Consider the following 56,658-nt stretch of genomic DNA (forward strand, 5'->3'; position numbering starts at 1 on the left):
AATTACATAGTCCGAAAGTATTTTGATTTTCCTCCTGCTATTAGAGATTTGATTTGAAGCTTTGTCACTTGTACTTGAGATCGATGATCTTCTGCCTCGGTGATGGCCGAAGGCCGGTCGGAGACCATCGCGACAGAGAGCAAATGACAATTATCAATAAAACCACCATCAATAGAGATGCTTTCGAGTAAGCATCTCTATTGATGGTGGGGTAAAGGAGGTTTATTCTCGCTTGGGATTAGCTAGAAGTCTTTGGAGAATTGGCCGCGTTTTTAGCAGCTGCTTGTTTTCGAAAACTCTCAGCCTGCATCTCGAAAATGGTGGCATGGTGAATTAAGCGATCAATAGCAGCCACTGTCATCATCGAGTTGGGGAAGATCTTATCCCATTGGCTGAAAGGCTGATTAGCCGTGATGAGTAGGCTCTTTCGCTCATAGCGATGAGCAATCAGTTCGAATAGGACCGAGGTTTCAACATCAGACTTTTGAATATAGCCGAGGTCATCAATGATGAGCAGATCGTACCGGTCGAGCTTAGACAACAGGCTCTGCAATTCCAGTTGGAGTTTTGCCAGTTCCAGCTGTTGCACCAACGCTGTGGCCGTGACAAACTTCACCCGTTTCCCCAACTCAACAATAGAAGTCCCTAATGCAGAGCTGACATGTGTTTTCCCTGTTCCGCTTGGCCCAAATATCAAAATATTACTGCCCGACTCTAGCCAGTGAGTTGTTTGGGAAAACTCCATGATGGCTGCTGGATTGAGACTGGGAATATGGTCAAACTCAAAATTGGTCCAGGACTTGCCGTAGGGCAGCTGCGCTTCGGTTAGCGCGCGGGAGATCCGATTCTGTTCTCGACGGCTGGCTTCCCCTTGGGCTAAAGCCAATAGAAACTGGGCGTAGGACCAATTCTCCTGAGTCGCTTGATGCTCGATGCTCTGCCACTCGTCGAGGAAATGTCTTAACCGGAGCTGCTTGAGCGTCATCATCAAATTGTCGTATGGATTGTCCGGTGCTGCATTGGAGGAGTTGGTCATAGTCGGAGAGAGCGTGCTGTTGTGAAATGATGTCAGGATATTGCTCAGTCGAGAGCTTGAACTCAAAGGCTTGTTTTAATCTACTCAAGGTCAGGGTGGACTGTTCCAGTTGGGTTTGTAGATAGTCAGCTACCTGGGATTCTTGATCCTGAGTTGCAGCAATGTAGAGGGCTTCTGTCATCAAACGGGCAGCCTGGTCCCGCTCAAAGTCAGCTTTGAGGGATTCCCATAGCTGATGCCATTGAAGATTGGGCAGTAAGTCTGCTTGCCATTGGCAGTAGAGAAACGCATGGGGCTTTCTCCTGAGACTTTCTGCCACATGCTTGTAATCGATACTACGAGCCCGTCTCTTCTTCCCAGAGCCATGGACATGGACCCGCGCCAATTCCACTACGGGAGTGGTGCCTAAGAAACCGACAAGGCGGTCATGGTATAGGTGCAGTTTCAACCGATGACCAATTAAGCGAGAGGGGACTGTGTACAGGACACAGCGGACGGCAATCGTGCTGTTGCAGCTGACTTTAGCGCTGCGGATTTCATAATCAGGGGTGCGATATTTGGGCAAAGGTTGTAATGTGGGGGAGCTCCAGTGCAAACTTCTTTTGACACTTGGCATTCAGCTTAGCGATGACTTGCTCGATGAACTGTTGATACTCAGCTACGGATTCGAAGTCAAAGCTGCCTCGACGATACAGGGCCTGGCATAATCGCCGCTTGAAATAGCCATGGGAGGCTCTCGATGCCGCCATTCTCATGAGAGACGCCCAGATTGTTGCGGGTCGGCTCCATCCGGTAATGGTCACACAGAGTGGAATACAACTGAGTCAGCTGGGGGGTTACGACCGCCGGTATTGCGATAGGCGGCACTCAGACTATCGGTACGGTGGGTCTTAGGCACACCACCACAGGCAGATAAGGCATTTTGTAGTCCTTGAGATAAGCCGATAAAACTCTCTCCGCCTTGAATCACCTGCACGTACTGCCAGCCGCTATAACTCAGTCGATAGTGATACAAGATATGGTGAAAGGTTTCACCCTGAACCGTCACACTGAAACCTTTGAGCTGGGTGAAGTCTGACTGTCCCATCTCTCCAGGATGATGTTGAATTTTGAACATCACTTCTTTGGGCTTGCCATGAGCTGCCTTCCATTTAGCGGTTCGGCGTTGCACGGTTCTGATCTTGTCATCATATTGCCCAGGATGGTCCTCTTGTAAGGTCTCAAATAGAGTAGTCGCTTCTAATCGAGGCTCACGCTCTAACATCGGCTCAAGTTCTAATTCCCATAATCCATCCAGCGGATCTTCACGGGTTTTCCAGTCATGAGGGCGGCCTCGTTGGGGACGATGGGTGCCACTATCAATACGACGGGCAGTGCGGGTTGAGATCCCTGCTTTGGCAGCTGCAGTGTCTTGGGAAGAGCCGGATTGTTTTGTTTTCATATAAAGCTGTACCTGTTGAGGTTTAATAGGAGCTGGCACTAGAGGTCCCTAATCGTCTTAGGTGTACAAACCCTAGTGTCTTTCCTGTATGGAGTTATAAAAAAGTGAAAAGGTATAGATGCTCTCTGAACTGATTTGAGATCTCTTGTGTTTTGAGAATGAGATCCTGATTTCTAGAGAGGTCTACGTAATTGTCAGGCGGTCATGTATTCGGTCTATGCAATTGTCGCCTATCAATAGGGCACACACTTAAACTCTTTATTAGTGAGGAGTTCTAGTGTGCTCAACGGACGAGAACAAAATCCCATCTCCATTGCTGGTGTGGTCTGCTTACTGAGTCCCCAATGGAGTCTAACCCAGTTTTGAATCAGGCGTTGTACGTCTAGCTCTCTCTGTAACCCTGACTGCTTCTTTGCGTATAGATTCTGCCGCCTCCGATAAGCACTACATCGTCTCCTCAAGGCAGCATTGTGAGCCTCGTTGTGATTGGCATGGATCTCAGACCCTGGACTGATAGTGGTAAAGGGATGCTCTGCTTTCACCCACTCCACTCGACGATTCCCCTGAGATCCTTTAACTTTCATCGCGACTTCTAATCCTTCTCGCCAAACCTTGCGATGCCCATAGTCAGGGTGATACTCTTCTGCTTTGAGATAGACACTGGCAAGTTTCCAAAGCTCATTTCCATAGCGCCTTTCACCTAAGCCTTCGGCACGCTACGCGAACAGTAAACCATCGAATCCCATCACAGGCTTTCACCCACTCTCTAGCCGAGTAAACGCCATTTGCAAAAAGTTGTGCATCCTTGAGGCCAGCTTGTACTGTCAACCAATAGCGGCTTTCGCGTTCAAGGACGTGGATGTTCCAGCCCTGGAACTGACTGGTGGGGGGAAGATTTTTGCCTACACGAGTGTATACTTCATCCCCTCCTACCGTCACATTAGGGCCTGCTGACGCGGGGCGTGACCCGGTCTGTGCTTGATCTGCTAGACGTTTTTCTCAACGCATAATGGTGGTGTGAGATTTACCGAAAGTCCCACCTACAGCACGAACTCCCATTCTTCCGGTGCGGGCATTGATGGCACAGCTCACCACTGAACTAGAAGTGCGAAAGCAAGCCATTGGGGCACCTGTGCGTTCATTGAAACACCAATTGCAATCCTGACACGGAAATTAATCGATTTTCATGACAAACAAGCAACTTATGTCTGAAAAACTAGTTACTCTAAATCAAATTATCAATCATTATTTAGAGAAATATTTATCTTCCAAATTATAGATAGCCCATCTATAAATTAAAATTTCAAGGATAAGAATAGAAATTTTTTACCCAGAAATCTACAGAGTTCAAGAAATGTGAAGTAGATTGCAACATAATTACCTCTAAAAAAATTAAAATTGAGTAGATTAAGACTAGGTGATTTGAATAGCTCTCTATAGTTTTAATTTAAAAAAATCTATCTGTGAATAATGTGAGTGCAATTAAGTAAAGTAATTAATACTCATTTCAGTCTAGATATAAATCCTTTACTAAATTTGAATAATATATTTAATGTCATGGTCTAGATTCACTCCTAATAAAGCTACATAGGACTGATCCATTGATTAAAATAATAGGATTTCTTGCGACTAGGAAGACTTTATTTCTTTCAAGTTTTTTATCTTTTAGATTTAAGGTTGTAAGTATTCCTTCACAAGTTACTCATCCTGTTTGGCTATAGTAAGAATGAGTTGATCATCCTTTACATTAAGAATGCGATGAATAAAATTTAATCACTTAGTGATTTTTATTTAGTCACAAAGGTATCTCTGGATAAGCCTTATTAGTGTATTGCATTTGATTTAGCAGGGTGATTTTCAATACAACCCATCTGCTATGCGTCTGGAGGCTAATATGATTAAGAAGATTTTGGTCGCCATGGATCACTCAATAAATGCTATTCAATCTTTTGAAGTTGCAATGGAAATAGCAGAATATTGCCATGCTCGACTTATGCTACTACATGTCCTATCCATCGAAGGAGAAGGCTATCAAGCACATCCTGTTTTTCCTGGAACCTATCTCTATCCAGCTTTTTCTGACATACCGTTGAATCGTTTTCAACAAGAATGGAAAAAAGTATAAAGAAAAAAGAGTTACATCGATTAGTAATACTGGCTGAGCAAGCAAAGTTAGTTGGAATTACTACTGAGATCACACAAAAAATTTGGTAATCCTCGACAAGAGATCTGCGATTTTGCTAAGGAATGGAACGCTGATTTAATTTTAATGGGAAGTCGAGGTCATTCTGGGGTAAAAGAATTAGTGTTAGGTAGTATTAGCAACTATGTTGTTCATCATGCCCTATGTTCAGTCATGGTTGTACGCACACCGAATCAATTAGCAGTACAGCCCTCCACCAATTCATCGGCAGAACAGCTTCGTTCTATGATTTCAACATGATCACATGATCAACTTAATGAATTAGCCATTTATCGTTGGAATAATAGACCTCTTGGAATATTCGTTTCTTGATGTGTTAGTAACTCAGTTGATGCTGCAATATGACTTAGATTTTTAGGCCACTGCTATGTCGTTAGCTGAATAGAATGCAAGAGGTCTAATGACATTGCATTCTATTCAGTGTGTTGGTAATCATTAAGAATATATTTATCCTCAATAATTACAGAGAGTTACTTACCAAAGTTTCAATAGATTTGTACTAGGTGAAGACACAGATGATTGTTCTTACGAGCTTCTCCTCCACTCCCATCCGAAGCTATGGACTACATCTAAAGAAAATAAATAGTCTACTATATTGAGTGAATATTTAATATTTTATTCTTTATATGAGGTGGAGAAAATCATAAATTTCATCTTCAAACTTAGAGAGATCTTTACTAGTGATATGATAGCGGGAAATAGTATTGACTTCCTCTCTATACTCTGATGGAAAGAGTTCGCAAACTTTTAATTCAGAGACAGCTTTTGGTGGATATCCAGTGAGATCTGTAAGTTGATTAGTAATTCTTTCTTTTTGTCCAGGGCGGTCGAAACCACAGAATGATATGAAAGAATAATTATTCAAAGAATTCTTCTCACTCCTGATCAATGTTTTCAAGGGATTAGCTACCTTAGAATCCCAGATTGGCGCAACCAAGATGGTGTGATCGTAATTTGCGATCGGGGCTTCAATAGCCTCAATTTTTGGATATCTTTTGAACATCATGTCTAAAATGATCGTTACCATTGTCCGCCTCTTTTTTTCAATAATGGGGCAGATATCGCACTGAATTTCTTTGACTAGATACTCAGCAAGTCGCCGATTATTACCTGAAAAGGAAAAATAGATAATCAAGATTCTCACAGACGTGCTCCTTATGCAAGAGTACAAAAAGGGAGACTCATTCAGCAGTATAGTTATGGAGACAAAGGCTGCAAAACTGCAAAGCTATTGTTCTCCTCTATGGCATGGATTTGATAGATTTCCCTATGACTTAATTAATTCCGATTGGCTGATGTGAATTTAAGGAAGTTTGGATCAGCTCTTTTCCTTGAGGAAACTTACCCGTCCGTAGCCATTCATCCATTTCAGGTGGAAACTGAGGTTGACTTAGCAGCGAATGCAATTCTTGCCTTTCTAAAAACTCTTTCTCTAAAAGATGACTCGCAGTTAATTGGAGCATATCTTGATTAATGGATAGAATACTCAATGCCATATGGTGAGCCCCATCAACCACTTCCTTTACCGCTTGATCAATTGCTTCAACAACATGGGGACCAACGGTACGGCGCGGATTAGGCATTCCTTCTAGAAACTGTTGTTGTGCCTTTTCATACGCAATAGGACCAAGTTCATCACTCATACCGTAGAGGGTGACATACCGTTCAGCTAAATCGGTTGCTTTCTGGATATCATCACTGGCTCCTGTAGAAACAACTCCAAAAATTAACTCTTCAGCTGAACGTCCTCCTAACAAAGTCGCTATCCTGCCTCGCAATTCACTGGCTGTGATCAAGAAGCGGTCTTCCTCTGGAAGTTGCAGAGTATAGCCTAGTGCGCCAATGCCACGGGGAATTACCGAAATTTTCTCAACCGTCCCTGCACCTGGCATCAAACTGCCCACAATAGCATGCCCCACTTCGTGATAAGCGACAGTCTTTTTCTCTAAATCATTGAGAACGCGCGACTTTTTCTCCAAACCTGCAACAACTCGTTCAATCGCTTCATTGAAATCAGCCATGACTACTGCATCGCGGTTCTGGCGAGCTGCTAGCAAGGCTGATTCATTCACTAAATTAGCCAAATCTGCCCCTGAAAACCCAGGTGTCCGTGCTGCTAACTTGGTCAAGTCAACATCTTCAGCCAGCTTCACTCCTCTGATATGAACCTTCAAAATTGCCTCTCGACCCATCTTGTCAGGGCGATCTACGACCACTTGCCGATCAAACCGGCCTGGACGTAGCAATGCCGAATCAAGTACCTCTGGACGGTTGGTAGCTGCTAGCAGAAGAACCCCAACATTAGGATCAAATCCATCCATCTCCGAGAGAAGTTGATTCAGTGTTTGTTCCCGTTCATCATTTCCTCCCGTGAATCCGCCAGGTCCTCCCCGTGCCTTACCTAGAGCATCTAATTCATCGATAAACACAATACAAGGAGCTTGTTGCTTGGCTTGTTCAAACAAATCGCGAACCCGAGCTGCACCTATCCCAACAAATAGCTCGATAAACTCCGATCCTGAAATACTGAAGAACGGCACCTTAGCTTCTCCGGCGATTGCTTTAGCGAGTAATGTTTTACCTGTTCCCGGTGGGCCAACTAACAAGATACCTTTGGGTATTTTGGCTCCCAAGCGAGTGTATTTGTCGGCATGAGCTAGAAAATCTACAATCTCTAGCAATTCCGTTTTTGCCTCTTCAACTCCAGCAACATCATCAAATGTTACACCTGTGCTCCCTTCTGAGTAAATACGGGCCTTGCTTTGACCCACCGTTAGGGCAGCAGGGCCTGCCCCTTGATTTCGGTTGATCAACCAACTCCAAATACCAAAGAAAATTAACGGTGGTACAACCCACCCTAAAAGAGTCGGCAACCAGCTTAAGGAGCTTGGAGGTGGAGCAAAGTACTGAACATCATGCTCTCGTAGAAATTTGGGTAATTCTAAATCAATCCCAACAGGCACCGTATCGAATACGGGAGCAGGCTCTGTCCCCTCATCAAATCCATACTGGTCACTTTTCAAGATATATCGAATACGATCCGAACGAACCTCCACCCGTTCAACCTGACCCGCCTCTACTTGAGTAACAAAATCACTGTAGGCAGTTATCGGAAACCGTGGTCCTCGCAACACAAATAGGTTTAGAAATAATAATAATGTAAACAGAATGAATAAACTGCCACCAAACCGCTTGGGTTCAATATTTTTTCGAGTGCGATTAGGCTCTGTTTCAATAGGCATAGTTGTTTCTCCTGAATATGTTGATTTTGTCTGTTACTCATTCAGAGCTGCATCGTTTAAGCGGAAAAGACATAGCATTTGAGAATTTGAATAACAAACGTTTCAATACCCTCCCTCAGACAAATAATGAATTTGATTTCACTTCCTCCTGAAATTAGAGGAAGAGTTTGAGTAATTTGTGAGGCGTATCAGTGAAGTGGTTCTCAAAACTTGGACATCTCTGAATGACAGCAACAATATACAAACTTTGTTCCCCCATATTTCATGCCTGCTTATATCTCTTGGTAGTATTCCTACCATTGAAATTGGGATTCACCACTAAATCTTTTTTGTGGTTTCACAAGATTCTCAATTTATCTTTCTAGACTTAAGGTAGTTATTTTTTTGAATAGTGCGACTAGAAAAATCAGCAACTCTTTATAGAACAAAACGCTGATATCTCACTATCCAACAGATAAATACGATTGGTTGAGCGATTTCCAGAGCTTGATTGATCAGTGAGCTACTTGAGTTAAACAGCAAAATTATTGCGGGAGATCAAGTATGAGTAAAAAACGGAAAAAAGTATTGGTAGCAGGAGCCACAGGATATATTGGTGGTGGTGTGTTAGAGGTTTTACATGGACAAGGTTTTTGGGTCCGTACCTTATGTCGTGATAAAAACCGCCTGAGGAATACCAATTGGTGCGACGACATTTTCATGGGCCATGCTACTCAACCAGACACGTTGAAAGGTCTTTGTGAGGATATAGACGTTGTTTTCTCATCCATCGGCATTCATTCATTCAACCGTCACCCCACTTTTTGGGACGTGGACTATCAAGCCAACCTGAATATTTTTGAGGCGGCTAAGGCTTCAGGTGTCAAACATTTCATCTTTGTTTCCGTGTTACATGCATCTGAAATGGCACGTCTATCGCCTCTGGCAAAAGCGAGAGATCAGGTCGCTCAAACGATCATGCACTCAGGGATGGATTACAACATCTTTGCTCCCACTGGATTCTTTAATGATGCACAAGAGTTCCTAGACGCAGCGAAAAAGAAGGGTGTAATTCGTCTATTCGGAGATGGTTCTAGTATTTATAACCCCTTGAGTGCGCTCGATTTTGGTGAAGAAGTGGCTAGGGTGATTAAGGAGCCATTACTGAGAAACACAGTTCGGCCAGTTGGAGGATGTGAGAAGTTTAGCAATCAACAAATGGCCGAATTAGTCTTTAAAATTCTTGGTCAAGAACCTCACATCAAATCTATCCCTATTTGGATCTTAACCTTATGGGCATTAGCTCTTCGTCCTTTTAACTACAATGCCTATGCATTGGTCAAATTCTTCGAGTTCACTGCCCGTACACCAGATATGACAGGCGAGGCAATTGGTCACAGACATGTTGAGGCTTTTTTGAGAAATCTAGCCAACGGCATGTCTTTGGTAGAGGCAGATAGGGCTTTGGGCTCATGGAATGAGTCCCGATTGCCTATAGATGCCAAGGGGTAAGACTATATCACCGTTAACCGATAAAACTGTTGACCTAGTTTTCAATAACATCCCTTTGATGTAGAACTATGTTTTCCAATATCTCCTTGGACGACCTTCTGTTTGAGGTTAGATTTGGTGAAATCGAGCGTTTATGCAGTTGAATTTATCTAATATCTTGCTGCTCTTTTTCGGAGTTTGTTCATGAGTACTATTCATAATCAGCCTCACCACTCTGCTCATGAAGTTGAACTATCCTCAACGGCTGAACAATCCCATGGGCAATGGCTATTGCCGGGTGGAGAAGATCTCTCACAATTCACATGGCAAGAAACTTGGCATCCCATTGCCTATGTGAATGATTTAGAACCATCACAATTGTCAACGTTCACGCTGTTAGAACAAGATTTGGTCATTTGGTGGGATCAATCACCAGAAGCTTGGAGGGTCTTTGCTGATCAATGCCCCCATTGGCTGGCTCCCTTATCTGAAGGTCGCCTTACTCCAGATGATTTGCTGGAATGTCCGTATCACGGTTGGACGTTCTCCGGTTTAGGTCAATGCAGTCGGATTCCTCAGCAAGTTGGTGGCCACTCAGTGGCGGATTCCCGCCGGACTTGTGTTCAATCTTTGCCAACAGCAGTGAGACAGGGGATGTTGTTTGTTTATCCAGGGCAATCCGAACAAGCAGCTCACACCCCTATCCCGTTAGTAACACCGTTAGAAGAAGCACCCAATGAATGGATTGTCTTAGATGGGGTACGCGATCTACCTTTCGATGTACTCACACTGTTGGAAAATGTCTTGGACCCGAGTCATTTACCCTTTGCCCATCATCGTTCTGTTGGAGATCGCAGTGTTGCTGGCCCTATGGACCTAGAGATTAACCACGCGGACAGACAGGGCTTTCATGAGATTTGGGAAACCGCTGTTGGTCCTAAAAAAGGCCAATTTTGAACACAATTGACCACCTTCATCGCCCCTAATCTGATGTGGCATGATTTAACCACTCAGGAAAAGAACCGTACCCTTACCGTTGCTTACTGCACACCTATTCGTAAGGGAGAATGTCGTTTATTTGCTCAATTCCCCTTTCAATTTGCCTCTCTCTGGCCAGCAGGATTGACGCGCTATACCCCCAGTTGGGCCTTTCACTTGCTGCAAAATTCTATTCTCGAGGATGACCAAATTTTCTTGTACCTTCAGGAACGTCATCTTGCCCAGCAGGAAGAGGGTAAGCCTATTGCGCAAGCCTTCTATAGCAAGCGCCATTTTATTCAGGACATAATAAACTAGAGATACTGTTATGTCTTTCAATGGATGCCTAAAATCTACAGCTACGATTTACGTTGCAAAGTGATCGATGCTATTGAACTTGATGGCATGCCTCCCTCAGAAGCGAGTGACACCTTTCATATCAGTCGTAACACCATTAATCTATGGCAACGTCTCAAAGCAGAAACAGGTGATCTTCATCCCATCCCTAGACAACACCTTGGCCATAGCCACAAAATCACAGACTGGGACAAGTTTCGAGCTTTTGCTCAAGAACATCGCTATAAAACCCAAGCTCAGATGGCCGAGTTGTGGGAGGGGCAAATCAGTGAGCGTACTATTTCGAGAGCGCTGAAGAATATTGGATTTACTCGAAAAAAAAGACCTATGGCTACCGCCAACGCGATGAGCACAAACGGGCTGAGAAAAGTTAACAACAGTAGACCCAGACGATATCGTCTATGCTGACGAGTCAGGGATGGACAATCGAGATGAGTATGACTATGGCTATGGTCCCAAAGGTGAGCGGGTCTATGCTTTAAAGTCTGGTAGCAGAAGTGGACGAGTCAATATGATTGCAGCTTTGAGAGGAAAGCAGCTCATGGCCCCGTTCACGATTGAAGGGGCTTGCAATCGCACCGTATTTGAAATTTGGCTTGAGACTTGTTTGATACCGATGCTCAAACCGGGGCAGAAGTTAGTCATTGATAATGCCACCTTCCATAAGGGAGGGCGAATTGAGCAACTGGTAGAAGCCGCAGGATGTGAAGTGTGGTACTTGCCACCCTATTCTCCTGATTTGAATAAGATTGAACGGTCGTGGGCTTGGATTAAAAGTCGAATTAGACACCAATTAGAGAGCTTCGGTTCACTTAGAGAAGCAATGGAACATGTGTTGTACCTAGCGTCCTAATTAGAGTGGCGACTGCTATATATGCCAACCCGAGCTGACCGTTTTGTCATGGCATTACACCAATGGTTGCAGCACTACAATGCCGATCCCTTCCCCAATAAGCCATTGCCCCCAGCGATAGGGCGAGAGCAAGTGATCGAACGCTATCACTCTCATACTGTTCACTGTGCCAGTTGTCGGACTGCACTGAGCCGACTCAGGAGAGGAAGGCAAGGAATGGTTATGGGGGCACTTGTGGTTTGGATAACGGCGCAACTTTATCTCTTAGATTGGGGAAGAACCGTTGAGTTAGCCCGAGTTGCTAGTATTAGCTTCATCGTTTGCATCATAATCTGGTTGAGTTTAGGGTGGCTTGAGCGCAAATTTTACGAGGGCCGCCCCATCCCACTCCGCACTGTCTCAGAGAAATAAGGCTTTTCACCCAAAGACTTTTGGGTAAAATACCAAAAATTCAACTGTGTAATGATCAAAAAAATTATTGGTAGGAATGAGATAAACGTACAACCTTGCTCAAAATCGAAGAGGACGCCATATGTACAATCAATTACTGGCTTGGGGAATGGCAAGGGCCAATACCGTTTCAGAAGAAACCATCAAGCTGAAAGAGTGCAAGCAGTTTACAACTATGGCTCAACTCAAACGCTGGCTATTCGCTGACCTCCACGGTACTGTCTTGGAACTGGGTCCAGGGGCCGGGATTAATTTGTCCTACTATCCCCCAGACATTGATTGGATTGGCATTGAACTGAATCCATGCCTGCATCCGTATATTAGGCAAGAGGCTGACCGTCAGGGACTGACATCGATCAACGTGTTTAAGGGAACTGCTGAGCAATTGCCCGTAGCTGACAATAGTATTGATGTAGTTGTGAGTACCTATGTTTTATGTTCAGTTACACATCTGGAGACTTGCTTGAGTGAAGTCAAACGTGTTCTGAAACCTGGTGGTCTGTTTATTTTTCTAGAACATGTTGCAGCGGAACCGAGGACTTGGGAGCGTAGAATCCAAGAAGCTGTTACGCCTTTATGGAAAACGCTTTTGCATAATTGTCATCCGAATCGTGAGACCTGGAAAACTTTAGAAAAGGCTGAATTTGAATGGGTGCATTATCAGCACTGTCGGCTGTCGTTACCCGTGGTTAGTCCCCAAATTGTGGGGAAGGCTAGAAAATCGTTAGAAACTACTCTCCCAAGGGCATTAGCGCTAACTTCTGGACATTAATTCTTGCAGACTGTGGATCACAGTAGTTGCACAGGATCATCCCAACGAGTTTGATAGTCTAACATTCAGGTTCGAGTGGTTCAATCAGACAATCCTCAACGTTATGCTAGAGAGGAGCCAAGACATCGCATTCACAACGTCTACCGCTTGAACACAGCGTTTTCAGATGGGATCAAGGATTGGTTGGGTTGTTGCTACAAATGCTTCGTTTAAATACCGCTGATCAGGTTCTCATAAAGAATCATCAGTTTTCACGAATGGTAATAGATCAGTCTTCTCTGCGGATCTTGAATTGGAACATCGCTAAGAATAACCATCGTCATGAGTGGCTGGATCAACATTAAGGGTGATGGGTGGCTTCGGTTGATTTTTCATTGTTCATTGTCCTTCTGAAAATCATCAGATTAATTGACTGCAGCGATCGTTGTGGGCATCGGGGGCTTAATATGATCTCCAGATCTAGCCCGGTATAGATCTGCTAATCGTTGTTCATGATTGGCTAGATCGTGTTCCACTTCTTCTAAAATTGATACGGTTTGAGGGGCAGTCAGTTGGTTACATAAGTGATAAACATCAATCACCCCAGTTTGAATATCGCCAAGGGCACGCCGTAAAATTGATGTATCATTACTTGACTGCAGCCAACTTTGCAGAGCGGCATAAGCTTCACTACCCACGGCCCGCCAAGTGACCCGTTCTCCAAACGCATCATAAAGGTGAGCTTCTAATCGCTCCACATGATAGTGCTTAGTAGAACTAATACCCTGTAAGAACAATCGCAACTCTTGATGGGAAACGCGATGACCATACTGCCTAAAAGCTTCTAGGGTATATCGTTCCCCAACAATGGTTGTATTGAGGGCTTTAACAATCTCCTGTTTGCTAGAGCCCCCCCAGGCTTCCCCCAACTTCCACCAATTAAAGGTGGAGTCGGTAATCTCTGGCAGCCTAGTTCCTTTAATCGTCAAGTTTAGACACTTGAGTAGCATGGTGGTGAACATCGGCAAATCGCTAGGTTGTCTGGCTGTGATCAGATTTCCGTCAACGACAACAGGTTCATTGACGTATATCGCACCAGCATTTTGGAGATCTTTATGAATCGATCGAGCACTCGTTGCATGCTTATTGCGAAGTCGATCTGCTTCGATGAGTATCTGAGGACCATAGCCCACAGCCGCTACCCAGGTACCCTGATCTATTGCTTGAGAAACCAACCGGACCATATTAGGGTTGGCACGAATGTGGCCCCCTGGTATAACGATGGCGTCAAAATCCTCAGCCCTCACCTCAGTTGATGTAGCAACAGGTTTGACTGTGACGGTACCATGCCTGTCTTGGTACCCCTCATTCATTCGGGAACCGATAACCGAGACAGTGGCCCCTGCTTTACGCAATGCAGTACTTGGAACTTGATATTCAGAAGCTTCAAACTGGTTCTCTAGTAAAATAGCAATTCGTTTTCTCGGCGTTGGATGATGTGACATGGGGGTAACCTCTGATTCACCATTTGATCACTAACTCAAACTCAAGATCGTCTGAGTACCGTTGTGAGCCTAAATATTTATTGCAAGCACCAGCCCTGAGATATCTTTTTCAACCTATACAGTCTTGGGCGCAGGTGATCGCAAAAAGCTAACCACTGCTCTTGAGGGATTTGCTGGGTTCCTTGAATAGTTTGTTCAGTCATGACCCGCTCCCAAAGAGTCTATAGCTCCCTACCATTAAGAGCTACCTTTCAACTTAGGAAATAATATTGAGAAATTTGTGAAGGCACTACCAGAGGTCAAACACTACCCAGTAGTGTATTTATAGATATGGCAATGCTGGGACTATATCCTTAACTCAACCCCATCAGCTGAAGGGGCGACATGCGCCGTAAACCTCTTGCTATTCGTGCAATAACCCGATAGACAAGAAAAAAGATGGGCTGCAAATGATGTATCTCCAGCTCACCTTATTGACAATGATATTGCCACTATACCAACCTCATTTACGCCGTCAACTGTCTCCTGCCCAGTATCTTCTCCTAGAGATCCTCGTTCATCTATTACAAACACTTCGCTGCGTCAAAATCGAGACGCTAGCAGAAGGGCTGCCACTGCCGATTCTTTTTGACAGTCGCCGAAAAAAATCCAACGGTTCTTATCCTTACCGACCCTTGAGCTTGAAACGCTTTGGCTACCGCTGGTTAAGCTGTGGCTGAGCCAGCAGTATCCTCAAGGCTCCCAGCTTTATGTCGTCATCGACCGTACGAGTTGGGGAGTGATTAATCTATTGATGGTCAGCGTGGTCTGGCAACATCGCGCTATTCCCGTATGGTGTGAAGCCCTCTGCAAAAAGGGCAGCAGCAACTATGACGAGCAAACCGCTGTTTTAAGCACAGTTATCCGCCATTTATCAGCCTATCGTCTGGTCATCCTCGGTGACCGAGAGTTTTGTTCCGTCAAGCTGGGGCAGTGGTTAGGCCAACAGAAGGTCTACTTTTGTCTGCGACTCAAGCGCAATACCGAAGTGGCTCTGGCCCAGCAGTTTACTCAACAACTCCAACAGTTTGGCCTTGTCCCAGGTCAAAAGCTATTTCTCAATGATGTGCGCGTCACTCAGGCTAAAGGCTTTGGAACTTTCAATGTGGCAGCCAAGTGGAAACGACGGTATCAGGGCTTTGCACCTGATGAAGCATGGTTTATTCTCACCAACTTCTGTGACCTCAATAGTGCTATCGTCAGCTACCAAAAACGCTTCTCTATCGAAGAAATGTTTCGGGACTTCAAGCAAGGAGGCTATTGTCTCGAAGGCTCTCAAGCCATGCAAGAACGGTTGGTGGCTATCGTTATTGTGATTGCCATTGCCTATACCAGTGCGGCACTACAAGGGCAAAATCTCAAGCAAAAAAGGACTACAGCGCTATATTACTAGACCCGAATCCACCACTTCACCGAACAAGCGTCATAGTGCATTCCGAGTCGGACTATCTGCTCATCTGTGGGCCATAACGGGGGATGGAGTTCTGGCTCGATTGGTGGATGAGCTAATGAAACTCTCTCCCAATAAGCTACCTGAGTATCAACGGGGGGATGAGAGCGATGGAGCTTGTCTGTGCTGGGTTGTAGCCTTCATGTCGCCCCCTCAGCCCCATCAGCCTTTTATGGAAAAGAATCACAATGTTACTAATGAATACCCCTTGTTCAATGAACTCGTAAGCATTAGCAGTAACTAAAAAATTGCCTGCCTCATAAGTTCTTCAATATTAGTCTTTACTGTTCCAGGTGTCTGGCTCATCTGAAGTTCATTTGAGAGGGCTCTATGACTGTAGATTACTTAATCGTCGGAAGTGGCTTATCTTCTCTAGTGTTTGGAGCACTGATGGCTAACGCTGGCAAAAAAGTCAAAATCTTAGAATCTCACGAGCACCCAGGAGGATTCGGCCACACTTTTACGATGGCGAAAAAATATACCTTTAATGCTCAACTTCACTATGTTTGGGATTGTGGCGAAGGGTATACAGTAAACCGTGTGCTCAAAAAATTGGGCCTCGAAAAGGAGATTACCTTTGAACGGTATGACCTTCATGGTTTTGACCATATGAGAATGCCGGGTTATGCCCTGGATATCACCTCAGATGTATCAACGCTTATTCAGCGCCTCTCAGACCTTTTCCCCAAACATCAGCAGTCAATCCAACAATTTATCAAAGAAGTATACGAAGTTCGGGCTGGTCTTAAAATCCTATCGCCTCCAGTGCGGCCTCTCAACCTGCTGCGGCATTGCTGGCAGAGCACTATAGCTGCTCAGTATGTCAATAGCACTCTACAGAATGTGTTTGATCGTTTTAGGCTCCCCGAAGCGGCACAGACCCTCTTAGCCTTACAGTGGCCTGATTTTTTACTACCTCCAAATCAGCTTTCGTTCTATGCGTGGGTCATTCTATTTACGAGCTATCAAGAAGGGGCATTTTATCCTACCCAGCATTTTGAAGCCGTTATCAATGCCCTTGTTATTGTCATTGAATCGAATGGTGGTCAGGTCTTACTCAATCAAGAAGTGGTGAACTTCTTAGTAACCGATAGGACAGTGAACGGTGTACAGACTATCGATCACACCACTCACGTCACCCAAGATTTCACCGCCGATACGATCATTTGCAACATGGATCCACAAAAGGCAGCCAAGATGATTGGAATTGAGAAGTTTTCAAAATCAGTCCAGAAGCAGTTGAGCTATGACTATTCCCCCTCAAATTTCATGGCCTACTGTGTCGTGAAAGATCTAGATCTACAGGATTACGGATTTGGCAAGTGGAACATGTTCCATACGGAGGTAACCAATCTCAATGAAGCCTTTAAGCGCATGTACGTTAATCATGATTTTTCTCAGCCCAGCTTTGCCATTACAACCCCAACACTCCTAACAGATGATCACCGCGACTGCCCTGAGAATTGCCAAGTGATCGAGTTTTTAACGGTGGCCAACTATGAGTATTTCCGAGAGCTGCTAGAACATGATCGCAAACTGTACACCCAGAAAAAAGAAGAGATTCTAAACCAAATTCTTGATGTGGTTGAAAAATATTACATTCCCAATTTGAGAGATCACCTCGTTTTTCAGATCGCGGGTAGCCCCACTACCAACGAGCGGTTTTGCCATTGTCCCCAAGGGAATTCCTATGGCTCAAGCTTAACACCCAAAAATATGGGTCTGGGGCGGCTCACTCACCGCAGCTCATTGCAGAACTTTTATTTCTGCAATGCTTCCTCAGGTTATCCAGGCTTTGCCCCCACTTTTTGGACGGGGGCACTGCTTTACCAAAGATTATCCGGTGATGTCATTTAAGGAAGGACTAAACGCTATGAGAATCGCAGTTATTGGCGGTGGGGCTAGCGGTATGGTTACAGCCTACTTGCTAAACCGACAAGGACACCACGTTACGGTCTTTGAGCGCCAGCCTGTCCTCGGTGGACACATCCGCACCCTGAACAAAAATGTGCAGCCTAACCATTCGGACTGTGATCAAATCTTGGAAAATGGTGTCCTGGAATTTCCGGCAGCCTTTCACAACTTCCTCACACTAATGCAAACGCTGGAGGTCGAGTTGGAACCTGTTGATATTGGGTCTGCCTTGTTCCTCCAAAATGGTCGTCACTTTCTTTCAGCTAGGATGATTCGCAAAAATTTCATAGGACTGCGGCGATTCTATGAATATCTGAGACTGGATACGCTATATGCCCGCTCAGCTGGATTCTGGGTGAGAATGCAGTTCCCCAAAATGCAGGATTTTTACGATCAACCGATGTCTCAACATCTACCCCCGGCCCTGTATTCGGAACTGCTGGCTTAAGTTATTGACCATGTACAGTTATTCCATGCCGTTTGAAAGCATTGATGACTTTCCTGCAGAGCTGGCAATCCCAGCACTCCGCCAATATATCTTCTTGAAATGGTTCAGAATTAAAGGCGGTGTCTATACTTATATTGAGAGAATCTTGGCCCTGTTTAGGGGAGACCTGTATCTTAATGCTAAGATTCAGGCGATTACGAGATCACTTGATGGTATTACCATTACGTTACCAGAGGGACAGCAGCAGTTTGATAAAGTTGTGTTTGCAACTCCTCCCGATCAAGTCATAGAGTTATTGGCAGATCCTACGTTAGCAGAACGTCAACGCTTTTCTAGTTGGCGGGCAAACCGAATTCGCACGTTTCTCCATTCAGATACAGCCATATACGACCGCTACGGTATTGTGAAACCCTCTGAGTTTGATTTTTTTCAAACTGATAAAGGCTGGGGTTACAATGCATTTCTCAATCAGCTGTGCGGAATAACATCTTCTGTGCGCTATAGTTTAGCCTTTGATTTAACCAGCCTGATTGACAAGGATAAAGTTCTTCATGTTCAAGAGCACCACACTCCACTGTATACGGTTGAGTCCTTCCACTATCGTGATGAAGTGGTGGAGACCAATGGAGAGAACAACACGTACCACGCAGGTGCTTATCTAGAAGATGGATTGCACGAAGGGGCAATTACCTCAGCCCTCCGAGTTGCTCAGCTGATTGGCTAGACGGTGGTTTGCGTCAGTTACAATTCCCTCTCCCTACAGGTGGATGGGGACAACAATCACACACACCATGTCTCTATGTTGAAGAAAGCTAACAGCCATGCTGCTCCTCTGGGGTGGTCCCTCGACTATCGTGATCCGAAGGTTATCGAACAATTGATGCCACTGTTGAACTGGCTCTATCATCATTACTTTCATGTCCAAACTAGTGGTTGGCATCATGTTCCTTCCGATGGCCCCGTTTTGATGGTTGGTTCCCATAACGGTGGACTTGCAGCACCTGATATGTATATGAGCATGTATGACTGGTGCAGACAGTTTGGGGCTGAACGGCCCATTTATGGGCTGCTGCATCCAGGGATTTGGCAGGCATTTCAGCAATCATGCCCTCCTTTAGCCCAACTGGCGGGTCAGATTGGCAGTATCATGGCTCACCCTAAGATGGCGATCAAAGCTCTAAGGAAAGGGGCTAGCGTTCTAGTGTATCCCGGTGGGGCACAGGATGTGTTTCGTCCTTATTGTCAACGCCACCAAATTCACCTGGCTGGGCGCAAGGGGTTCATTAAGTTAGCGCTGGAGGAAAAAGTTCCAATTGTGCCGTTGGTCTCAAACGGTGCCCATGAGACTCTGATTGTGCTGGCCGATTTTTACAAAGCTATCAACCAACTGCATGAGTGGGGAATGCCCTGGCTGGGTGGGATTGATCCAGATGTGTTCCCTGTTTATCTTGGTCTACCTTGGGGACTATCTTTTGGTCCCTTACCCAATATTCCATTCCCTATGTCTATTCAAACTCGAGTTTGCCCACCCATTGTGTTTGAGCGGCATGGCGTAGCAGCAGCGCGCGATCGCACCTACGTTACTGCTTGCTATGAAATGGTCCAAGCCCAAATGCAACAAGCATTAGATGCATTAGTTGACTCAAAGACATAATTGTTAGAGTAGAGACATCAATGCTAATCCCCGATATATGGGGCAGGGCAACACAATGAAGATCCTATTAGTTCATGGCCTGGGTAGGACACCGATGTCAATGATGGGCCTTTCATATTGTCTCGATCAGTCTGGCTATCAAACAGAATTTTTTAGCTACACTGCCTTTGCTGAATCATACGAACAGATCGTAACGCGTTTACGAGATCGATTCCGACTGTTATCAACTCATGGCCCCTACGGGGTTGTAGCCCATTCACTAGGTGGGATATTGACCCGCTCAGCCCTAGCTCTATCCAGAAATCTCCCCCGTCATATTGTCATGCTGGGCACTCCTAATCAACCTCCACGCTTAGCAAAATTAGCCTGGAATCTATGGCCCTTCCAATGGTTCTCTGGCACCAGTGGTGCCAATCTCGCTAGCTCGGAATTTTATGCATCTCTGCCCGATTTGCATGCTTCATATACCATCATTGCGGGTACCAGCGGTCCTCGTGGTCCCTGGAGCCCCTTTGGGATGGAGTTGAACGATGGGCTCGTCGCTCTGAATGAAACTCGTCTCCTGGAATCCGATCAACCCTTAACATTTCCGGGAATCCACGGTTTTATGATGAATCAAGCAACCGTTCAGACAGCGGTAGCCCGAGTCTTACAACAGACTTCATCTAGATGAATAAACTAAACGTAGTGCTTCAACAAAATATTGCCCAGAAAATCAAAATTTAATTCTGCGATACTGTATCTGTCTGGTTTACCTTGAGCATATACCTAAAAGAATCCCCCTGATCAAAGGCCCCAACCCAGACTTGGTATGTTCCAAGTTTAAGATTCTTCAGCTCTAATTGAGCAGCTTTCCCATTCAAAGAATCGTCTGCACAGTAAAGTTTTTGATCCGGTCCTCTAACTACAATAGTTGTATCGGGGTACTTACTTTTTACATGTAATACCAGGCTTGGAAAGCGCTGTTTTAGAGTAATTAAATGATCTGGATCGTAAGAACCATAGCCGAAGCAAAGATTGTTTTTCGAATCTCGGGAACCGACAATATCGTGTAAGCCAAACTGACCTCTAATATATCCTTTGAGATAATGGCTAGTCGGCTCAGAATCACGAGCAAGTGTCAGGTTTTTAGAATTAGGTATTTCAGCACTGGCAGACCCCATTATTAAGATGGTAATAAAGGCCAGTATTCCAAAGGATTTTACCTTTCTATTGGAAGTAGCCAACATACTAATCACCTATCCTTGGTTGAGATCTTGAATCACAGCATCAAGTGGTATTTCCCCTGACTTGTTTACAGGTTCTCGATTCATTATTCTTTCAAAGAACCTTACTGAAAGAAAAAACCAGACAAGATTAAGGGTATAAAGAATAATGCGAGCATAATGACTGCAATAGTCGCTGGATCAATATGGGACAGATCATTCTCATCAACAACATCTGTTTTCTGATTTAATTTCACAGAATTCTCCAGTTTATGAGAAACCTGATTCTCATCGATAAAAACTGTCGGCTTGTTAGATTTCATAGTGTTCTCCAGCCTCTTAAGGAGTAGTGATGATCTAACTACACTCTAACTAGAACCTCCACGATCTAGCCTGCCCAGATATCCTCATCACTGCTTCAGATATCCACACTTGTAAAAGCAAGTCTCATATTTTTAAAAAAGACTTGTAAAAGCAAGTCTCATATTTTTAAAAAAGAATAGGCTAAGAAGATTTTTTTATCCAATGACTAAGAGCGATTAGGTATCACTCTCCCTGCCGGAAAAACTAAATCTTATATTTTACCGATCCTCCGAATGAATCACCCCATGAAGATAGTCAGCGATTGTTATGAATAATGGAAATGGCTCTAAACATTTTAGGGCTTTGGGGTAGGAACTTTTTGGGAGCAATTTACTCGCTGAGTTGTAATCCATTGGTAAACTAATGATCCAAAAATTAGCGAAATGACAAACAAGAATGGATTCCAAATTCCTAGAACTAAGGCGACTAGGCCAGGACCAGGACAGTAACCTGCAATTCCCCAACCAATGCCAAAGATAGCTGATCCCATAAGTAACTGCCCATCGATAGCCTGTTTAGTGGGCAGATAAAACTTAGGGCTAAAGATAGGCGTGGAACGTCCCAGAACCCATCTAAAAGTGAGGATTGTTACACCAACAGCTCCCCCTAAAGTAAATAGAAGCGTGGGGTCCCAAGTCCCCGTTACATCCAGAAAACCGAGGACTCGCTCGCGATCAATCATTTGAGATATTCCCAAACCCAGTCCGAAGAATATTCCTGAGATTAAGGTAATAAGTTGTTGTTTCATACCACTGCCTCTTGAACTTAGAGATACACCATCACTTTGCTAATACCTGGTGGGTCACTAAAACCGTTGATATTGCAGTCAAGATAAATGTCAGCACTGCTGCCAGAGATCTCACAGACAAGCGTCCTAAACCACAAACACCGTGACCACTGGTACAGCCATTCCCCATACGGGTCCCAAAACCTACCAAAAATCCGCCAATGATCATCATCCTAGGAGAAAAAATAGAGGTGGGTGTGGGTTGGGGAGCCAAAACATATTCGTAGAGAGCCCCTCCGATGAAGAGCCCCAAGATAAAGGTCCAACGCCAGCGTTCGTGGGGAGTATGCTTGATCGCACCATTAACCATACCGCTCACACCAGCAATGCGGCCATTTGTGAATTCCGGAAACTCTGACTGCACCAATTCCGGAAAGTTTGTCTCCAACATTGCCACTATCTGAGCAAGATGAAAATAGTCATCTAAATCAGTGGCAGGTCCAGATGTATAAGCAATTGGAGCGTTACGTGGTGCAAAAACTTAGAAAGAAAAAAGTCTCCCAAAAGGAAGTTCGAGAACTCACGGGCATTAGTGAAAAAAGTATTCAACGGATTGAGAAAGAACCCGAGATCACCGACATTAATGAGGAGGCTTTCCGGAAATCTAGAAACATGGGTAGACCCAGTCCCGTTAGCCAATATGAGGCACAAATCTTGGAATGGCTTCAAGAACCTCGTGCGCCTGAAGATGGACTGATTAAAGGCCAAGAGATTCTGGCTCGACTCAGACAACAAGGGTATACCGGTGGTAAATCGGCTGTCTATGAATTAGTCAGGCGCATCAGACCGAAGGAGCCTCCAAAGCCTATCCTTCGGTTTGAGGGATTACCTGGAGAGTTTTCCCAGCATGACTTTGGTCAGCGCTGGGTCACTTTTGCAGATGGCACTCGCAAATTGGTTCGCTTCTTTGCCTCCCGGCTCAAATACTCTCGATTTGTGGATATCCAGATCGTCGAGAACGAACAACAAGAAACGGTAGTTCGCAGCTTACTCAAAGGCTTTGAGCATTTTGGTGGGGGTGCCGATGATGGGAGTTTTTTGACAACATGAGCAGTGCGGTCAAATCCCGAGAGATGCAAGAAGATGGCAGTGTCAAAGTCCATTGGACAGAACGCTTTGGTCAGTTCGTTGTTGATTGTGGCTTGATTCCCCTAGCTTGCTGGCCCTATCGTCCACAAGAGAAAGGGTCGGTTGAGAATCTAGTGGGGTTCGTCAAAGGTAACTTCTTCTGTGGTCGGACCTTTAAGGACATGGAAGATATTCATCAGCAACTTCAGGACTGGATGAACCATGTCAATGAGCAAAGACCTTGTGATGCCACTGGTGAAATTCCTGCTGTGCTGCTCAAGCGTGAGCCACTGCAACCGTTGAATCATCAGGCTCAAACCTATGCCTTCAAAGTCAGTGTCGTCGTCCGGCCCACGGCACGGGTTCACTATCGAGGGATAGAGTACTCCGTCCCTGGCCATGCGGTGGGTCAAACCGTGACTCTACACCTACAGCAAGAACAAGTGAGCATCTATCAAGGTGATCGCTGTTTGGGAGTCCATCCGAGATTTCCGGAAAATGGAAAGTCCAGTGTCTTGAGTGAACATGCTCAAGAGTTTTTCACCTCCCCCCACAAAAAGCCCTATGCCCAACGTCAAATCTTGTTGGATTTAGATCCATTAGTGGAGCCTTATCTGACAGAGTTGGTGCATCGCCGTCCCCCAAGCTTGGGCAGAGGATGTGGACTTGACCTATCAGCTGTATGAGAAAGTAGGTCGGACTGAATTATTGGCAGCAATTGAACTTGCAGTAGAAGCCCGTTGCATTGGCAGTGAATATCTCTTGGAGTTTGTAGAGCATCCTCATGCTTGTGCCGACTCTCATCTTCTCCAGAACTCCTCTGAAGGAGGTATTGCTAAATGACGTTAGACATCATGCTGAAGCGATTGGGGTTGAGTACAGTCCAACGAGTACTACCGGAACTGACGCCTATCGCTGAGAAAGAGGCTTGGTCTTATACTCAGTTCCTCGAACGCCTGGTCTCTGAGGAGATTGCCCAACGGGCAGAAAATCGGATCGCTAATCAGGTTGCCAAAGCCAAGTTTCCGTTTCAGGCGACCATTGAAACCTTTGATTTCACTTTCAAAAGCGATCTCAAACTGCAGATGCTTGGACGGTTTCTGGGCCCAGAATTAGTGAGCGAACATCGCTCATTAATCCTTGAAGGTCCCCCAGGAACGGGGAAAACACACCTGTGTATTAGTATTGCCTACAAGTCAATTCAGAATGGCTTTTCAGCCCGTTTTACAACGGCAACTGCACTGATTAATGACTTAAGAGTTGCCCATGATCTCAACCTTGCCCTCAAGCCTTATCTGCAACCTCATGTACTGGTGATTGATGAGATGGGCTATCTCGGCTATGGATCTGGAGCAGCTGATGTTCTGTTTCAAGTGGTGGACCAACGCTATCTCAAAGGCAAGCCCATTCTGTTTACCACTAACAAACCCCTCAAGTGCATATTCTCAGTAACTTCTCCACCCCTTGGGAGGGTAACTTCTCCGGTCGAATGGCAGTAACTTCTCCACCCCTGTGGAAGTTATCTTCGCCAGTCAAATGGCAATAAACTTCTCCACCCTTGTGGAAGTTATCTTCACCGGATAAGTGGCAGTTAACTTCTCCACCCCCCCTAACCATCATTTCGACAGGTCATTATCCCTAGCCAGGCCATCCTCTAAACTTCTGTGCATTAGCCAGAGGAATGGAGATGGCAATGGCCTATAAACGTCAAGGAGCAACCCTGTCGATGAGTAAATTTAGAGAAATTATTCGCTTACATGAACTCGGCCACAATAAATCGGAGATCGCCCGTAGCTGCTTCATCTCCCGTACCGCTGTCCGAGACTATCTGCATCGTGCTCAGGGTCAATCCCTCAGTTATGACCAGTTAAGCCGACTAAGTGATAGTGATATCCAGCATCTGCTGGGAAAAGGTCAACGTCAGTCCTCCCGTAAGAAGCCTGCGATTGACTTCGAGTATGTGCATCGAGAGATGCAACGTAAAGGGGTCACCCTCGGCCTACTGTGGATGGAAGGTAAAGAGAGAGGGGATTGGAACTGTAGCTATAGTGGCTTTTGCCGTCGATACCGCAAGTGGAAAAAACAGCACTCGCTATCCATGCGCCAGACCCACAAGGGAGCGGAAAAAATCTTTGTAGACTACTGTGGTATGACCGTGCCGGTGGTCCATCCCAAAACCGGTGAGGTCACTCAAGCTCAAGTGTTTGTGGCCTGCTGTGGAGCGAGTAACTACACCTATGCAGAGGCGACCGAAAGCCAAACCATCAAGAACTGGCTCGGATCTCATCAACGGTCATTGGCCTTCTTTGGTGGAGTGCCGGTCGCTATCGTTCCAGACAACCTCAAGTCAGGAGTCACAGATCCGTGCCGTTATGAGCCCGGTATCAATCGGAGTTATCAAGACTTTGCGGAACACTACAACGTGATCATCTTGCCCGCTCGCCCCAAATGCCCTCGGGATAAACCCAAAGTGGAGAATGCGGTGCAGCAAGTGGAACGTCATATTCTCGCACCCTTGAGAGACCAGACCTTTACCAGTTTCAAGCAACTGAATGAAGCGATTGCAGCAGGGTTGGAGAAACTCAACCATCGGACCATGAAATCCTATGGTCTATCCCGTCGAGAATTATTTGAGCAAGTGGACCAACCAGAACTCAGACCCTTGCCCAGCCATGCGTTTGAGTTTGGCGAATTTAAAACCGCGAAAGTGAGTTTTGATTACCACATTGAGGTGAACCGCCACTATTACAGTGTCCCTTATGAATATGTGGGGAAATCAGTATCCGTCAAGATTACGGAATCTTTGGTGCAGATTTTTCATGACCATCAGCGCATTGCGATACATGAACGTTCTAGCTTGCCGTTTCAGCATTCCACTGAAGAGGGGCATATGCCACCAGCGCATTTGGCTTACAAAACCCAATCGAGAGAGACCTTCCTGGCTTGGGCCCAGAATGTTGGACCAGCGACGAAGCAGCAAGTGATAGATATCTTTGAGAAGAAAGCCCATGATGAACAGGCGTTTCGTGCTTTGAAAGGGGTGCAACATCTAAGAACAACCCATGGTGCTGAAAGGTTGGAAGCCGCCTGTAATCGGGCTAATGCTATGGGGATGGTGGGCCAACGCTATCTCAAATCTATGCTCCAAAACAAACTTGAATCAGACCCCTTACCGGATGAAACCCATAAGGTGATTCCTATTCACCATGCCAATGTCCGAGGGTCCGAATATTATCAAGCGACGTAGGGGAAGACAGCGATGCAAGCAATGATTGAACAGCTACAACAAATGAAACTCACCGGCATACTCGAAGCTTGGCGAGAACAGCAGGCGATGCCCACCTATCATGATCTGTCTTTCGATGAACGACTGGCCTTGATGGTAGAGCGCGAATACATCCGGCGTCAGAATCAACGGATGCAACGCCGACTGAGGCAAGCTCGACTGCCGGTGCACGCCACCTTAGATGCAGTAGATTTCGATGTGCCCAGAGGACTTCGTAAAATCCAGTTCCTTGAATTTGCTCAAGGTCATTGGCTCCAGGAAAATCTGTCATTGATCATCCTGGGACCGACGGGCGTTGGGAAGTCTTTCTTGGCGGCCGTATTGTCCCATCATTTGTGTAAGCAAGGCCATAGCGTCCGCTATATCAAAACTGCTGATCTCGTTCTGGAGTTGAAGCTGGCCAAAGGAGATGGGTCTTATCCAAAACTCCGAAAACAATTAGCGGCCTACGATCTACTGGTGCTGGATGAATGGCTTAGAGATCCTCTATCTGTCTTTGAGGCTAGAGAAGTGCTCGATATCTTAGACGAGCGGTTTCGCAAAGCCTCCTGCTTATTTGCCACGCAAATGCCCCTGGAGCAATGGCACTCACAAATTCAAGATCCCACTCTGGCCGATGCCATCCTCGACCGGATTATCCATGATGCGATGAAGGTCTTGCTTCGAGGAGAATCCATGAGGAAATTGACCAGCAAGCTGACCCAGAAGCCAGAAGGAGAAATGAGTATTAACCGTTCAGATGAGGAGAATACAACGAGAGAGACAACCCTTAAAACACAAAAGGAGAAGAGGAATGAAAAAAAAGGAGGGACAGATGGAGGAATAGACCGGATGAGATCACGATCTTCCATTCGTGATATGTATGGATTTAGATCTGAATTTTTTGCCTATGAATTGCAACCCTTAATTCCATATCTACCTGTCGAAAATGGTTGGCCAATATTTTTTTTGGTTGGGGGGTGGAGAAGTTAGTGCCACTCAACCGGAGAAGTCATGATTATGCAGCACTCAAGCATTGGGGGAGGGTTTTGCATGATGAAGAGCTGGCTCGGGCCATTATTGACCGGACCCTTCACCATGGCGAGTACATGAAGCTGACTGGAGCGTCCTATCGATTGAAAGGTCGAAAAATTGATTTGGATCTGCCAGCTATTTCTGAGCGCCCTACGGCCACAAAAGGGGGTGATACTAAATCAGAAAATTGACAGATAATGACAAGCTAAGCGATCAATAAATTTAGTGGTCAAACTTTCCGGAAAAGATCCTCGATCTGCCAGTCAGAGTTTCCGGAATTCACACCATTGAAGAGTAGTAAGATTGTTGCACTCAGACCGATTAGGATACCTCCTGACAAAGCCCTAACCCAGTAAAAGGTAGCCATTGATTTCTCCTTATTCAATTACAGCCCAGCGCTAGCATGGCCTGATGAGTACTTAGAAAGATGCGTTCGCGACCTATCTTTTCCACAAAATCAGTCTTTTTTAGCTGATCCATCACTGGGCCCTTGACTTCTGCAAAATAGACCCTCACTCCAGCAGTGTTCAAATCAGCAATCAGTGCTTCGAGCGTTTCCAATGCACTCGCATCAATGAAGTTGATGGCACTACAGATCAGCACCAAATGTTTCAAATCAGGTGTATTAGAAACAGCATGCAGCACATAGTCTTCCAAGGCTTTTATATTGGCAAAATAGAGACTTTCATCCACACGAATCGCTAACACATGAGGGTAGGTTTTAACAGGGTTCCGCAGCACATTTCGAAAATGCTCAGAGCCCTCAATTCGACCAACAACTGCTAAATGGGGATGACTGGTCCGCCACAAATATAGACCTAGAGAGGCTACTATCCCTACGAGAATTCCAGCTTCAATACCTAGCCCCAGCACAGCACCAAAGGTGATCAGTAATGAAGCCGCATCTGCACGATTGTATTGCCACATGCGTTGCAGTGAGGTGAAATCTATCAAATTCAAAACGGCAACGATAATGATCGCTGCCAACACAGCCTGAGGTAAAAAATAAAATAAGGGTGTGAAAAACAGAACTGTTAGGGCAATTAGCAAAGCTGTGATTATGGATGCTAACCCAGTGTTGGCCCCAGCACTAAAATTAACCACGGTTCGACTTAATCCGCCAGTGACTGGATATCCACCGGTGAAGGCTGCACTCAAGTTTGCAGCTCCTAGACCGATCAACTCTTGGTTGGCATCAATTTTTTGTCGCCGTTTACTAGCCAGGGACTTAGCCACAGCAATACTTTCCATAAATCCTACAAGACTGATTGCAACAGCAGTAGGCATTAGAGCTTGCCAACTCTTCAAGTCAAAGGTGGGCAGCATCAGGGGCGGCAACCCCGCTGGAATCTCACCAATAATCTTGACCTGCGCCACTTCATGGAGTTGGAGTCCCCACACCAAAACTGTATTAACGAGCACCAGTAGCAATGGTCCACTTCTGGTCAAGGGGAGTATCAAATTTGAAGGTATCCCTTGCTTCTTTAGTAGTGGCTGCAATTGATGATTGAAGACCAGCAACACAACTATGCTAGTGAGACCAAGAATCAGGATAATGCCATTACTCTGGGGAAGGTGCTTCCAAATCTCCTGTAGTAATTCTGGAAAAGACTCGGTCTGTGGAAGTTGCAATCCCAAAAGGTGTTTGAGTTGGCTAAAACCAATAATGATGGCAGCTGCACTAGTGAAGCCAGAAATTACCGCATGACTGAGAAAGTTCACCAGAAAACCGAGTCGAACCACTCCCATCAGCACTTGTAGGATGCCCACTAAAAGGGCCAACATCATGGCCAAAGTTAGGTATTCAGACGTATTGGGTTGAGCAAGTTGTCCTACACCCGTGGCCACTAACAGCGAAACGATTGCGACGGGACCCACAGCCAAAGTTCTGCTTGTCCCCAAGAGCGCATAAAGTATCAGTGGCATGATGCTGGCATAGAGGCCAATCTGAGGGGGTAACCCAGCCAGCAATGCATAGGCCATGCCTTGAGGAACCAGCATGATCGCTACTATTATTCCTGCCATTAAATCGCCAATAAGGTGCTGAGAACGGTATTCCAGAAACCATTCTAGGAAGGGTAGATAGCGACTTAAGTGAGTGAGTCTACGAAGAGGCATACACTTTGAATCAGCCTAAAATCGGGTCTAATTTATTCCCCATGGTGAAGGCGTCGAGAACTTTCAATCGTTGCTTACCCCTATCAAGACAAGACTCCCCCCCACAACAATACTGAGTAGTACAAACCAAGGAGATAGCGTTGACCCCAAACTAGTCCCAAGGAGAACACAAGAGCCCGTTAAAATTTGGGCTAAACGAAGTATGTTTATGGATCGCTTGCCCTGAGTGGGATATCCAGCAGCCTTCCAAGCAGTTAAACCGCCTTGAAGATGAATAACATGGCTAAATCCTGCCTGCAACATTTGATGCGCAGCTTGGGTCGAACGGTTGCCAGATTGACACTGAAGGACAATCCTTTGACCCTGGAGACGAGGGACTTTGGCGGGGTCAAACTTGTCAATCGGCATCAGTTTTGCTCCAGGGATATGACTTTTTTCAAACTCCTGGGGTTTGCTGACATCAATCAATAACACCTCATTCCGATCCATCCATTGCTTGAGCGTGAGGGCATCAATTTCTTTTAGATTGTGCATTGCAAATGTCATGGTTTTCCCTTTTTGAAATGAACCCATTAGGCTGATGGGATTGGTAAAGAACTGATCTTTTAGAGTTAGCAATCCAGCATTCCAAGCGTCATGAAGCAGTAATCACTTGACCACATCGTTCATTAGCTGGGACCGCTTCCATGATCTTTTGTGGATCAGGAAGATCCAAAGCGTTCATAAACTCAATAAAAGTGTTGCGATTTCTTCCTTTAAACCGGGGATTCCATTGCTTCTCTTCACCAATCGAGGAGAGGGTAAGTCCACGATAGTCATGCCCTGGATAGACCCGGATCTCCTCTGGCAGCGTAAATAATTTCTGAGTGACTGAGTCATAAAGTGTTCCTGCATCACCGCTTTGGAAGTCCGTACGACCACAACCGCGAATGAATAAAGCATCTCCCGTTAGTACACGATCTCCATTGACTAAATAGGCATTATGACTATCTGTATGACCGGGCGTTGCAATGGCTTGGATAGGGATAGTCCCCATGGTTAACGTTTCTCCATCTTGTAAATAACGATCAGCACAGGCGACATGAGCATGCTCTGGCACGATCCCCTGACACCCAGTTCTTGCCCGTAATGCTTCAGTTCCCGTAATGTGATCAGCATGGATGTGCGTTTCTAGACAGAACTGGAGTTTTAAGCCCAATTCGCATATCAGTTTTAAATCTCGGTCGACTTGCTCTAAAACAGGATCCACTAACAGTGCTGCTTTGGTCTTAGGATCAGCTATCAGGTAGGTATAGGTATGGGATTTCTGGTCGAACAGCTGTCTAAATAACCATATTTCGCTATGTGAATGTCTTGCCATCATCACTATGCTCCCTATCAGATTATCTTCAGCCCCGTTTTCTAGGGACATCCGCCCCAATTACGCCAAATCGGAATACCCGCTTGATCGCGAAGCTTTAGGGTCACATCGGCTTTGGTAACTGCAGCTGCAATCACAGCTGGCTGACTATCAACCTCCACTCTTGAACCCGTGAGGGTAATCTTATTCCCCTGTTGAATGATGAAATTTTGGTCCTCAAAGTACCAAGTGGGTCCTAGACTAATTTCGACATTACCTTCCTCAGTCCTAAGCTGAAGATGAACCCCCGTGGACATTCCCCAACGAGGAGTGACAGTATCGACTTGTATGACCTGACCTTGAAGGGTCTCAACTGTACTTGGATTGTATAGTCTGCTGTATTGACCATAATTTTGTCTTCTCTGGCGTCCCCGCCATCTTGGCGGCGAGTTAAGGCACTCTGATTCTGAGGCAGGGGAGGCATTGGTTTGAGCATTGCTTTGGGCAGGGAATTGCTCAAAGCTAGATTTCATAGACTGTTGACAGGCGGTCAGTAATAGCAAGAGTAACCCCGTCAAAAGAACCGTAACAATGGCCTTAGCATAGTTGGATTTCATGATTTTCCCTCCTGACATGATTCGATCAATCTCAAAGGAGTCTGCTCAAGGCAGGATCAAGACTGGGACCGTTGGGGTCTAGCTGCTAAATATTGGTAGAGAAGCCAACGGGTATTCACGTCTTGCTGAGCTTCTTGCAAGAGTTGTTGAGCCGTCTCTGGCTGGCTACGGGTTAGCATCTTGAATCGATTCTCGGCATACATGGATGGGTTGATGGGAACCTTGGGAGCATGCGAATCTAATACCAAAGGATTTTGGTCTTGGGTCACTCGTCGAGGATCATGACGATACAAGAGCCAACGCCCAGCATCCACCAAGGATTTTTGATGGTGCATGGCTGAAGACATCTCAATCCCATGAGCAATGCAATGGGAATAGGCAAGGATTACGGAAGGACCTTCATAGGATTCAGCTTCGATAAAAGCTTTAAGGGTATGTTCATCCCGTGCCCCCATAGCAACACTAGCCACATAGACATTGCCGTAGGTCATCGCCATTAAACCTAGATCTTTCTTCGGGGTTGGCTTGCCCCCTGCGGCAAATTTAGCAACGGCAGCTCTTGGAGTGGATTTTGACATCTGTCCACCCGTATTGGAATAAACTTCGGTATCCAGCACGAGGATATTGACGTTGCGCCCACTGGCCAAGACGTGGTCTAGACCGCCATAACCAATATCGTAAGCCCAACCATCTCCACCAATAATCCAGACACTCTTTTTAACGAAATAGTCAGCCAGGGCCTTGAGCTGACTCATTTTTTCGATCAGCGAGTTATCCCGTCTTTCGTTTGTATGGGACTCCAGATGAATTTCCTGCTCCGTTAGCCATTGTTTCAATAGAACGACTTCTTGACGGATCTCAGCAATATCAGCTTCGTCATCTTGCTTGGCTGCTAAGAGTCGCTCAGCTAGAAACTGGATATAATCATGCTCGTCTTCTACGGTATTGACTACCTCCTGAAGCAGTTTACGAGCAAGTTCATTTTGCTGATCAATCGCAACTCGAAAACCCAAACCAAACTCAGCATTATCCTCAAATAGAGAGTTAGACCAAGCAGGACCTCGGCCGTCAGCGTTTACGGTCCAAGGTGTTGTGGGTAGGTTGCCACCGTAAATAGAAGAACAACCTGTGGCATTAGCAACGACCATGCGATCGCCAAATAGTTGCGTCACCAGTTTGATATAAGGTGTCTCGCCACATCCCGCACAAGCCCCAGAAAACTCAAACAAGGGTTCTTGCATTTGTTGATGACTAATTTTATGGAGATTGAGCGATTGACGTTGGGGATGCGGCAGGTTTAAGAAGTACTCCCAATTCTGACGCTCAGGTTCTCTTAAAGAACGTTGGGGTTCCATATTGAGGGCTTTCAGACGGGGAATGGACTTGTTTTTTGCAGGACAAACATCCACACAAATGCCGCATCCCGTGCAGTCCTCCGGTGCCACTTGGATGGAAAATTTTAAATCACTCCAGGTATGATCACGGGCCGCTGTACTCTTAAAAGTTGGTGGTGCTTGATCAAGGTGTTCTGGGTCGAAGACGCTACTCCGAATCGCACTGTGGGGACAAACCATGACGCATTTCCCACACTGGATACAGACCTCTGGATCCCATACAGGAATAAATTGAGCAATGTTCCTTTTTTCCCATTTGGCTGTACCCGTGGGATAGGTGCCATCAGCGGGTAACGCGCTCACAGGGAGCATATCTCCTTGGCGCTGAATCATACAATTCAGCACATCGCGAACAAACTTAGGAGCGGTTTCCGGCAGAGTGGTTGACTGACCACTTACCTTAGTCTGATCGATACCATCGCCAATGGGGACTCTGTAGAGTTGTTCTAGAGCCGCATCTACTGCCTTCAGGTTCATGCTGACAATTTCTTCGCCCTTCTTGCCATAGGTTTGATGAATCGCTTGCTTTATACAAGTAACTCCCACATCACGAGGCAAGATACTTGAAAGGACAAAAAAGCACACCTGCATCACGGTATTGATGCGTCCTCCCATACCAATAGCCTGAGCAATCTGGTTAGCATTGATGCTATAGAGCTGCAGATTTTTCTGGAGTACTTGTTGTTGTACAAGGACAGGTAAGTGCTCCCAGATTTCTGTAGCTGGATATGGACTATTCAGAAGGACAATGGCTTCGGGTTGGGCGGCTTTCAGAACATCAATTTTATCCAAGAAGTCCCATTGATGACAGGCAATAAAGTTGGCTTGTTCAATCAGATAAGTTGCCCGAATGGGGTCTGGTCCTATTCGAAGGTGAGAAACGGTGACTGACCCAGATTTTTTGGAATCGTAGACGAAGTAGCCTTGGGCATAGTTATCAGTATGTTCGCCAATAATCTTGATCGAGTTCTTGTTGGCACCGACAGTGCCATCAGACCCTAGGCCATAAAAGATGGCTCGCATTCCCTGGTCTGATTCTATGGAAAAGGTGGAATCATAAGGGAGGCTTGTCAGGGTGACATCATCATGGATACCAATGGTGAAGTGATTTTTTGGGGTATGAGTTGCAAGGTTGTCAAAGATTCCTTTGACCATGGCTGGGGTAAATTCTTTGGAGGACAGACCATAGCGCCCCCCAACAACCTTTTGAACAGAATGATGAGAGGACTGTTCGTGAAGCGTGGCCAGGACATCTAGGTAAAGTGGTTCACCGATACTACCAGGCTCTTTAGTCCGATCTAAAATAGCTATGGCTTGCGTCGTAGGGGGTAAAGCCGATATAAATTGCTGTGCATCCCAAGGACGATAAAGGCGTACTTTGATCACGCCAACTTGAGCCCCTTGACGGTTCAATGCATCCACCGTTTCATGGACTGTTTCGCAGCCGGAGCCCATCAGAGCGATGATCCGATCCGCCTCTGGATGGCCATGGTATTCAAATAGTTGGTACTGCCGACCTGTCAGTTGGACAAAATCGTTCATCACTTTTTGTGTAACCTTAGAGCAAGCCAGATAGTAAGGGTTGACCGTTTCTCGCGCTTGAAAGAAAACATCAGGATTTTGGGCAGTCCCCCGTATGACAGGATGATCAGGGCTGAGGGCACGTGCACGGTGGGCCATAATGGACTTATCCTGGATTAATTCCCTGAGGGTAGCAATGGACAGTAGTTCTACTTTCTGGATCTCATGGGAAGTTCGGAAACCATCAAAAAAATGAAGGAAGGGAATTCGGGATTCTAGGGTTGCAGCAGTTGCGATCGCAGCAAAGTCCTGAGCTTCTTGAACGGATGAAGCACTTAACATTGCGAAGCCCGTCCCCCCTGGCAGCCATGACATCACTGTGGTCTCCAAAAATTGACAAGGCTTGGGCCGCAACAGAGCGGGCAGCAATATGAAATACCGTAGAGGTTAGTTCTCCCGCAATCTTAAACAGGTTGGGAATCATTAACAGCAACCCCTGAGACGCAGTAAAAGTAGTTGTCAAAGCTCCCATTTGCAGGGCTCCATGGACTGCCCCTGCAACACCTCCTTCACTTTGCATTTCAATGACAAGTGGAATAACGCCCCATAAATTTTTTCGATTAGCTTCTGTCCATGTATCAGCCCACTCAGCCATCGGTGATGCTGGAGTTATGGGATAAATTGCAATCAACTCATTCAGAATGAAGGCTATCCGTGCGGCAGCTTCATTACCATCAAGGGTCGTATAGGTACTATTCTCCATGAGTAGATACTCCTAGACTGCCATGCAAAGACATCAGATACATCAATCAGTATGTTGTTCTGATCAAGCAAAGCCTAGGTGAAGAGTTTGAGGAAAATGTGAAGGCTAAATTCCCATAGTTTGAATACAAACTATGGGAATTTTATTTATTTGATAGCTAACAAAGGCAGTCTTACCACTAGCGGTATAACAACACTGTGCTTGAAGCTGAGAAATACTCAAGAATAACTACTTTGACTCTAATAGTTTTTCTAGCTGCTCCAGTATTTTTCTTAACTTCTTCTGCTTCGCAGGTGAATTTAGTGCCTTTGACTTTTTCAATACTTTGAGGCAATGAGCAGTTTTCTCCTTCAATTCAGAGTCAATATCATTCTTACCAGAAGTCTCCTTCTGAACAAACTCTGTGATTCTTGCCTTTATCTCACTTAGTGATAACCCTTCCTTAATAGCTACATTTAATATCTCTTCTAGAAAGTCTTGATCTTTTATCCGAGCAATTACTTGCGCTTTTGTATATGCCAACTTCCCTTGGCGCAAAGATTCCAAGATATTTTCCGGAAGTTTCCTTAATGGCAAGCGATGCTTAACAAAAGATTGCCAATTCAATCGTCCTAAGTAGTTGAAAATTTTTTCTACAGTCTCTTGATTCTCCTGAACCACAACGTTGTGGTTCACAACTTGTCGAGTAAGGCTATTCTGCATTTGATAAAGGAGTGAAACAACTTCATCCTCACTTAGTTGCAGTTCTCCTGCTAGTAGCTTGATAATTCCATCTGTCTCTTCTACCGGATTTAAATCTTCTCTCTGAAGATTTTCGATTAGGCTAATTCTAAATGCATCAAACTCATCAAGGTTTAGAATCTTTACTGGAACTTCTGTTAACCCAACTTCTTTTGCAGCTCGAAGTCTACGTTCTCCGGAAATAAGTTGAAATTTCCCATCTTTGACTGATGAAACAATAAGGTTTTCAAGTATTCCATCAATTCGCACGGAAGACACCAATTGATTCATTTTCATAGGATCAAAGTATCTTCTTACTTGATCTGACGTACGTTTGATCTTATCTATTGGTATGACTACTATCTTTTCGCTTTCCTGATCTTCACCGATTTCAAGTGCTGTTACTGAATTACCATACAAACGGCTTAAGTCAATAGTTGCACCATATGCTTTATCACGTTTACTAGTCATACTGCTAAACTCTCCAACTGTTCTGCAAGTACTTTGATGGGCTTCAATGCAGGATGCTTGTTATCAAACAAGGCAAGTGGGAGATTTTCTTCAGATGCATCAGCAAATGTAGTAGTTCTTGGGATCGGAGAATAAACTTTGGCTACTGGTGTCAGTTGTTGTTGAATTGCCGCTAAAGTTCTCTCGTCATGAGAATTTCTTTGGTCATACATCGTAGGAATAAAACCAGCAATTTTGAGTGACTTATTTGGACGGGCAGCAACCAATCTAACTGTGTCAAATAGAGGCTGAACACCTTTAAATGCTTTGTACTGAGATTGAATAGGTACAAGTAAATGAGTTGCAGCGACAAGAGAGATATAACTTAGATTGCCAAGACTGGGTGGACAATCAATCAATATAAAATCATAGTCTTCCTTAATAGGATCTAATGCATCCCGAAGTCTAAAATCCTTCATGACAGCTGTCATTAGTTCTTGCTCAGCTATCGCCAAACCCAAATTAGATGCTACCAAATCTAACCCATTACTATCCTTAATACCTTTACTTGCATACAAAGCAGTTAGGATAGGAACTTCTTCGTCTTTTAGAATAGCATTGTAAATGGTTTTCTCTTGATCGTATGGTTCAATCCCCATAAATGTTGTTAAAGATGCTTGAGGGTCCATATCAACAAGCAATATTCGATTGTAATCGCCTTTTTTCCGACTTCGCTTACCACGCACTCTTCTCTTGCATTGAGAAAGATGATAACCAACCTGTTGCACTAAGGTAGTTTTTCCCACCCCTCCTGCATGGTTAAAGAAAGCAAGTATTTTTACCATCTGAATCTCGATAAACTAAGTTTAGAACTCAACTAGATTACTAAATTTGAAAGTTTTCTGTCTATGAACCACAACGATGTGGTTCAACTCAGCTAATTGTACTTGCATTGGTAAATATTGCAACCAAAACGAGACTATTAGTTTAGTTGTCAATCCCCTCCCGTATATTTTCATAGACGACATTCAGTTAATGAGAAGAGAAATATTTGAAGTAATTCAGTCTGCTATTTTAATGGTTGTAGATAATTCTCCAACGCTTCAGTTACTAGTGTATTAAGATTAATCCCTCGTTGCTGAGCAGCGATCGCAGCCCGTCTATGAAGTTGAGTTCCAGGTCTAATATTGAAGCTTCCCTTAAAGGGACGTTCAGGCTCAATTTCGTTTTCAGCACAATCAGAATGATATTCATCAACGGCTTCATGAAAAGCTGATTTTAGAGATTGAACGTCAGTGCCCTCATAGCTAATTAGGCTGCGAATGAACTCAACCTTTCCAAAGAATACTTCATCCTCATCACTGAAATTAACGGAGCCAAAGTAGCCTTGGTATTCCATCATATTTTTCATAGCAGCCCCTCCTGTTCAAGAATGTCCATGACTTGTTCAATCTGATATTTCTTTAATATCTTTCGTGGATGGGGTTTATGAAGGCTGATCACAAGACCCTCTTCATTGATGAAACGTCTTCTAGAACCCCCCGTTTTACCCGTCGATACTTCAGAAAATTGAAAAAAGGCAAGCAACACAACTAACTCGTCCCAGGTAAAGTCTTTGGGGCGGGTAAGAAAGCGTTTAATCAGCTTCTCTTTACGAGTCATATCAAAGACCAGAACTGGTTATATTATCTCGGATCTTATAAATAACTGCAACTAGTTTTAGTTGCAAATCACTCAATCAACCCCTGACTTATCCGAAGAGATTGACTATAGAATTCTCCCGTAGTGTCCCGATTTATTCGCCATGAGTTGAAATTCCTGAAATGCTGTATTAATAGTGACTTCAGAGCATTTCTTGATGAACATTGCCCAGCGCGAACAACAGATTATCCGCATCCAGTCCCAAAGCTCCTATGCCTCTATTAACGAAGCCCTGGAAGCAAGCCAAGTCACTCAGAAAATAATAGAGGCAGCACTAGACGAAGAAGTTCAAGCCTATCTATCAGAGGTTCAAGGGGATCGACCTCGACGTTCAGGCTACTATCAACGGGTCCTCGATACTCAATACGGCCGTATTGCTCAGCTGTCTGTCCCTAAGCTACGGAAAGGGAATGCAGACCGAGAGTGGCAGATTTTAGAACGTTACCAACGTGCCCTTGGCAGTCTCCTCGATTTTTGCCTGGGCCTGTATGTCATGGGTTTATCGCTTCGGGACTTGCAAGAAGCTCTCTATGAGATTCTAGGAGCAGTCTTATCCGTTAATGCCATTAACCGAATTACGCTAAAAGCTCAGAAGCAAATGTTTCAAAGCCGTCAGACTCGTCTTGATACCAATTAGCACCTAAGAGTGTAATTTTGATTATTTGCTAAGCCAACTCAGTATTGGGTTTCACGAGTTTGAGAGTTACATCTTCAGGCACAGCTTGGTATGAGGAAACCCCTCCTATTCTGATTGTCGATGGTGTTTGGGCTAGTGTTCAGTGTTCCTCAGAAGACTTTTGGGAAGACCAAGCTGGGCATATCCGGAAACTACGTCATGCGGAAGACCGAGTCATTCTAGTCGCTATGGCAGTGTGGCCCGATGGCACCCAAACGGTGCTTCATTATGAAATGGCGACGCAAGAATCGGAGGCAGCTTGGTCACTGTTCTTTGCGCATCTGTGGCAACGGGGATTGCAACCCTATTCGGTGAAATTGATTGTCAGTGATGGTACGACTGGCTTACCTAAGGTCATTCGCGCTCTGTTCCCCCTCGCAAAACACCAGTGCTGCATCACTCACAAGGTTCGAGCCATGCTGCGGCATTTAGGCTATGGGCAATTGTCGTACCTGGATGCGCAAGGACAAGAGCTTTCACTGCCTGAAGCTAAGAAACAGCGGTATGCACAAATTCAACATGATGCCTACGCCATCTATAAAGCGCCCACCTGGGAAGGGGCAGTTATTTCATTTCTGGTGTTCGAACGAAAGTGGACAGACTTAGAACCTGACGCCGTTAGAACTTTTATCAACGATGCTGCCCTGACCTTGAGCTTCTATCATTTCGATGAATCCCTTCACTCACTCATTCGAACCTCTAACGCAATTGAACGGCTGTTCCGGGAATTTCGAACCAAGGCCGATGACATTGGTGCGTTCCCTAATGAAGAGAGCTGTTTAGCGATTTTCTTTCTTGTCTTACGCAGGGATCATGCCAAGCACGATCGCTTCAAAAACCATGGCGAATAAATCGGGACACTAACCAAAATAACCTCAGATTCCATCATCATTCCCCTCACAGATCTCATTCCGGAAATGTCGATAAATCTGATAGCGATATTCCAACACCTTCACCTTGATATCTTCAAGCCGCTGATCCACCTCCGACATCACCATAATCTCCATCCGCATCCGAGCCTCTACCTGCTCATATCGAGCCTGGGTGAGTGCTTGAGACTGCTGCTCAATGGTATCCACTAAACCCTGCTTCTGGTTCTTATTCGTAAAGTGCTTACAGTCAGAAGATTTTTAAGTTTAGGCTAGATCTAGCCTAAACGTTTTAAGGGAAAGACCGTGAAGAAATTAATCTTTGCAAGTCTACTATCATTCTTATCTCTAAGTACAGGAAGTCAACCTATTAATGCTCAGAATCTGAAACCATCACCTGTTTTTGAGAACTTTGCTGATTGGTGCATCAACAAGGAGAAACTGGCCCCTCAAACTCAGCATACAGTTTATATTCTACTCAAAAAGACCAAATCCCAAGACTGCATTTTTGCTCAAGAAAAGCTCGTCCATAAAACAGAACTGGATCTCAGGTTAGCTCAGATCGTAGACGTAGCTCCATTGGCAAGTCTCACTAGACTGACTGAGCTAGACCTTAGCTACAATCAAATCGCTAATGTAGCCCCATTAGCTAATCTTAAGCAGCTAATACAATTAGAACTCCAGAACAATCAAATCGTAGACATCACTGCTTTAACCAAGCTGAATAATCTACAAGTACTTATGCTTTATGGTAATCAAATTACAGATGTGTCGTCATTAGCTAACCTAAAGGATCTGGAAGCGCTCAACCTAATTGGCAATCAAATTGTAGATGTGACTCCACTTGCTAATTTAAGGAGACTGACTGTACTTGTTCTTAGCGGCAATCAAATTGTAGATGTGGCTCCACTAGCTGCTTTAACTAACCTTATTAAACTTGCTCTTGATGAGAACCAAATCACGGATGTATTACCATTAGCTGGTTTGACTAATTTGAAAGAGCTTTATGCTGGCTTCAATGAAATTGAGGATGTGACTCATATTTCCAGCCTTAAAAATTTAGAAATGCTCTACCTCCGTCACAATCGTATTAATGAGGTGACACCTTTAGCTAAGCTCACTAGCTTGACATGGCTGGATCTCAATACCAACCGTATCTCTGATGTCTCAGTCTTATCGAATTTGGTCAATTTAGAACGACTCCAACTTGAACAGAATCTGCTCGTCAATCAAAATTGTCCTGTTCCATCCGTAACTGTCTGTCATTTCTGAATACTTTGCATTTTATCTTCTTCAGTAATAGTAATACCAAATTTTACTGTAGTCTCTCAGATATACACATTTGTGGAGTCGAGATGTTTAAAACTAGGTTGCATACTCTCAGGTTTCTACTAGTTGCCTGTATCTTTATCGCTGCATGTTCAGCGAATGCCCAGAAGGAAACCTTAAAGCCAACTCGCCTAGAACCATCAGCTACTGCTCAATCTAAGGAAAAATTGGTTAGAGAAGTTCTTATTGAATTAGAAATAGCACAACAATATGATGTATATCTCAATAACAGCATTGACATGGCAATTCCAGCGTCAAAAGGTACTGATCGGTGGAGGGAATGGTTGCAAGATGTTGTGAAAGAAGAAGCAGGATGGAAATACATTGAAGACCAATACATTTCACAACTAAAATCTGATTTTTCAGCAGATGAATTGGCAGAATTAGTTAATCTAGCCAAACACCCCCTCATGAAAAAATTGTTGCAGACTAACATGAAGGCATATATGAATGCAGCCCCTAAAAGGCGGAAATTGCTGGGAAAAGTTTGGTCTGACTATAATTCAGGCAAAATATCACCCCCTCCAGGGGTTAGACCTGGGTCTTGAAGAACTAGTCTTATAAACAGTTGAAAATGGAAGACTCTCTAATTTAGAGGTTTTCTTGGCTTTACCTTTCAATGGCATGCTGATACTACAGACCAATCCCAATATACAGGCAAGTTCTACACCCAACCAATCACCCCCAGATCCGAACCACACTCTCCCCATCCAAGTACACTCCAACCATCTCCTCTATGATGGACAATCAGCCCTGACGATTTCATCTGGGGGGTATGATATTCTCGACGTCTGTGAGTTTAAGTACAACTTATATGGCTCTAACCTCAACGGGTAGCAGTTGTGATGGGACGGTTATTAGTCGGAAAAATCAATGTATCTATTGTTTGCCACAGTGCTCTCAGCATCTCTATCTACTCCTGCTGTTCGTGATTGTAGTGATCAAAGCAGCTCTACAATAACTGACAGTAAAACTAATATTCTCCTAGTCGCCGAAGTGAAAGAAGGATGTAAAGACAAAAACTGCATACGATTGGGGAATACAGTTGCCCCTGCCAAATCCGAAAAATGCCCAATAGAACTCTACTCAGCTGAAACAGATGTTCAGCGCCCTTTCGAAAAACTTTGCATCCTGAATGTCTCTACAGGTAAGACTCTCTTTAGCAATAAATCGCCCGAAGAGGCCACTAAGCGCCTGAAAAAAGCAGGATGTAAGTGTGGAGCAGATGCCGTCATTCTCAATGATGTCAATCGTGAGAGTGCAAATGCAATGTCTTGGGGACGAAGTACTGCCAAAGGCATTGGTATTCGATATTCCCAACAATCCCCAACAGCAGCCCAAGGTCAAAAACCGCCAGCAACGACTGGTCAGAGCGCCACTCAGAGCACTAGTAAGGCTTCAAATTCCCAAAGTAATGCTCCTATTTCTCCTACTCGACCAGCAGAATCTAACCAATCAAAACGAATTGATGAGTTGAGAAGAATTGGTAGTCGTTTCTTTTCAACATCCCCAACAGCAACCCAAGGTCAAAAACCGCCAGCAACGACTGGTCAGAGTGCCACTCAGAACACTAGTAAGGCTTCACCCTCCCCACAAAACACCGCTCGTGTTTCTCCTCCTCCAGCACCTACACCCTCTACTCCACCAGTAGATCCTTACGAAATTGCGAGGCAGGTCACAGTTCTGATTGACGGACAAAATCCTGGCTCTGGGGTGATCATTGCTCAATCCAATAATATTTACTATGTGCTAACGGCCAAACATGTGGTGGCCACCTCTGATGAGTATGAAATTGTCACACTCGATGGTCGGAAACATGCCGTTGCGTCTCAAAAAATCAAACGATTACCTAAAATCGACTTAGCTATGGTGGAATTCACAAGTAAGCAGGATTATCCAGTTGCGACGTTAGGAAATTCTGAGCAAGCTAAACAGGGTATGAATATCTATGTCTCAGGGTGGCCTATTCCAGAACAAGCGATTACACAACCTACCCATTTAGTCACCAAAGGTGACATTGTGGGTTTGCAAACGGGAGATGCAGAAGGATATGGTCTCCTCTATGGCAATAGCACTGCACCGGGCATGAGCGGAGGACCGATCTTGAATACAGAGGGTCAAGTCATTGGTATTCATGGACGGGCTGCAGGGAATCAGGAGAGTGGTAAGGTCGGCATCAACTTAGGCATGCAGATTAGTCTATTTCTACAGTCAGCTTCTCAAGTCGGAATTGATGTACAACAGCTTGGTTTGAAAGCTCAAAACTGAAAGGGTAAGTACTGAGTATCCAAGATCGATAGATACCGTGTGTTCAAGCATTGTAATTTTTTAGAGTACTTATCTCCAGCCCCCCACGGTTTTTCCCATATTCATGACGCAACATAAATTTTATGATGTTTTTTCTCACTTTATAAATAACTTTGTTTACGTTGACTCAAAACATCATCGATAATGATGACAATAACGGTTGGCACACCTCCAAAGATAACTATCAGAAATATGATTATGAAAAGATTTAACACTCTTTCATTAATATCTGTATCAAAAGAAAAAAACGCTGGCCTTCTAAATACTGAACCGATTGACCATCCTCCTCTAGCCTAAAAAATTGCTTCGTAGTAGGGTGCATGCTCGTCCGCAATCTGAGAACTAATAGCACTAATAAATGCACGTTTTTCCCCAGATGATGTTTCACCAATCAAAATAATCCCTGACATATTATGGTTAGAGAAGCCCTCATCTGGAATAGCAATAATAGGAGTTTGCATCATCGACGTATACAGATCTGCAGCTCCTTTCAAATCCATATCAAAAGACGAGGGTAATCGTAAGCGTAAACATCACGTATTACTATAGTTTTCCGTGATACTCTAATTCTTGTAGAGGTTAGAGAGCAACGGTGGTAGATGGATTACGAATTTAGAGTCATTGTAGAGAAAGTCTCTATCACCAGTCAGGAAGTCGTTAAACGAGACACTCTAAAAATCTATGCCATTAAACAACCAAAGTCTATTCTAGATCTTGGATTGCGCCATGAAGAACAAATCTCTCTACTTTCCAAAGTTCAAAGTGCACTGTTAGCTGAACAATCCACCCTCATCGACATCGGTCTAAAGCAGTGTACTAAATGTGGTGAGAAACTCGGAAAGCTTGGTTTCATATCATCTACATTCCATGCCGTCTTCAGCGACCATAAGCTCCGTATTCAAAAGCATCGGTGTAAGAATCCAGAGTGTCGGTGGCAAAGTACGCCAACAACGATCAGTGTCTTTGGCACGGATACTCACCCTGACTTAGTGAAACTGCAGTGTGAGAATGGTGCCCTGCATAGCTATCGAGAAGCCCAGGATAATATGGAACGCCTGAACACTCAACGCCGGAGTGTGAATAACCATGTCCAAATCAAAAACGTAACCAATCAAGTCGGTGAGCGCTTATCTCAAGTGAACACTACCCCTCCTAACTTAGAAGAGTTACCCACCCCTGCAGCAGAACTCATTGCTCAAGTCGATGGCGGGCATATCTCAACTAAAGATAAAGACAAACGCAGTTTTGAAGCCCTATCTGGCATTGTCTATCGTCCCAGTGCGATTGAAGTAGTCGATAAACATCATCGCCAAATTACTGAAAAGACCTGTGTTGTTTCCGCTTTAGAGGATGAGTTGCAAACCATCAAGACCTATCTGCATCATGCAGCCCTCAAACAAGGGATGACCCAAGAGACAAAGATTACCGCTTTGGCCGATGGAGCACACAACTGTTGGTCCGTTATTTTAGCCCTTGAACCCCATTGCAAAACCTTAGACCTCATTTTGGACTGGTTTCACATTGGCAAGAAATTCCAGAATGTCAGCAATGCACTGGGGGACACCTTCACAGATTCCCTTGATAGTGCAAAGTGGAGTTTATGGCATGAAAAAGTAGATAATGCTCTGCAGAAGATTGCCCTACTTCGAGATAATATCTCAGATGAGAAGAAGCAAACAAAGCTCAAAAGCTTACACGACTACTTGAAGAATAATCGTGATTATCTTGTCAATTATGACGATCGAGAGAAAGCAGGGTTAGCTTATACCAACCAAGTTGCAGAAACTCATATTGACACCATCATTAATGCTCGGCACAAAAAGAAGCAGAAGATGCAATGGACTCGGGTTGGTGCTCATAATGTCTTACAAATTAGAGCCAGTATGATCAGTAATGAATGGAGCGATAAGTGGCTTGATTTAGTTCTCCCTGAAGAAGAAAAAGCTGCTTGAGAATTAGCTTTCTAATATGTGATATTTACGCTTACAGCTAACGTTGGATCTATGGAAAAAGCAAGGCCACCACAAAAACGGTGTTATGTTGCCATTTAACTGGAACGGTAGTTTTGATCTGGAGCTTCCTTACAAATCTGATGGAGAAATTTTGCTGGCTATTCTTCGAGCATTGAGGGCAGAACGAGCCCAAAATATTCGATACACAGATAATCAAGTCAAATTTAACGGTGGATTCTTTCGATGGGTTAGTAAATCGAATCGGCTGAATATGATTTCGTCTGGTACCATCACGTTTCAGCGAAATAATGAGCGTATGGTAAGGGTTCAGTATTACCTGTCTTTCTGGGAGCTTTTCTTGCTTATAACTGTATGGGTGGGGGGGGATTTTTAGGCTAGTGGTTTGGGATTACTCTTCAACTAACCCTCACACTAAGCTTTTCATCGTAGTGGGAATGTGGTTCTTTTTATATGGTAGTAATTTTGCCCTCGCCCTGTTTGGATTTTCCCGTTTATTGAAGCAGTCGCTTACTTCTTCCAACTCAAGGACAACGGACAAGCGCAATTGAACTCTATCTCTTCTGAAAATCTATAATCCAGCTATGAATCGTGAACAGTTAATTCCTCGAACCTAATTCAAGCCGGTGTACAACCTGCATCTTTTGCTCTCCCCAGGATGGCGGGCAATCATGAGCAATGGAACAAGATGAAATTATCATCCGCTACTATCGCAAACCGATTCGTGTCATGGTTGATCCAGGCAAGAATCATCCGCGATACGAGAGCGATTTGTTGCTTGGTTGGATTTGCCAGGGTAAAGCCAGAAGACCCGTTCTCCAAAAATTTCCTGACGCTGAGATAGTGGCTAAAAGCAAAGCCCAACAGTAGCTGTAAAGTTATAGTTCAAAATATCCGTCTCATTTGACTTACAGCGCTTAAGATCAGAGGAAGATAGCACCTCACTCACCCAATGAGGCCATTCCTATGGATGAAGCTCTAGACGCTCTATCGCAACAACTCAAGGTTGGCGATGTTGTTGAGATAAGCATTATTGACCGAGATTTCTTCCCAGGACAAACGATTGAGATTCCTATTGCTTGCAAACATTTGACCAAATACAACCTTTTTCTCTATTTTCATCCCCACAGGTTGAACTTGGAATTTATCGGAATTGGAGATGATACCGATAATGAATGGCTTGCTCTGGTGATTGATCATCTGGAAATCGCCGACTTCAGAAGAGGGTATATCGCCACCTATGACGAAGAGAAGTCCTGGAGCAATCAACTGGTGGCTTGGGAAAAGATAGGCAGTAGTGCAGACCCTATCTAGAAGCAAAGCCAGGCTTAGCCTCAATTGACTAGACTTGGACTGGACGGCTGAGGTCAATCATGATTCATATTCCATCTCTGACTCACGAACAGCTAGAACTCCTAAGATTAACCAAAAAAGATTCTGTAGAGGAATTACAGCTTTTTTATGAGTTTCCGATTGTTGATGATAATAACAAGCCGCCCATCGTGCATCCCTCACTCATTCAAGAGCTGATTGATAACCACCTTATCCAGGTCAGAGAGATAGAAGCTTCTATGCTTGCTTCAGAATTTCAGCAATTGAACTGGTCAGAATATTGTGAAGATCTGGATTACCCCACTCAAGTTGATTGGGACCAATGGCGGCAAGGATTCATTGCCCAACTCGGTGAGGGAGTTGAACAGCTTATGAATCCAGGGAAAGGGTTAGGGCAATTCACAAAGGTTTGGATCCGAGAGATTCGTGTTCGAGCAGTTCAACCGAGCAACCTATGATCGGGACTGGCGTGTGAAATTTAATTGCATCTAAAATTAGTCGATGGAACTCATACCTAAATTTTCAGATTCTCTACGGTTTTTGTAATACTTAGGTAATATAAATTCTGTATGGATTTTGAAATTTAACGGATGAGAGATTAGTTTATCCAGGTTGGGAGGTTAGGGATTAGCTTTGCGATGGTCAAAGACCGACAGGAGGTCATCGTGCAACTGATACCAAGTCCTGAAACTCGCACCAATCCTACACACGGGAAAGAATACGGTAGCTTGGTAGCCCTGTGACTTCAGGCCAGGGTGAAATAAGCTACTCGGGTGTATTTATTTACCGTGGTAAAATAAAGGTAGTTACAAAACCCGACAACCCAGTCAGAGTGGGGCTTAATATCCTATGAAGGCCAATATACCTTTAGGTAGCAAAGTGGGTCCATCAGACAGAGATTCAAATAGCAATACTCAACTAAATAAGCTGAATCACCTGAATAGTGATGTAGATATTCTTCCTAGGAAAAACTATGGCCAGCACCTATCAAACAAACTGGGAGAATTATTGGACTCAATTATTTGATAGTGGTGAACCTGCCTTTTGGGATGTACCGACTAACAAGGAATTAGCGGCCTTATTACCTGAGTTGAAGGTAGCGTTTGGCGTTGATTTACCTTTGGTAGACTTCGGCTGTGGAAATGGAACCCAAACGCTATTACTCGCTCAGCATTTTTCACATGTAATAGGTGTGGATATATCAAGTACTGCAATTGCACAGGCCCGAACCCGTGCTCAGGATGGTCAGCCTCAATTCCAAGTGCTAGATGCTACCTCCATAGACGCAGCTCAAGCTCTCCATACTACTTTGGGTGATGCCAATGTTTATATGCGAGGTCTGCTCCATCAAATTCAGCCTGCGGATCGGCCTTCTATCATCCACTCACTACAAACATTGATGGGAACGCAAGGTAAACTTTTCTTGATGGAGCTGAGTTCTCAAGCCAAACAGCTATTTCAAAAGTTGACTGCTCAGCTCGGTGCTCCTCCACCTCAACTTGCACAGATTTTTAAGCAAGGAATAGTCCCAGCAGATATTACACCTGAAGAGATACGAACCTTCTTCCCAGAGGACCAGTATAAGATTAAGGACATGGGTAATATTTCGTACACTAGCAATACGACATTGCCAGATAATACACCTCTTTTAGTACCTTGCTTCTGTATGTTGATTATGAAAATTAGATAGCTTGCCAATCCATCCAAAGACTCACAATAAGTCGTGTTTGGCAAAACTGTTTAGGGATTCCCGATCTTGGCCCTGGTCAGACTACATTGTTAGCATAATGCACTAACCAACTTTACCCATTCCACCCATCCATGTCAGAGCAAGAACAATACTCCATACCCCCCTCTCGAAATACTGAGGAAATTCTCGACAACTACAACAGCGATGCCAAAAAGATGCGGGCTAAAGCTGCTAAGGCCAGGATTGCGGCTCGACAGAAAGCGGAACGAGCGGCACAGCAGAGGGCTGCGATTGAGAGGATTCCGCTAGAGCATCGGTACGTGCCTGATCAGGCTAGTTAGGATCAGTTGATCGAATCATCTATCCATCCCCAAAAATCGTACCCATCCCGCAAAACTCTGACAATGCAGCATCCCCAAGTAAAGGCAGGGAGCGGAGCAAAGGCAGGGCTTTGTGATGGCAACATTGGCGCTAGTATTTCAACAAAACGAGGACAATGCATGGTTCATATCCCCTCTCTAACCCAGGTACAATTGGAAATCCTGCGACTGGCAAAAGAAAATCCAGGTGAAACACTTCAGTTATCGTTTGAATCTCCAGTAATGGGCGATGGAGAACCACGAGCCAAAAACCCTTCGCTAATTCAGGAAATGATTGATTTTGGGTTAGTTGAGATCCAAAAGAGTCGGGTTTACTGCGAAATCTCTCGATTTCAAAGAGAGTGTTGGTTTGAGTACTGCGCCGATATAGAGTTGCCATCCATCTATGCTTGGGAGTTATGGCGAAAAGAGTTCATCAATAGTCAAGAGGGATCGACCACTCTGATTACACCAGGGGAAGAGTTTGAAGACTTCAGCTATGTGTGGGTGCAAGAGATGGAATTCCAGGCAGTGCAACCAGGCTAGGCTGAGAGTAGAATAAAGGGCGCAAATGCCAAAAGGGACCAGAGAATGCGTCGAAAACTAGTAGGGACTTATTTCACTTCGGGGATAGCTGCTTTCTGTCTAAGCCTTGCTTGCTGTAGTCTTTTACCCCTTTTTGCTCAAGAAGCATCTAGCCCAGTAAAGAATCCACACTACAACGCAGCGGTTTCTAGCCTTGAGCTGAAAGATCTTGAGGGGGCAATGAAGGCAATTAATCAAGCGATCCGGGTAGACCCATCTCTAGCTGAAGCCTATACACTTCGGGGAGTTCTCCTTATGGGTGACAAGAAATTTCAGGAAGCTAATGAGGATTTTAGTCAAGTTACAGTTCTTCAGCCTCAAAATGCTGAAGCATATACCAAACTCACCAAAAGCCAGTTAATGCTCAAGGATTATCAGGCGGCTTTGGAATCAGCAACCAAAGCGACAGAACTTGACCCTCAGAATCAAGATGCTGAGCTGCTAAAGCGATTAGCTCAAAGCCTGGTTGAATCTTCTCAATAATGCAGCATCCCTAAGTAAAGGCAGGGAGCGGAGCAAAGGCACGGCTTTGGGATGGCGACATTGCCGATCTGACGTGCGCTAGGCTCTTGCATGTTCTGGCCTGACTTATTGCGATAATCAGATGTTTTTTTCCTCAATACAGGAGCCAGGACATGCCAAGCAGCAAGCGTTTTTCTTCTCTTGAAGGGAGTTTTAGCCTTGCCCCCAGAATGTTATCAAATCGTTGTCATAACTCATTCAGCCCAAGTCAAAATTGAGCATCTAGATAATACATAGATGAAAATCAATTATAAATTGATTGAAAGTTTATAAAAATCTATTTAGAATTGAAGTATTGGCAGCAAGCAAAGTGATTGCAGTATCGCTGACATCAAGCACAATGAAGGCTAGAAGCCATACATTTATGGCGTTAGCAAACCCACTTCGGAGGCAACTATGGAAGGCTACACCTTAATTTGGTTCTTGATTTGGCAGTCTCTCTACTTTTCAATGTTCCTGCATTTCTTCCTTAGCGATGCTTTGAAAGAAACCGAATAATGCCGTGGGAAACTTTGATAAAGCAGTACATAAATACCTAAGTAGCATTCACTAGACCATCTTTACTCATCCATTCCATATCTCTATGGCCGATCAAGAAAAATACTCGATTGACCTCTCCCGAAATACTGAAGAGACTTTAAACCACTCCAACAGCGATGCTAAAAAGATGCGGGCTATAGCTGCAACAACAAGGATTCAAGCTCGACAGCAAGCGGCACAGATAAAAATCGAAGCTAGACAGTACGCAGAACTAGATGCACAACTGAGGGCTGAGATTGAGAAGATTCTACCAGAGTATCAGTACGTGCCCGATCAGGCTAGTTAGCTTCAAGATCGGACAGCCGAAGATTCTCAAAGGTCAGCTTTGCGCCTATCATCGCAGTAATGCTCACAGCCTTCCGGGTATCCTGGTACGAGGATTCACCGCACAGTTTAGTGCAACTGCCAACAGCCCAATCAAATAGACTTGCTTGAAACGACACCTTTCCCTTGAACCACTAACACTGAACAATGGGCATGGTGAACTACATAATTGCTAACACTTCCCAGGAAAAATTCCGTTAACCCTGTGCGACCATGACGCCCCACAATAATTAGATCAGCCTGCCATATCTGAGCAAGATTGCAAACTTGATTCTCTGGGGTTCCCATTATGGCCTCAAAGGTTGCCTTCACTCCCTGTTGTTCTGCTTTTCGGCAATACTCTTGCAACCATAGTTTTGTTTCTGCAAGTCGAGCGCTCCAAGTTTGCTTCGTAATTTGAAAATCATCCGCAGATGGGGAAAGTACACTAGCGCCAACGGGTATCCCTACTATCGGAGCTGCTGAGGTGCCTGAAGGATTAACCTCTACTTCTATGCAGTGTAGGAACATCAACTCAGCCTGATGGAGCTTAGCCGTTTCTAATGCCCGCTCATACACAATAAACTGTAAGGACGAAGCATCCATTGCAACAAAAATGCGCTCATATCCCATGAGTATTCCTTCCTTTGATCCAAACTATAGTTGATGAGATTTCTCGTAGTGTCCCGATTTATTCGCCATGAGTTGAAATTCCTGAAATGCTGTATTAATAGTGACTTCAGAGCATTTCTTGATGAACATTGCCCAGCGCGAACAACAGATTATCCGCATCCAATCCCAAAGCTCCTATGCCTCTATTAACGAAGCCCTGGAAGCAACCCTACGCCTGGAAGCAAGCCAAGTCACCCAGAAAATAATAGAGGCAGCACTAGACGAAGAAGTTCAAGCCTATCTATCCCAACTTCAAGGGACTCGACCTCGGCGCTCAGGTTATTATCAACGGGTTCTAGATACGCAGTATGGTAGGATTCCTCAACTGTCTGTCCCTAAACTACGTAAAGGGAACGCAGACCGAGAGTGGCAGATTTTAGAACGTTACCAACGTGCCCTTGGCAGTCTCCTCGATTTTTGCCTCGGCTTGTACGTCATGGGTTTATCGCTTCGGGATCTGCAAGAAGCTCTCTATGAGATTCTAGGAGCAGTCTTATCCGTTAATGCCATTAACCGAATTACGCTAAAAGCTCAGAAGCAAATGTTCCAAAGCCGTCAGACTCGTCTTGAGGAAACCCCTCCTATTCTGATTGTCGATGGTGTTTGGGCTAGTGTTCAGTGTTCCTCAGAAGACTTTTGGGAAGATCAAGCTGGGCATATCCGGAAACTACGCCATGCGGAAGACCGAGTCATTCTAGTCGCTATGGCAGTGTGGCCCGATGGCACCCAAACGGTGCTTCATTATGAAATGGCGACGCAAGAATCGGAGGCAGCTTGGTCACTATTCTTTGCGCATCTGTGGCAACGGGGATTGCAACCCTATTCGGTGAAATTGATTGTGAGTGATGGTACGACTGGGTTGCCTAAGGTGATTCGTGCTCTGTTTCCCCTCGCACAACATCAACGCTGCATTACCCACAAGGTTCGAGCCATGCTGCGGCATTTAGGCTATGGGCAATTGTCGTACCTGGATGCGCAAGGACAAGAGCTTTCACTGCCTGAAGCTAAGAAACAGCGGTATGCACAAATTCAACATGATGCCTACGCCATCTATAAAGCGCCCACCTGGGAAGGGGCAGTTATTTCATTTCTGGTGTTTGAGAAAAAGTGGACAGACATCGAACCTGACGCCGTCAGAACCTTTATCAACGATTGTGCCCTGACTTTGAACTTCTATGATTTTGATGCATCTCTTCACTCACTCATTCGAACCTCAAATGCACTCGAGCGGTTGTTCCGGGAATTCCGAACCAAGGCGGATGAAATTGGTGCTTTCCCTAATGAAGAGAGCTGTTTAGCAATTCTCTTCCTCGTTTTTCGTAGGGATCATGCCAAGCATGATCGGCTCAAAAACCGTGGCGAATAAATCGGGACACTAACAAGATTTCTTATGCTCTTGAAACGAAACTGAAGAGTGAGCGCGCATGTTCTAGCCCTTCAACCCTATCAGTATTCCGCTAAAAAGCACCAACTTCGCTATAGCCCCCTCAAGCTATTCATCGGTGACCTCTAGATACCCCGACAACGCCGCCAGCGTTCGATGCCCCGATATCCGCTGAATGTGTTTCGTCGGCATCCCAGTGTTGTGCATCCAGGTCAGAGCTGTACGCCTAAGCTATGGGTACTGAAGCCCTCCAATCCCACCCGAGCAAAGGTTTGCCTCAATATACGATCTGCTGAATTCACCTTATCCATCGGCATGTCCATGAATGGGCGCAGATAAGGTGATTTTTAAGAGACCCCAGAATCCGTTAGAACGAGCTACATTCTGAGGCTCCTCACAAAACCCTCAAGTCTTTCTTTTAGCTTATCCCTGAGGGCTAGTCGAGGTTGAACGCCACGAGATGTTCAACGAGATCTAAATCAATGGAGGCGCTTACGACCATGGGTAAGATCAAAGTCGAGATTTTAGGCAAAGGCTGCAAAAAATGTAAGCAATTAGAAGCCAACGCTCAAGAGGCACTCGCTGCTCTTCGCTTAGATGGTGATTTTTCTCATATCACAGACACCATGGAAATTATTAATCATGGTGTGATGCAAACGCCAGCTCTCGTTATCGGTGGCAAAGTTCTTAGCCAAGGGAAAGTCATAGAGCCAGACAAAATTCAAGCCTTGATTCAGGTTGCATAGACTCTGTGAGGTATCACTATGCATTTTTGGAAAGCGGAATGGAAGCCACTTTCACTAATTGTGGCTGGTTTTCTGGTGTGCTTCTATCTACCAGTTGAGGCGATTCAGAATTCTGCTCGGTTGAGAAATGCATTTTTTGAAGCCCTGTATTTGGTCCGTTGGGTATGGTTCAACCAAGAGTAACACTTTTGGTTTTACGCTAGACCGGAAGAGTATTGACAAGAAAGGGATATGGAGTTTTGAACTGCAAGAGAGATGTTCTATTAGCCTTCTGGTACTTGAACCACGGCATCAAAACTGAGAAATCTTCACACAATACTCAGGTTCGACCTCTAGTCTTAATCTTGAGAGTAAAAGATCCCCACTGACTGGAGTATTCAAGTGATTAAAAAAATAATCCCAAGTAGCTTCAATACCAGAGCGTCAAAAGCTTCTGATAAGAATGATGGTTTATGTGCTGGCTGGTGGTTAGAGGTTGGCACTGCCAATCCTCCTTGCCTAAATTTCTATGGGCCTTTTGAAGATAAAGCTAAGGCTGAGACCGCAGAACTAGACTTTGTTAGAAAATCTAGAAAGACATCCCCAATTATTTTCACTGACAGTAAGTTTTGCCAGCCACGACAACGCACACTTACAGAGAAAGACTTCACCATTCAAGACTTGGAAGCTTGTCCTCCCACCTTTTTTGAAACCTTGCTGACTGGTCCTCGCATTTATTGACAATCCGAATCTCTATAGCCCTTGCTTGATAGTGATTTTAAGGTTTAGATTCAACCCAAAAGTATAGTCTTGGGTTGAACCATACCGTTTCGCTCAATGAGTTAGTGTACCGATCAATTTTGTAGAGGATTAGGATATGACCACTCTGGCTCTCAATGTTTCTACTGTCAGTCCCCTAGGAGACCGCGTCTTTCTGAAAGTGAGTAAAGCTGAAGAGAAGACCGCAGGTGGAATTTTGATGCCTGACATAGCACGTGAAAAACCTCAAATTGGAGAGGTGGTCAGCGTTGGCCTAGGGAAACGGCAGGACGATGGTTCCAATATACCCATGGATATTCAGAAGGGCGACCAAGTCCTTTATTCCAAATTCTCTGGCACTGATATCAAGCTGGGTAATGAAGACTATGTCTTAGTCGGGGAGCAAGATCTACTTGCAGTGATTGGTTAGAGGGTTAAATCATTAGAGGTGAGCCATAATGGCTAAGTCAATTCTGTATGATATTGATGCCCGTCATGCCTTAGAGCAAGGAATTAACCTACTTGCTAAAGCTGTTGCAGTGACATTAGGGCCAAGAGGGCGCAATATCGTTCTGGGAAGTGAATTTGGTGTCCCTCAAATTATCAATGATGGCATCACCATTGCTAAGGGAATTGAACTAGAAAGCCATCTAGCCAATACCGGGGTTTCATTATTACGCCAAGTTGCAGCCAAAACTAATGATGTTGCAGGAGATGGCACTACTACAGCAATTGTTTTAAGTCATGCCATGGTCAAAGAAGGGTTGCGGAATGTTACCGCTGGTGCCAATCCGATCTCAATCCGGCGAGGTATCGATAAAGCCACTCATTTTATGTTGGGTCAGATCGCAGAGCATGCTCTACCCGTGCAAAATTCCACCGCTATCACGCAAGTAGCAACCATTGCAGCAGGAAACGACGAAACCGTTGGTCAAATGATTGCAGAAGCGATGGCCAAAGTGGGTCAGAAAGGGGTAATTACCTTAAAAGAAGGTAAGTCGATGCATACCGAAATCGAAATTACTGAGGGAATGCAGTTTGATAAGGGCTATATCTCACCCCACTTTGTCACGGATGCCGAACGAATGGAGGTCATCCTTGAGGATATCTACATTCTACTAGCAGATAAAAAGATCACGTTGGCCCAAGAGCTACTTCCGATTCTGGAGAAAGTCTCTCAGACGGGCAAACCCTTCTTAATCATTGCAGAAGACATCGAAAAGGCAGCCCTAGCAACACTTGTTCTTAATCGGCTGCGGGGGGTTATCAATGTATCTGCAGTCAAGTCTCCTGGATTCGGAGATCGCCGCAACGATCTATTGGCTGATATGGCAGTGTTAACCGGAGGCCAGGTAATCAGCGAAGATGTAGGTCTGACGCTAGAAAACACTACGTTGGAGATGTTGGGGCAGGCACGACGGGTAACGATCACAAAAGATAATACTACCCTCGTTGCCGAAGGGAATGAGGGTAGTATTGAAGCCCGGTGTGAACAGATTCATCGTCAGATCGAGGAAACAGAAGCAACCTTTGAAAAAGAGAAACTGCAAGAGCGTCTAGCGAAACTCACTGGGGGAGTAGCTGTACTCAAGGTCGGAGCTGCTACAGAAACAGAGATGAAGGATCGTAAGTTGAAATTGGAAGATGCGATTAACGCTACCAAGGCGGCGGTTGAGGAAGGGATTGTACCAGGTGGGGGGACAACTCTAGCCCATCTCGTACCCCAACTAGAGGAATGGTCTGCTGAGCATTTAGTTGGAGATGAACTCATTGGGGCAATGATTGTAACTCGTTCTCTCTCAGCTCCCCTAAGGCAGATTGTGGAGAATGCGGGTCGAAATGGCTCGGTGATTGCAGAACGTATCAAGGATCTGGCCTTCAATACTGGCTATGACGCTATAGCAGGCGAGTTTGTAGATATGTTTGCAGCGGGGATTGTAGATCCCGCTAAGGTGACTCGTGCTGCGTTGCGAAATGCAGCTTCAATTGCCGGGATGGTACTGACAACTGAGTGCATCATAGCGGAGCAACCTGAGCCAAAAACAAAAGACTTGGCACATACAGGTGGAGAAGATGGAAGCTTTGGTATGTAATCCTCGTCCACGATGGACTTGACGCATGCTTGAGATATGGAAGGTTGGATATTCTACTGTACCTTCATTTCCTGGCCTGCTGACATCTCTAACAGTTGAGGGATAGTGACGAGTTGATATCCTTGCTGCCTCAATTGGGTGATGATTTGAGGAAGGGCTTTAATGGTCAACTCCCGATCGCCACCGCCGTCATGCATCAATATGATCCCACCTGATGTAGCGTTCTGGAGTATATTTTGCACGGCTTCATCAACCGTCCCATGATAGATATCATCTACACTCCACAAAATAGTGACTTGCTGTTGAGCCTGAGCTTCGGCTACTAAACCATTGTTGAGAAAACCACCGGGTGGGCGGAAGAGAGATGTTTTGACCCCGGTGTACTTTTCAATCGCTTTTGCTGTCC

General features: G+C 44.8%; 65 protein-coding genes and 5 pseudogenes (1 of these 70 only partly in view). 44 read left to right on the forward strand and 26 right to left on the reverse strand.

Features of this window, described 5'->3' with window-relative positions; all coding sequences use genetic code 11:
* Positions 1-238: 238 nt before the first annotated feature.
* The 4 genes and pseudogenes from istB (HRE53_RS28420) to HRE53_RS28430 all read right to left on the reverse strand — a co-directional run.
* Positions 239-988: an IS21-like element helper ATPase IstB gene (gene istB / locus HRE53_RS28420; RefSeq protein ID WP_304518439.1), complete on the reverse strand. Its 750-nt coding sequence runs from the start codon at positions 986-988 to the stop codon at positions 239-241.
* A 590-nt stretch (positions 989-1,578) separates the two neighbouring features.
* Positions 1,579-1,785 carry a hypothetical protein gene (locus HRE53_RS35355; RefSeq protein ID WP_396133503.1) on the reverse strand — a complete coding sequence of 69 codons (207 nt, stop codon included), beginning with the start codon at positions 1,783-1,785 and terminating at the stop codon, positions 1,579-1,581.
* 50 nt (positions 1,786-1,835) lie between these two features.
* The gene (locus HRE53_RS35360; RefSeq protein ID WP_396133476.1) at positions 1,836-2,516 is read right to left on the reverse strand and encodes a hypothetical protein; all 681 of its coding nucleotides are present in this window, start codon (positions 2,514-2,516) and stop codon (positions 1,836-1,838) included.
* 194 nt (positions 2,517-2,710) lie between these two features.
* A pseudogene (locus tag HRE53_RS28430) lies at positions 2,711-3,650 on the reverse strand (IS1 family transposase); the annotation flags it as partial.
* A 721-nt stretch (positions 3,651-4,371) separates the two neighbouring features.
* On the opposite strand from HRE53_RS28430, the gene HRE53_RS28435 reads away from it, so the two are divergent.
* The gene (locus tag HRE53_RS28435) at positions 4,372-4,602 is read left to right on the forward strand and encodes a universal stress protein (RefSeq protein ID WP_235111846.1); all 231 of its coding nucleotides are present in this window, start codon (positions 4,372-4,374) and stop codon (positions 4,600-4,602) included.
* Between the two features lie 51 nt (positions 4,603-4,653).
* Complete coding sequence (locus HRE53_RS28440; RefSeq protein ID WP_235111848.1) at positions 4,654-4,920, forward strand: universal stress protein; 267 nt, start codon at positions 4,654-4,656, stop codon at positions 4,918-4,920.
* A 382-nt stretch (positions 4,921-5,302) separates the two neighbouring features.
* Here HRE53_RS28440 and HRE53_RS28445 read toward each other — a convergent pair whose 3' ends face one another.
* The gene (locus HRE53_RS28445) at positions 5,303-5,824 is read right to left on the reverse strand and encodes a flavodoxin family protein (RefSeq protein WP_212667047.1); all 522 of its coding nucleotides are present in this window, start codon (positions 5,822-5,824) and stop codon (positions 5,303-5,305) included.
* Positions 5,825-5,954: 130 nt separating this feature from the next.
* The gene (gene ftsH, locus HRE53_RS28450; RefSeq protein WP_212667046.1) at positions 5,955-7,922 is read right to left on the reverse strand and encodes an ATP-dependent zinc metalloprotease FtsH; all 1,968 of its coding nucleotides are present in this window, start codon (positions 7,920-7,922) and stop codon (positions 5,955-5,957) included.
* Positions 7,923-8,465: 543 nt separating this feature from the next.
* Here ftsH and HRE53_RS28455 point away from each other — a divergent pair.
* The 6 genes and pseudogenes from HRE53_RS28455 to HRE53_RS28475 all read left to right on the forward strand — a co-directional run bounded on the left by HRE53_RS28455 (position 8,466) and on the right by HRE53_RS28475 (position 12,802).
* Entirely contained in the window at positions 8,466-9,413 is a 948-nt protein-coding gene (locus tag HRE53_RS28455) for an SDR family oxidoreductase (RefSeq protein ID WP_235111849.1), read from the forward strand.
* A gap of 183 nt (positions 9,414-9,596) precedes the next feature.
* Entirely contained in the window at positions 9,597-10,349 is a 753-nt protein-coding gene (locus HRE53_RS28460; RefSeq protein ID WP_315874914.1) for a Rieske 2Fe-2S domain-containing protein, read from the forward strand.
* Between the two features lie 6 nt (positions 10,350-10,355).
* Positions 10,356-10,688, forward strand: coding sequence for a PaO family protein (locus tag HRE53_RS35030; RefSeq protein ID WP_315876779.1), 333 nt, complete (start codon positions 10,356-10,358; stop codon positions 10,686-10,688).
* A 24-nt stretch (positions 10,689-10,712) separates the two neighbouring features.
* A pseudogene (locus HRE53_RS28465) lies at positions 10,713-11,580 on the forward strand (IS630 family transposase).
* A 21-nt stretch (positions 11,581-11,601) separates the two neighbouring features.
* Positions 11,602-11,991: a hypothetical protein gene (locus tag HRE53_RS28470; protein WP_235111850.1), complete on the forward strand. Its 390-nt coding sequence runs from the start codon at positions 11,602-11,604 to the stop codon at positions 11,989-11,991.
* 121 nt (positions 11,992-12,112) lie between these two features.
* On the forward strand, positions 12,113-12,802 hold the full coding sequence (locus HRE53_RS28475; RefSeq protein ID WP_235111851.1) for a class I SAM-dependent methyltransferase: 690 nt from the start codon (positions 12,113-12,115) through the stop codon (positions 12,800-12,802).
* 404 nt (positions 12,803-13,206) lie between these two features.
* Here the strand turns inward: HRE53_RS28475 and HRE53_RS28480 are convergent, their stop codons facing one another.
* Positions 13,207-14,286 carry a DJ-1/PfpI family protein gene (locus tag HRE53_RS28480; protein ID WP_212667044.1) on the reverse strand — a complete coding sequence of 360 codons (1,080 nt, stop codon included), beginning with the start codon at positions 14,284-14,286 and terminating at the stop codon, positions 13,207-13,209.
* A 77-nt stretch (positions 14,287-14,363) separates the two neighbouring features.
* Positions 14,364-14,489, reverse strand: a complete 126-nt coding sequence (locus tag HRE53_RS34670; protein WP_255801580.1) for a hypothetical protein — start codon at positions 14,487-14,489, stop codon at positions 14,364-14,366.
* A gap of 276 nt (positions 14,490-14,765) precedes the next feature.
* Here HRE53_RS34670 and HRE53_RS28485 point away from each other — a divergent pair, with 276 nt between their 5' ends.
* The 7 genes and pseudogenes from HRE53_RS28485 (at position 14,766) to HRE53_RS28515 (ending at position 20,464) form a co-directional block, all read left to right on the forward strand.
* Positions 14,766-15,005: a transposase gene (locus HRE53_RS28485; protein ID WP_235107289.1), complete on the forward strand. Its 240-nt coding sequence runs from the start codon at positions 14,766-14,768 to the stop codon at positions 15,003-15,005.
* Positions 14,987-15,718: an IS4 family transposase gene (locus HRE53_RS28490; protein WP_235111963.1), complete on the forward strand. Its 732-nt coding sequence runs from the start codon at positions 14,987-14,989 to the stop codon at positions 15,716-15,718. The genes HRE53_RS28485 and HRE53_RS28490 overlap by 19 nt, the downstream gene beginning before the upstream one ends.
* Positions 15,660-16,019 carry a hypothetical protein gene (locus HRE53_RS28495; protein ID WP_235111852.1) on the forward strand — a complete coding sequence of 120 codons (360 nt, stop codon included), beginning with the start codon at positions 15,660-15,662 and terminating at the stop codon, positions 16,017-16,019. Before HRE53_RS28490 ends, HRE53_RS28495 begins: the two co-directional genes overlap by 59 nt.
* A gap of 86 nt (positions 16,020-16,105) precedes the next feature.
* The gene (locus HRE53_RS28500; RefSeq protein WP_212667043.1) at positions 16,106-17,632 is read left to right on the forward strand and encodes an NAD(P)/FAD-dependent oxidoreductase; all 1,527 of its coding nucleotides are present in this window, start codon (positions 16,106-16,108) and stop codon (positions 17,630-17,632) included.
* Between the two features lie 16 nt (positions 17,633-17,648).
* A pseudogene (locus HRE53_RS28505) lies at positions 17,649-18,861 on the forward strand (FAD-dependent oxidoreductase).
* Between the two features lie 75 nt (positions 18,862-18,936).
* A complete protein-coding gene (locus tag HRE53_RS28510; RefSeq protein WP_212667041.1) occupies positions 18,937-19,791 on the forward strand; it encodes a lysophospholipid acyltransferase family protein in 855 nt (284 codons plus the stop codon).
* A 55-nt stretch (positions 19,792-19,846) separates the two neighbouring features.
* A complete protein-coding gene (locus tag HRE53_RS28515) occupies positions 19,847-20,464 on the forward strand; it encodes a triacylglycerol lipase (protein WP_212667040.1) in 618 nt (205 codons plus the stop codon).
* A gap of 49 nt (positions 20,465-20,513) precedes the next feature.
* Here HRE53_RS28515 and HRE53_RS28520 read toward each other — a convergent pair whose 3' ends face one another.
* The 4 genes from HRE53_RS28520 to HRE53_RS28535 form a co-directional block, all read right to left on the reverse strand.
* On the reverse strand, positions 20,514-21,020 hold the full coding sequence (locus tag HRE53_RS28520) for a hypothetical protein (RefSeq protein WP_212667039.1): 507 nt from the start codon (positions 21,018-21,020) through the stop codon (positions 20,514-20,516).
* Positions 21,021-21,121: 101 nt separating this feature from the next.
* Positions 21,122-21,319: a hypothetical protein gene (locus tag HRE53_RS28525; protein ID WP_212667038.1), complete on the reverse strand. Its 198-nt coding sequence runs from the start codon at positions 21,317-21,319 to the stop codon at positions 21,122-21,124.
* 335 nt (positions 21,320-21,654) lie between these two features.
* Entirely contained in the window at positions 21,655-22,107 is a 453-nt protein-coding gene (locus HRE53_RS28530) for a DUF6691 family protein (RefSeq protein ID WP_212667037.1), read from the reverse strand.
* Between the two features lie 31 nt (positions 22,108-22,138).
* Positions 22,139-22,537: a YeeE/YedE family protein gene (locus tag HRE53_RS28535; protein ID WP_235111853.1), complete on the reverse strand. Its 399-nt coding sequence runs from the start codon at positions 22,535-22,537 to the stop codon at positions 22,139-22,141.
* A gap of 53 nt (positions 22,538-22,590) precedes the next feature.
* Here HRE53_RS28535 and HRE53_RS28540 point away from each other — a divergent pair, with 53 nt between their 5' ends.
* The 7 genes and pseudogenes from HRE53_RS28540 to HRE53_RS28570 all read left to right on the forward strand — a co-directional run bounded on the left by HRE53_RS28540 (position 22,591) and on the right by HRE53_RS28570 (position 27,705).
* The gene (locus tag HRE53_RS28540) at positions 22,591-23,196 is read left to right on the forward strand and encodes a hypothetical protein (protein ID WP_235111854.1); all 606 of its coding nucleotides are present in this window, start codon (positions 22,591-22,593) and stop codon (positions 23,194-23,196) included.
* Positions 23,193-23,900, forward strand: a complete 708-nt coding sequence (locus HRE53_RS28545) for a Mu transposase domain-containing protein (RefSeq protein ID WP_235111855.1) — start codon at positions 23,193-23,195, stop codon at positions 23,898-23,900. The genes HRE53_RS28540 and HRE53_RS28545 overlap by 4 nt, the downstream gene beginning before the upstream one ends.
* Positions 23,875-24,057: a hypothetical protein gene (locus HRE53_RS28550; protein WP_235111857.1), complete on the forward strand. Its 183-nt coding sequence runs from the start codon at positions 23,875-23,877 to the stop codon at positions 24,055-24,057. The genes HRE53_RS28545 and HRE53_RS28550 overlap by 26 nt, the downstream gene beginning before the upstream one ends.
* Positions 24,054-24,713, forward strand: coding sequence for an ATP-binding protein (locus HRE53_RS28555; RefSeq protein WP_235111858.1), 660 nt, complete (start codon positions 24,054-24,056; stop codon positions 24,711-24,713). Before HRE53_RS28550 ends, HRE53_RS28555 begins: the two co-directional genes overlap by 4 nt.
* 194 nt (positions 24,714-24,907) lie before the next feature.
* Entirely contained in the window at positions 24,908-26,461 is a 1,554-nt protein-coding gene (gene istA, locus HRE53_RS28560) for an IS21 family transposase (RefSeq protein ID WP_235109311.1), read from the forward strand.
* A 12-nt stretch (positions 26,462-26,473) separates the two neighbouring features.
* Positions 26,474-27,326, forward strand: a pseudogene (gene istB / locus HRE53_RS28565) (IS21-like element helper ATPase IstB).
* Positions 27,327-27,471: 145 nt separating this feature from the next.
* Positions 27,472-27,705, forward strand: a complete 234-nt coding sequence (locus HRE53_RS28570) for an ATP-binding protein (protein WP_235111861.1) — start codon at positions 27,472-27,474, stop codon at positions 27,703-27,705.
* Positions 27,706-27,895: 190 nt separating this feature from the next.
* On the opposite strand, the gene HRE53_RS28575 is transcribed toward HRE53_RS28570, so the two are convergent.
* The 9 genes and pseudogenes from HRE53_RS28575 to HRE53_RS28615 form a co-directional block, all read right to left on the reverse strand.
* On the reverse strand, positions 27,896-29,632 hold the full coding sequence (locus HRE53_RS28575) for a SulP family inorganic anion transporter (RefSeq protein WP_235111863.1): 1,737 nt from the start codon (positions 29,630-29,632) through the stop codon (positions 27,896-27,898).
* A gap of 63 nt (positions 29,633-29,695) precedes the next feature.
* Complete coding sequence (locus HRE53_RS28580; protein WP_235111864.1) at positions 29,696-30,178, reverse strand: rhodanese-like domain-containing protein; 483 nt, start codon at positions 30,176-30,178, stop codon at positions 29,696-29,698.
* An 88-nt stretch (positions 30,179-30,266) separates the two neighbouring features.
* A complete protein-coding gene (locus HRE53_RS28585; protein ID WP_212667126.1) occupies positions 30,267-30,992 on the reverse strand; it encodes an MBL fold metallo-hydrolase in 726 nt (241 codons plus the stop codon).
* Positions 30,993-31,033: 41 nt separating this feature from the next.
* Entirely contained in the window at positions 31,034-31,588 is a 555-nt protein-coding gene (locus HRE53_RS28590) for a hypothetical protein (RefSeq protein ID WP_235111865.1), read from the reverse strand.
* Positions 31,589-31,644: 56 nt separating this feature from the next.
* Positions 31,645-35,266 (reverse strand): annotated as a pseudogene (gene nifJ, locus HRE53_RS28595) (pyruvate:ferredoxin (flavodoxin) oxidoreductase).
* 228 nt (positions 35,267-35,494) lie between these two features.
* Entirely contained in the window at positions 35,495-36,457 is a 963-nt protein-coding gene (locus HRE53_RS28600) for a ParB/RepB/Spo0J family partition protein (protein ID WP_235111870.1), read from the reverse strand.
* A complete protein-coding gene (locus HRE53_RS28605; protein ID WP_212667032.1) occupies positions 36,454-37,281 on the reverse strand; it encodes a ParA family protein in 828 nt (275 codons plus the stop codon). The genes HRE53_RS28600 and HRE53_RS28605 overlap by 4 nt, the downstream gene beginning before the upstream one ends.
* Positions 37,282-37,505: 224 nt before the next feature.
* Positions 37,506-37,847 (reverse strand): type II toxin-antitoxin system HicB family antitoxin, encoded by a 342-nt coding sequence (locus tag HRE53_RS28610; RefSeq protein WP_235111871.1) that lies wholly within the window; start codon positions 37,845-37,847, stop codon positions 37,506-37,508.
* Complete coding sequence (locus HRE53_RS28615) at positions 37,844-38,098, reverse strand: type II toxin-antitoxin system HicA family toxin (protein ID WP_212665883.1); 255 nt, start codon at positions 38,096-38,098, stop codon at positions 37,844-37,846. Before HRE53_RS28615 ends, HRE53_RS28610 begins: the two co-directional genes overlap by 4 nt.
* A gap of 196 nt (positions 38,099-38,294) precedes the next feature.
* On the opposite strand from HRE53_RS28615, the gene HRE53_RS28620 reads away from it, so the two are divergent.
* Positions 38,295-38,774, forward strand: a complete 480-nt coding sequence (locus HRE53_RS28620) for a transposase (protein ID WP_235111873.1) — start codon at positions 38,295-38,297, stop codon at positions 38,772-38,774.
* Positions 38,775-38,833: 59 nt separating this feature from the next.
* Positions 38,834-39,664 (forward strand): transposase, encoded by an 831-nt coding sequence (locus HRE53_RS28625; protein ID WP_235111874.1) that lies wholly within the window; start codon positions 38,834-38,836, stop codon positions 39,662-39,664.
* Positions 39,665-39,688: 24 nt separating this feature from the next.
* Here the strand turns inward: HRE53_RS28625 and HRE53_RS28630 are convergent, their stop codons facing one another.
* Positions 39,689-39,892: a hypothetical protein gene (locus tag HRE53_RS28630; RefSeq protein ID WP_235111876.1), complete on the reverse strand. Its 204-nt coding sequence runs from the start codon at positions 39,890-39,892 to the stop codon at positions 39,689-39,691.
* A 96-nt stretch (positions 39,893-39,988) separates the two neighbouring features.
* On the opposite strand from HRE53_RS28630, the gene HRE53_RS28635 reads away from it, so the two are divergent.
* The 4 genes from HRE53_RS28635 to HRE53_RS28650 all read left to right on the forward strand — a co-directional run bounded on the left by HRE53_RS28635 (position 39,989) and on the right by HRE53_RS28650 (position 43,279).
* Entirely contained in the window at positions 39,989-40,954 is a 966-nt protein-coding gene (locus HRE53_RS28635) for a leucine-rich repeat domain-containing protein (RefSeq protein WP_235111878.1), read from the forward strand.
* An 83-nt stretch (positions 40,955-41,037) separates the two neighbouring features.
* A complete protein-coding gene (locus HRE53_RS28640; RefSeq protein WP_212666987.1) occupies positions 41,038-41,559 on the forward strand; it encodes a hypothetical protein in 522 nt (173 codons plus the stop codon).
* Positions 41,560-41,614: 55 nt separating this feature from the next.
* Entirely contained in the window at positions 41,615-41,848 is a 234-nt protein-coding gene (locus tag HRE53_RS28645; RefSeq protein WP_235111883.1) for a hypothetical protein, read from the forward strand.
* Positions 41,849-41,884: 36 nt separating this feature from the next.
* Positions 41,885-43,279 carry a serine protease gene (locus tag HRE53_RS28650; RefSeq protein ID WP_212666989.1) on the forward strand — a complete coding sequence of 465 codons (1,395 nt, stop codon included), beginning with the start codon at positions 41,885-41,887 and terminating at the stop codon, positions 43,277-43,279.
* Between the two features lie 332 nt (positions 43,280-43,611).
* Here HRE53_RS28650 and HRE53_RS28655 read toward each other — a convergent pair whose 3' ends face one another.
* Positions 43,612-43,818: a hypothetical protein gene (locus tag HRE53_RS28655; protein WP_235111884.1), complete on the reverse strand. Its 207-nt coding sequence runs from the start codon at positions 43,816-43,818 to the stop codon at positions 43,612-43,614.
* 99 nt (positions 43,819-43,917) lie between these two features.
* On the opposite strand from HRE53_RS28655, the gene HRE53_RS28660 reads away from it, so the two are divergent.
* The 10 genes from HRE53_RS28660 to HRE53_RS28705 all read left to right on the forward strand — a co-directional run bounded on the left by HRE53_RS28660 (position 43,918) and on the right by HRE53_RS28705 (position 50,602).
* Complete coding sequence (locus HRE53_RS28660) at positions 43,918-45,270, forward strand: ISKra4 family transposase (protein ID WP_212667121.1); 1,353 nt, start codon at positions 43,918-43,920, stop codon at positions 45,268-45,270.
* A gap of 43 nt (positions 45,271-45,313) precedes the next feature.
* Positions 45,314-45,664, forward strand: coding sequence for a hypothetical protein (locus HRE53_RS28665; protein ID WP_235111885.1), 351 nt, complete (start codon positions 45,314-45,316; stop codon positions 45,662-45,664).
* A 302-nt stretch (positions 45,665-45,966) separates the two neighbouring features.
* Positions 45,967-46,158, forward strand: coding sequence for a hypothetical protein (locus HRE53_RS28670; RefSeq protein WP_235111886.1), 192 nt, complete (start codon positions 45,967-45,969; stop codon positions 46,156-46,158).
* A 96-nt stretch (positions 46,159-46,254) separates the two neighbouring features.
* Positions 46,255-46,602, forward strand: a complete 348-nt coding sequence (locus HRE53_RS28675) for a hypothetical protein (protein ID WP_235111887.1) — start codon at positions 46,255-46,257, stop codon at positions 46,600-46,602.
* 59 nt (positions 46,603-46,661) lie between these two features.
* A complete protein-coding gene (locus tag HRE53_RS28680) occupies positions 46,662-47,078 on the forward strand; it encodes a hypothetical protein (RefSeq protein WP_212666994.1) in 417 nt (138 codons plus the stop codon).
* 515 nt (positions 47,079-47,593) lie between these two features.
* The gene (locus tag HRE53_RS28685) at positions 47,594-48,310 is read left to right on the forward strand and encodes a class I SAM-dependent methyltransferase (protein WP_235111888.1); all 717 of its coding nucleotides are present in this window, start codon (positions 47,594-47,596) and stop codon (positions 48,308-48,310) included.
* A 131-nt stretch (positions 48,311-48,441) separates the two neighbouring features.
* Positions 48,442-48,651, forward strand: coding sequence for a hypothetical protein (locus tag HRE53_RS28690; protein ID WP_212666996.1), 210 nt, complete (start codon positions 48,442-48,444; stop codon positions 48,649-48,651).
* A gap of 159 nt (positions 48,652-48,810) precedes the next feature.
* Positions 48,811-49,215 (forward strand): hypothetical protein, encoded by a 405-nt coding sequence (locus tag HRE53_RS28695; RefSeq protein WP_235111965.1) that lies wholly within the window; start codon positions 48,811-48,813, stop codon positions 49,213-49,215.
* Between the two features lie 45 nt (positions 49,216-49,260).
* Positions 49,261-49,737: a tetratricopeptide repeat protein gene (locus tag HRE53_RS28700; protein WP_235111889.1), complete on the forward strand. Its 477-nt coding sequence runs from the start codon at positions 49,261-49,263 to the stop codon at positions 49,735-49,737.
* 622 nt (positions 49,738-50,359) lie between these two features.
* Complete coding sequence (locus HRE53_RS28705) at positions 50,360-50,602, forward strand: hypothetical protein (RefSeq protein WP_212666998.1); 243 nt, start codon at positions 50,360-50,362, stop codon at positions 50,600-50,602.
* 131 nt (positions 50,603-50,733) lie between these two features.
* Here the strand turns inward: HRE53_RS28705 and HRE53_RS28710 are convergent, their stop codons facing one another.
* Positions 50,734-51,252: a universal stress protein gene (locus HRE53_RS28710; protein ID WP_212666999.1), complete on the reverse strand. Its 519-nt coding sequence runs from the start codon at positions 51,250-51,252 to the stop codon at positions 50,734-50,736.
* 121 nt (positions 51,253-51,373) lie between these two features.
* Here HRE53_RS28710 and HRE53_RS28715 point away from each other — a divergent pair, with 121 nt between their 5' ends.
* Positions 51,374-52,657, forward strand: a complete 1,284-nt coding sequence (locus HRE53_RS28715; RefSeq protein ID WP_235111890.1) for a transposase — start codon at positions 51,374-51,376, stop codon at positions 52,655-52,657.
* Positions 52,658-52,783: 126 nt separating this feature from the next.
* Here the strand turns inward: HRE53_RS28715 and HRE53_RS35365 are convergent, their stop codons facing one another.
* Positions 52,784-52,867 carry an integrase gene (locus HRE53_RS35365; protein WP_396124667.1) on the reverse strand — a complete coding sequence of 28 codons (84 nt, stop codon included), beginning with the start codon at positions 52,865-52,867 and terminating at the stop codon, positions 52,784-52,786.
* Here HRE53_RS35365 and HRE53_RS28720 point away from each other — a divergent pair.
* The 5 genes from HRE53_RS28720 to groL all read left to right on the forward strand — a co-directional run bounded on the left by HRE53_RS28720 (position 52,832) and on the right by groL (position 56,252).
* Entirely contained in the window at positions 52,832-53,014 is a 183-nt protein-coding gene (locus tag HRE53_RS28720) for a hypothetical protein (RefSeq protein ID WP_212667000.1), read from the forward strand. The genes HRE53_RS35365 and HRE53_RS28720 overlap by 36 nt on opposite strands.
* Positions 53,015-53,175: 161 nt before the next feature.
* Positions 53,176-53,421 (forward strand): thioredoxin family protein, encoded by a 246-nt coding sequence (locus tag HRE53_RS28725; protein WP_212667001.1) that lies wholly within the window; start codon positions 53,176-53,178, stop codon positions 53,419-53,421.
* 381 nt (positions 53,422-53,802) lie between these two features.
* Positions 53,803-54,141, forward strand: coding sequence for a DUF1816 domain-containing protein (locus HRE53_RS28730; protein ID WP_212667002.1), 339 nt, complete (start codon positions 53,803-53,805; stop codon positions 54,139-54,141).
* 136 nt (positions 54,142-54,277) lie between these two features.
* Positions 54,278-54,589 (forward strand): co-chaperone GroES, encoded by a 312-nt coding sequence (gene groES / locus HRE53_RS28735; RefSeq protein WP_235111892.1) that lies wholly within the window; start codon positions 54,278-54,280, stop codon positions 54,587-54,589.
* 28 nt (positions 54,590-54,617) lie between these two features.
* The gene (groL, locus tag HRE53_RS28740; RefSeq protein WP_235111893.1) at positions 54,618-56,252 is read left to right on the forward strand and encodes a chaperonin GroEL; all 1,635 of its coding nucleotides are present in this window, start codon (positions 54,618-54,620) and stop codon (positions 56,250-56,252) included.
* 53 nt (positions 56,253-56,305) lie between these two features.
* Here the strand turns inward: groL and HRE53_RS28745 are convergent, their stop codons facing one another.
* On the reverse strand, positions 56,306-56,658 hold the final stretch of the coding sequence (locus tag HRE53_RS28745; RefSeq protein WP_235111894.1) for a polysaccharide deacetylase family protein. It continues 529 nt past the right edge of the window; 353 of the gene's 882 nt are visible here — the last part of the coding sequence; its start codon lies beyond the right edge, outside the window — the gene reads right to left on this strand; its stop codon occupies positions 56,306-56,308.

Origin of the sequence: Acaryochloris sp. 'Moss Beach' (assembly GCF_021497025.1) — a bacterium.
Taxonomy (GTDB): Bacteria; Cyanobacteriota; Cyanobacteriia; order Thermosynechococcales; family Thermosynechococcaceae; genus Acaryochloris; species Acaryochloris marina_A.

Coding starts and splice junctions, on each gene's coding strand:
- HRE53_RS28675 (WP_235111887.1), top strand. CDS start 46,255: ATGGATGAAGCTCTAGACGCTCTATCGCAACAACTCAAGGTTGGCGAT.
- HRE53_RS28470 (WP_235111850.1), top strand. CDS start 11,602: ATGCCAACCCGAGCTGACCGTTTTGTCATGGCATTACACCAATGGTTG.
- HRE53_RS28725 (WP_212667001.1), top strand. CDS start 53,176: ATGGGTAAGATCAAAGTCGAGATTTTAGGCAAAGGCTGCAAAAAATGT.
- HRE53_RS28515 (WP_212667040.1), top strand. CDS start 19,847: ATGAAGATCCTATTAGTTCATGGCCTGGGTAGGACACCGATGTCAATG.
- HRE53_RS28520 (WP_212667039.1), bottom strand. CDS start 21,020: ATGTTGGCTACTTCCAATAGAAAGGTAAAATCCTTTGGAATACTGGCC.
- HRE53_RS28710 (WP_212666999.1), bottom strand. CDS start 51,252: ATGGGATATGAGCGCATTTTTGTTGCAATGGATGCTTCGTCCTTACAG.
- HRE53_RS28670 (WP_235111886.1), top strand. CDS start 45,967: ATGGAACAAGATGAAATTATCATCCGCTACTATCGCAAACCGATTCGT.
- HRE53_RS35365 (WP_396124667.1), bottom strand. CDS start 52,867: ATGCCGACGAAACACATTCAGCGGATATCGGGGCATCGAACGCTGGCG.
- HRE53_RS28640 (WP_212666987.1), top strand. CDS start 41,038: ATGTTTAAAACTAGGTTGCATACTCTCAGGTTTCTACTAGTTGCCTGT.
- istB (WP_304518439.1), bottom strand. CDS start 988: ATGATGACGCTCAAGCAGCTCCGGTTAAGACATTTCCTCGACGAGTGG.
- HRE53_RS28720 (WP_212667000.1), top strand. CDS start 52,832: ATGCCCCGATATCCGCTGAATGTGTTTCGTCGGCATCCCAGTGTTGTG.
- istA (WP_235109311.1), top strand. CDS start 24,908: ATGGCCTATAAACGTCAAGGAGCAACCCTGTCGATGAGTAAATTTAGA.
- HRE53_RS28650 (WP_212666989.1), top strand. CDS start 41,885: ATGTATCTATTGTTTGCCACAGTGCTCTCAGCATCTCTATCTACTCCT.
- HRE53_RS28555 (WP_235111858.1), top strand. CDS start 24,054: ATGACGTTAGACATCATGCTGAAGCGATTGGGGTTGAGTACAGTCCAA.
- HRE53_RS28475 (WP_235111851.1), top strand. CDS start 12,113: ATGTACAATCAATTACTGGCTTGGGGAATGGCAAGGGCCAATACCGTT.
- HRE53_RS28535 (WP_235111853.1), bottom strand. CDS start 22,537: ATGTTGGAGACAAACTTTCCGGAATTGGTGCAGTCAGAGTTTCCGGAA.
- HRE53_RS28610 (WP_235111871.1), bottom strand. CDS start 37,847: ATGAAAAATATGATGGAATACCAAGGCTACTTTGGCTCCGTTAATTTC.
- HRE53_RS28510 (WP_212667041.1), top strand. CDS start 18,937: ATGTTGAAGAAAGCTAACAGCCATGCTGCTCCTCTGGGGTGGTCCCTC.
- groL (WP_235111893.1), top strand. CDS start 54,618: ATGGCTAAGTCAATTCTGTATGATATTGATGCCCGTCATGCCTTAGAG.
- HRE53_RS35355 (WP_396133503.1), bottom strand. CDS start 1,785: ATGGCGGCATCGAGAGCCTCCCATGGCTATTTCAAGCGGCGATTATGC.
- HRE53_RS28695 (WP_235111965.1), top strand. CDS start 48,811: ATGGTTCATATCCCCTCTCTAACCCAGGTACAATTGGAAATCCTGCGA.
- HRE53_RS28600 (WP_235111870.1), bottom strand. CDS start 36,457: ATGACTAGTAAACGTGATAAAGCATATGGTGCAACTATTGACTTAAGC.
- HRE53_RS28615 (WP_212665883.1), bottom strand. CDS start 38,098: ATGACTCGTAAAGAGAAGCTGATTAAACGCTTTCTTACCCGCCCCAAA.
- HRE53_RS28590 (WP_235111865.1), bottom strand. CDS start 31,588: ATGAAATCCAACTATGCTAAGGCCATTGTTACGGTTCTTTTGACGGGG.
- HRE53_RS28485 (WP_235107289.1), top strand. CDS start 14,766: ATGATATTGCCACTATACCAACCTCATTTACGCCGTCAACTGTCTCCT.
- HRE53_RS28545 (WP_235111855.1), top strand. CDS start 23,193: ATGAGCAGTGCGGTCAAATCCCGAGAGATGCAAGAAGATGGCAGTGTC.
- HRE53_RS28715 (WP_235111890.1), top strand. CDS start 51,374: ATGAACATTGCCCAGCGCGAACAACAGATTATCCGCATCCAATCCCAA.
- HRE53_RS28580 (WP_235111864.1), bottom strand. CDS start 30,178: ATGACATTTGCAATGCACAATCTAAAAGAAATTGATGCCCTCACGCTC.
- HRE53_RS28500 (WP_212667043.1), top strand. CDS start 16,106: ATGACTGTAGATTACTTAATCGTCGGAAGTGGCTTATCTTCTCTAGTG.
- HRE53_RS28540 (WP_235111854.1), top strand. CDS start 22,591: ATGTATAAGCAATTGGAGCGTTACGTGGTGCAAAAACTTAGAAAGAAA.
- HRE53_RS28605 (WP_212667032.1), bottom strand. CDS start 37,281: ATGGTAAAAATACTTGCTTTCTTTAACCATGCAGGAGGGGTGGGAAAA.
- HRE53_RS28660 (WP_212667121.1), top strand. CDS start 43,918: ATGGATTACGAATTTAGAGTCATTGTAGAGAAAGTCTCTATCACCAGT.
- HRE53_RS28575 (WP_235111863.1), bottom strand. CDS start 29,632: ATGCCTCTTCGTAGACTCACTCACTTAAGTCGCTATCTACCCTTCCTA.
- HRE53_RS28680 (WP_212666994.1), top strand. CDS start 46,662: ATGATTCATATTCCATCTCTGACTCACGAACAGCTAGAACTCCTAAGA.
- HRE53_RS28455 (WP_235111849.1), top strand. CDS start 8,466: ATGAGTAAAAAACGGAAAAAAGTATTGGTAGCAGGAGCCACAGGATAT.
- HRE53_RS28685 (WP_235111888.1), top strand. CDS start 47,594: ATGGCCAGCACCTATCAAACAAACTGGGAGAATTATTGGACTCAATTA.
- ftsH (WP_212667046.1), bottom strand. CDS start 7,922: ATGCCTATTGAAACAGAGCCTAATCGCACTCGAAAAAATATTGAACCC.
- HRE53_RS28435 (WP_235111846.1), top strand. CDS start 4,372: ATGATTAAGAAGATTTTGGTCGCCATGGATCACTCAATAAATGCTATT.
- HRE53_RS28480 (WP_212667044.1), bottom strand. CDS start 14,286: ATGTCACATCATCCAACGCCGAGAAAACGAATTGCTATTTTACTAGAG.
- HRE53_RS28585 (WP_212667126.1), bottom strand. CDS start 30,992: ATGGCAAGACATTCACATAGCGAAATATGGTTATTTAGACAGCTGTTC.
- HRE53_RS28655 (WP_235111884.1), bottom strand. CDS start 43,818: ATGGATTTGAAAGGAGCTGCAGATCTGTATACGTCGATGATGCAAACT.
- HRE53_RS28525 (WP_212667038.1), bottom strand. CDS start 21,319: ATGAAATCTAACAAGCCGACAGTTTTTATCGATGAGAATCAGGTTTCT.
- HRE53_RS28690 (WP_212666996.1), top strand. CDS start 48,442: ATGTCAGAGCAAGAACAATACTCCATACCCCCCTCTCGAAATACTGAG.
- HRE53_RS28460 (WP_315874914.1), top strand. CDS start 9,597: ATGAGTACTATTCATAATCAGCCTCACCACTCTGCTCATGAAGTTGAA.
- HRE53_RS28705 (WP_212666998.1), top strand. CDS start 50,360: ATGGCCGATCAAGAAAAATACTCGATTGACCTCTCCCGAAATACTGAA.
- groES (WP_235111892.1), top strand. CDS start 54,278: ATGACCACTCTGGCTCTCAATGTTTCTACTGTCAGTCCCCTAGGAGAC.
- HRE53_RS28620 (WP_235111873.1), top strand. CDS start 38,295: ATGAACATTGCCCAGCGCGAACAACAGATTATCCGCATCCAGTCCCAA.
- HRE53_RS28530 (WP_212667037.1), bottom strand. CDS start 22,107: ATGAAACAACAACTTATTACCTTAATCTCAGGAATATTCTTCGGACTG.
- HRE53_RS34670 (WP_255801580.1), bottom strand. CDS start 14,489: ATGACTGAACAAACTATTCAAGGAACCCAGCAAATCCCTCAAGAGCAG.
- HRE53_RS28700 (WP_235111889.1), top strand. CDS start 49,261: ATGCGTCGAAAACTAGTAGGGACTTATTTCACTTCGGGGATAGCTGCT.